Here is a 41,239-nt window from a genome sequence, read left to right on the forward strand (position 1 = left end):
GTGGCTTAAGCGCATTTGAATAAATACGAAATAGAGGCGCTTGGGTACGAGGGAAGCTTTGAAGGTGGAAATGACAGAGGTGCCAGATCCTTCAACCAGTCTCATTCCTCAAGTCCATGAAAACCAAACAAGTGGCTCGCCGCCCATCAGGGTTCAGTCTGATTGAACTCTTGGTTGTGATTCTAATCATCGGTTTGATTGCTACGATCATCGTGCCGAATCTGGGGTTTCTTGCAGGAGAGGCGGACAAGGTGAAAGACAAGCGCAATGCTCAGAACATCTTGCTGGCCTATACCACAGGTGTAGCGGCGGGTGTGGTGTGGCCTGAAGGAGATGTGGCTGCCCAGGTGGCCGCTGTCATCGAGGGGCGAAAGCCGGCCAGTGGTTCATTGGCCACCATGATGTTTCAGTCGTCCGTTGCTCCTGACACCGTGCCAGGGACGTATCTCTACATTGGCATCAAACCCAGTGGAGAACTGTTCTTTGATGCCTCTGGTGGGCTGGACCCCGCCGGTCATTGAGTTGAGCGGGGAAATCAAACAGACCGCAACTCACGGTTAAAAACCGCGCAGGGCGGCGTTTAAGCTTCTCCATGAAATGTTTTCTTTTTCTCTCCCTGTGGGTGGTGGCTGCTCAGGCACAGCTCAGTCCCAATGGTGCCACGGCCTCATTCAAAGGCAGCCTGCCGCCCAAACCCACCGCGGCGCTTTCAGCAGAGCAGGAGGCGGGCATTGCCAAGGAGCTGGCGGCGGTGAAGAAGTCCTTCCAGGCGGTGAAGAAGCACCCGCGTGCAGCCGATGCAGACATCTTTCTCAAGGCGGTGAGCTACGCACTGGAGTTCGACGAGTGGTATGACAAGAAGCCGGAGGACGGAGTGAAAAAGGCGATGGTGCTGCTGGATGAAGCCAAGAAGCGCATCGCGGCTCTCGGAAAAAATGAAACGCCATGGATGAGCGGCAGCGGGCAGAAGGTGCTGGGCTACTATTCCAAGATCGACGATTCACCGCAGCCCTATGGGGTGGAAGTGCCGGAAGGCCTGGAGTTTGGCGCGGGTAAAAAGCCGGTGCCCATGTGGATCTGGCTTCATGGCCGCGGAGACACTGCCACGGATCTGCCGTTCGTGTATTCGAGGTTGATGGCGAAGAAGCCGGGGCAGTTTCAGCCGGCGGGGACGATCGTGATTCATCCCTTTGGGCGTTACTGCAACGGCTGGAAGAGCGCGGGTGAGACGGATGTGTTCGAATGCCGTGATGATGCCATGAAGCGGTTCAATGTGGACACGAACCGTGTGGCACTGGCGGGCTTCAGCATGGGAGGCGCAGGGGCCTGGCACATGGGCGCACATTACCCGGACCAGTGGGCCTGCGTTCATACGGGCGCGGGCTTTGCGGATGTGAAGCGCTATCAAAAACTCACGCCAGAAAAGTATCCGGTCTGGTATGAACAGACGCTGTGGGGTGTGTACGACGTGCCGGACTATGCGCGGAACTTTTTCAACGTGCCGCTGATCAGCTACAGCGGCGAGGTGGACGCGCAGCGTGATTCGGCGGAGTACATGATGGAGGTGCTGGCCAGGCAGGATCTGCACCCGCCTCATCTCATCGGCCCCGGCATGCCGCACAAGTACCATCCTGAAACGATCAAAGAGGTGCAGGCATGGATTGAAAAAGCTGTCGCCAAAGGCCGCGATCTGTTTCCTGACGAAATCCACATCCAGACCAAGACACCGCTCTATGGCCGCGTGAAGTGGCTGAACCTGCACGGCATGGAGGAGAGCTGGAAGGAGGCACGGCTCGATGCCAAGGTCATCGACGGGCTGACGATCGAGATGAAGACACAGAATGTGACGCGTCTCGTGTTCTATCCACCGCCGCAGGCACGGAAGGGCGGGGGATCGCTCCAAGTGAACATTGATGGCGCCACTCTGAAACTCACTGTGGGTCCAGAGTCGCCTAAATTTGAGACCTTCATGAGTCCTGGTCCGAAAGTGGCGGGAGCTTTCTGCCGGCTGATCAAGGAGAACGGAGTCTGGCGTGATTTTGGCAATGCTGAGCCGTTTCAGCACGACACACCCGCTGGAGGCAAGCCGGGCGCCCATCCAGGGCCGATGGATGCGAGCTTCATGAAGCGCTTTCTGGTGGTGTTGCCAGACGGAAAATCATCGTCTCCTGCGGTGGATGAATGGGTGAACGCAGAGGCGGCGCATTTCCTCAAACGCTGGAAGGGCCTCATGCGCGGCGAAGCCCGTGTGGTGAAGGCCTCGGATGTGGGAGACATCTACGAAGCAGGCAAAACTCAAAGCCTCATTCTCTGGGGCACGCCAGAATCCAATTCTTGCCTTAAGCAGCTTGCCAAATCGCTGCCGGTGCAATGGGACGCAAAGAAAGTGGACATGGGCGGGCAGTCGTTTGACGCGAAGACCCATGTCCCTCTCATGGTTTATCCCTGTCTGAAATCTCCGGGCTTTGAAGTGGTGATCAACTCCGGCCTCACATTCCGTGAGGCGCATGACAAGACCAACTCACTGCAAAACCCCAAGCTCCCCGACTGGGCCATCCTGGACATCACGCAGCCGCCGAGTGCCGAGTCTGCCGGCAAGGTGGTGGCTGCGGACTTCTTTGATGAGCACTGGCAGGTGAAGAAGAAATAGCACCTGCGCACGATCAAGCCGAGCGATTGCGCGGCATGCAGGGTGGCAGCGGCGGGTACAACATGTCGAGTGTTGATTCGCGCAGCCACCCGCTCAGGGAGGGCTGATTCACGCCTAGCCGCTTGGCGATGTCTTTGCAACTTTCTCCCAGTCGGATCCGGGAACGTGCGGCGGCGACGATGGCGGCCTTTTCAGCAGGGGAGTAACGTGATGGGCGGGGCATAGTGTTGTCGTGTTTGAGGGTGGCTGAGCCGTCCTTCCTTTTAGCAAATCCGAGCCCATCACCCCTGGTCTCGCAGTCCCCAAATCGCGCAAAGCAGACGCAATTTGTGCATGCCGGCTACGCTGCCACAGGTAACGCCGCAGATCTGCCTTCCAGCATTTCAACACCGGTAAGATCTGCGCCGTAGAGGTCTGCACCCAGCAGGTTTGCCCGAATCAGACGTGTGCCGCTGAGGTCTGCTCCACATAGGTTTGCGTTGGCAAAATTGGCCCGCCGCAGGTCGGTGTCGTGGAAGTTCACTCGGCGCAGGTCCGCGCCCAGAAGCTGAACCCCGGTGCATTTGGCTCCGCGCAGGTCTGCTCCTTCGAGATTTGCCAGGCTGAGATCTGCGCCGTTGAGATTCGCACCTCTGAGATCGGCCAGACTGAGGTCCGCGCCCCGCAGATTTGCCAGGCTGAGGTCAGCCCCGTTGAGATTCGCCAGGTGCAGATCTGCCTGGGCCAGATTGACTCGCCGCAGATCTGCGCCGCCGAGGTTCGCCTCACTCAAGCAGGCGGATTGCAGGCCTTCATCCAAAAGAAAGCTGTTCCAGGCGTAGGTCCCTTGTTTCAGAACTTCCAGACATGTTGTCTTTTCCATGCAACAATTTTCACCCAGAGCCAAAGCCGGTAAAGGGGCGCATTGTAATGTGTTTGTGCGCTGTTTACGCTTTTGTCACACTTGAGCCGCCTTGGGAAGCGACTACAAAAAGAGACGCGTTTCGCAGGTGCGCCGCACGTATCCTTGTATCATGCTCACGTCGTATTTTTCTCCCACCATGAACACACTCACACGCCGTTTCTTTCTTCCTGCTCTCGCTGCCACGCTTCTGCTCGGCACCGCTGGTGCACGCGCTGCTGCTGGCGGAATTCAAGATGACGGAGCCTTCTTTTCCGAGTTTGCCAAGGTGAATGCCACCGGCACGATCAACGACGTCTCCGCCCGGCTGCACAAGGACATCGCTGTGCAGACCTTCGCCACAGTGCCTGAAGACATGAAGGCCACGGTGATTCATCCGGACAAGGCCGCCACCAACCGTGGCTTTTCCCAGTGGGCGGAACAGCTCGCCCGCACCAAGAAAGTGAACGGTGTCTTCATTCTGCTCGTCAAACAGCCTGCGCATCTGCAGGTGGTCGTTGGCACTGACACTCAGCGTCAGGCTTTCACACTGACGGACCGGGTGACGCTGATTCAGCGCATGCTCGAACAGCTGCGGAATAAAAAGAATGATGACGCGCTGATTGATGCCGTGAACTTCATTTCCACGACCATGAGCGCGCATCGCAACGGCGCTGCTGCACCTGTCAGTTCCAAAACGCGCGCCTTGCAGAAGGAGGGTGGCTCATCCTGGCTTCCCACGATCGGCATCGTGCTGCTGATCTGGGTGGGCTTCAGCCTCATTCGCGGGCTCTTCCGCTCCATGTCCGGAGGCGGCGGTGGTGTCGGCGGCGGCATGGGGCAGCCTGGCTATGGTGGCGGCGGCGGCTTTTTCCAAAACATGATGGGCAGCATGTTCGGCGCTGCCGCAGGCATGTGGATGTATGACAATTTCTTTGGCTCGCACAGCTCTGCTTCTTCCTTGGGGGCTGATCCCACGGACACCTCCCACAGTGACGGCGGCTTCTCCGGCACCGATACCGACTACACCAGCTCCGGCGGCAGTTTTGGCGATGACTCCGGTGGCGGCTTTGACGGTGGTGGTGACTCAGGTGGCGGCGACTTTGGCGGTGGCGGTGACTTTTAAACTGCCACTTTGGAATCATGAGTCGTTACGCCAGCAACCAGGACGTGGTGCGCTTCTTTGCCGCCCACAACATCGAGGTGACCAACGTTCGTCGTGAAGGGGCTGTGCGCCACTTGTGCGTTCAGTCCCGGCCGCTCACACTGCCCATGGATGCCAGTCCGGACGAGTGCCTGCGCCGGGTGCGCGAGGGCATGGCTGCGCCAGCCTCGGCGGAAGGCAAATAGGGATCACATCAAACTCAGCAAAGCTTCGCGCACCTGCGCCTGCCATTTGCCGAAATAGGCCAGACGGGCCTGGAGGATTTGCAGGTCGGTGAGGGCGGTGGTGTCGCCTGTGCTGAGGCGGGAGTCAAAGGCGGGTAGGTCTGCCAGCAGGGCGGTGCGCTCGGCATCGAGCGTGGTGCCGAGGGCCTCAAGCTGCTCACGCAAGCGCATTTCATCCGGAGCCAGCAGGGCCTTGGCGAGTGCGGAGGTGGCGGTCTGTTTGCGCTTGAGAAAGGCAGCGACGCTCTGCAGCGCCGGGCCCAGCCGGCCAAAGAGCGACATCATCGCGTCGTCGATGGGAATGGCACGCCAGGGCACGGCATGCAAATCCAGCAAATGCTTGATGCGTTTCTCGGGTGCCTGAAGCGTTTCGTAGGCGTTGTTGATCTCAGCGGCGTGGGAGGCATCGCCACCTGGTTGATCGGGGTGCGCGCTGCGGCTGGCAGCCAGCCAGGCCTGCTGCAGCGCCTCGGCATCGAGTGCGGCAATGCGTGGCAGGCCGAGGAGGGCAAAGGCGTTCGACATCGGTCTCAGGCGGAGAAGCTTTCGCCACAGGAGCAGGTGACGACGGCATTGGGGTTCTTCACCTTGAACCCACCGCTCTGGATGTCGTCGCTGTAATCCAGTTCGGAACCGGAAACGAAGAGGGCGCTCTTGGGGTCGATGACGACGCGCACGTCGCTGGAGGTGACCATGATGTCTCGATTGGCCGGGCCATCGACAAGATCCATCTTGTACTGCAGGCCGGAGCAGCCGCCTCCGACGACGGCCACGCGCAGGGCGCCGTTTTCAGCGCGGCCCTGCTTTTTGAGCAGGCCAAGAAGACGGTTGGCGGCGTTTGGCAGCACCTTGATGAGCTTTTCATTGCCAATTTTGAAACTTGGGGCGACGGCGGTCATGGGGAGTGACAGATAGCGCAGAGATGAACGAAAGAAAGCAAAGGGTCGCAGTGTCAAGCGAGCAGGGGATTTCTATTTTGCCTCATCCGTGGATTGTGCTTGCCTCATCAGCCGATTTTTGAGACGTAAGAGGGACAACTTCAATATCCCCATGAGCGAACTCGAGGTAATACCTCTCCCCTTGCAACTCTTCACCCTGAAAGATGGGCTCGTCTCCAGTGACAGCGGCCAGGAAGCCGTGAACAACTTCGCCGCTGATTTCCAAGGGCTCCGGCACTTTGGACTGAAGGTGGGCGAGTGCCTGGAACTCGGAGCCCCATGGATGGGGACGCTGCAAGAGGATGATTTCACCCTGAACTTTGCCTATTTCGACTCCGGCACGGATGCCAAAGATCCCGGTGCTGGCGCCCACATCGGCGAACGCGTGCCGATGTTTGAACTCCTCACCCGTGCCAATTCTCTGGAGGCATAAGCCATGGCTGCATCTATCACACCCTCCCTACGGTCTGCCCTCGAACGTCTGAAGCACGCTGGCTCGGTCAATGGCCTGCTGCTGTGCTGGCGGCGGCAAATTCTGATCAACTTGCTGCCCTTTGAGGAGTTTCGCGCCGAGCGTCTTCTTCAGGCCCTGCATGATGCGCGCGCACACTTTGGCAGTGGCGGAGACCGTGACGTGAAAACGTTTTGGTTTGGCTATGAGGGAGTCTTCGTTCTGGCCTTGTTTCAGGGCGAGTGCCTGCTCATCACATTGCACACGCATGCCTCGGAGGTGGATTTTATGCGCCGCGCCGGGCTGACCTTTCTGGAGGACACGCAGCTCCTGGTGGATGCGCTGCTCCAGCCTTCGCCAGACGATGAAATCAGCCGGGTGGAAACGCAGCCGCTGAGCAATTTCGACAACGATGGGCATCCGCCTCAATCAACCGGCCTGACGAAGATCATCCCACGTTATTCTTGAGCGGTATTAGCACCCTGCCGGGCGATGTCTGATCGTTGCATTCATTAGGGGCTTCCTAATGGCCTGCTGATGGGGTGGGTAATCCGTCCTTTCGCTGAAAGGTTTGCCTTTCCCGTGCCGAAATCTCAGCTCTGTTTGCAAACACTCTCTGTACCTATGTCTGACCCAGCCGTTTCTGCCTTCTCACGTCGTCGTTTTCTCAATGCCAGCGGTGGAGCGCTCCTCGCTCCGGCAGTTTTCACATCCGCAGGAAGCTTGCTTGCGCAGCAGAAGGCGGACTCGAATGAGACATTGAAGATCGGCCTCATCGGGTGCGGTGGCCGGGGCACAGGGGCGGCGGCGCAGGCGCTGGGCGCGGATTACAATTCGAAGATCGTCGCCATGGCCGACGCCTTTGACACGCAGATCGAGAACAGCATCAAGAATCTCTCCGCGAGTTTTCCAGATCGCGTTGACGTGAAGCCGGACAAGAAATTTACGGGGCTGGATGCGTATCAAAAGCTCATCGACTGCGGCGTGGATGTGGTGCTGCTTGCCACTCCGCCCGGGTTCCGCCCTCTGCACCTCACGGCAGCGGTCGAGGCTGGGAAGCACATTTTCTGCGAGAAGCCGATGGCGGTGGATGCCGCAGGCTATCGCGTGGCCCAGGCGGCGGTTGAGAAGGCGAAGCAGAAGAAGCTCAACCTCGTGGCCGGCTTCTGTTGGCGCTACTCCACCAGCCGCATCGAATGCTACAAGCGCCTGCATGAAGGCCAGATCGGCGACATCACCAGCATTCTGGCGACTTATTACGCAGGCCCGGTCAAAGTGATGCCGCCTGCGGCGGGTCGCCCCGCCGGGATGGGGGATGTGGAGTGGCAGGTGCGCAACTGGTACAACTTCTCCTGGCTCAGCGGTGACAGCCTCGTTGAGCAGGCGGTGCACAGCCTCGACAAGATCTGCTGGGCCATGAAGGACACTCCTCCTGTCAGCGTCATCGCCACTGGTGGGCGCCAGCGTCAGGCAGAAGGCGGCAACATCTTTGACCACTTCCACTGCGCCTTCGAATGGGATGGCGGCATTCTTTGCCACATCACCAATCGTCAGATCAACGGCTGCCACAACGAAGTCATCGACAACATCCAGGGCACCAAGGGCAAGCTGGTCATCGGCAAAGGTTCCGCACCATTCATCGACGGCGAAAAGCGCTGGCGCTGGCGTGGTGAGGAAAAGAACATGTACGACCTGGAGCATCAGGCGCTCTTCAATGCCATCCGCAAAGGCGAGGTCATCAATGATGGTGACCGCATGATGAGCAGCACGCTGATTGCCATCATGGGCCGTGAAGCCGCCTACACGGGGCAGAAAATTCTCTGGAAGGAAGAGGCTGCACCTGCTGATCAGGGCGGAGGGAAGGATAAAAAATCCGCGCGTGTGGCGCTGGCGATGCTGTCCTCCAAGCAGGACCTCGCGCCTGACAATCTGCAGTTTGGCGACAAATTTGAGCCCACTCCGATGCCGGTCCCCGGGGTGACGCAGTTCACTTAAGCTCTCAGCGTCTGGTGCGAAGTTCCTGGCGCAGTTGCTCGACTTCATCGAGCAGCTGCGTGAGCATTTTGAGGCCGCTGAGGTTCATTTCGCAGGCTTCGCGCAGCGCCTCGATGCGGCGCAGCGTGCGTATGGTTTCGTCATCGAAGTCCGGATGGATGATGCCATGTTCCTGATACTGCACGATCGTCTGCGTGGAGACACCGGTCGTCTCGGCGAGGATTTCCAGCGAGTAGGTTGGAGGTGTGGAGTCGCTCATGTCAGGCGCGTGGGTTGAAGGTGGAGGCGCTGCGCAGTTGTTCCCACAGCGTGCGTTCGGCATCGCTGAGCTTGGTCGGCAGCACGATCTGGAGTTTGACGAAGAAATCGCCGCGCTCGGCGGACTTGCCTTTGGGCAGGCCGCGGCCGCGCACGCGCAGGCTCTGGCCGTTTTCGCTGCCTGCGGGGACGCGCAGTTTGATGGAGCCGTCGAGTGTCGGCACTATCACCTCCGCGCCCAATACGGCCTCCCATGGCGCGAGGTCCAGGTCGTGATGCACATCGGCCTCTTCGGTGGTGAATTCGGGATGGGCGGCATGGCGCACACGCAGGTAGAGATCACCTGCCTGGCCGCCATTTTGGCCGGGTTCGCCCTGGCCGGGCACGCGAATGCGACGTCCATCGGTGGCACCGGGCGGGATGCGCACCTCGAAGCTGTGCGTCTGCACCGCACCGGTCTGGCGGTTCACGGTTTGCAGCGAAATCGGCCGCTGCGTGCCGTGCATGGCTTCTTCCAGAGTGACGAGAATGTCGCCCTCGATGTCATGGCCACGCCGTGCGCGGCCTTTCTTCGCGGCACCCGTGGGGATTTCCTCTTCGAAGCCCTGTGGGAAGCCATAGCGGCTGCCACCGCTGAAGTATTGTTCGAAGAAGTCGCTGAAGCCAGTGCCACCAAAGTGGAACTCCTGTTCATGGCTGCCTGCTCCCTGCGGCGGAGGCCTGAAATTTCCCTCGTCCTGCCAGTTGGCACCCAGGGTATCGTACTTCCTGCGCTTCTCCGGATCGCTGAGCACCTCGTTGGCCTCGTTGATCTCCTTGAACTTGGCTTCGGCGGTCTTCTTGTCCTTGGCGGTGTCGGGGTGGTAGAGACGGGCCAGTTTGCGGAAGGCCTTCTTGATCTCGTCCGCGCTGGCATCGCGTGCGACTCCAAGGGTGGCGTAGTAGTCTTTAAATTCGGCGGGCATGATGTGGAGTATTTACGTCGCGCAGTGACATGTCGTTGTGAATCGTGCTGCATTCTTTGCAGTCAGCGCCAGAAGGCCAGTATGGCCGCGCCACCCGCGACTGACATGAGCAGACCGAGCAAGGCTGGTTTGATGTAAGCCCGTGAACCGAGGGCGATCACAAAGAACATTTTGAAACACAGGTTGGCCATGCCGCCGACGAGAATCATGCGCCAGGCGACGGAGGTTTCAAGGTGTCCCGTGTTGACCAGTCGTGAGGTGGAGAGCGTGATGGCCGACATGTCCGGCAGGCCGGAAAGAAAGGCTGCCACGTACAATCCTGCGGAGCTGTTGTGCTGGCGGGCATAGGCCACGATGACCAGCACCAGCGCATACAGCAGACCGAGGACGACGGCATTTTTCAGTTCGGACGGCGGATGTTCATCCACGGGTTCTGAGTCGGCATTTTCTGCAAGGCGATGTGCGACGGCGGCGATCAGCCCGACCCAGAACATCATGGCAACGAGTGGCGGGAGAAGCTCTCGAATGTGATCGGAGGCGACGATGATCACCTCCGCCAGCAGGCGCACAAAAGCCACGGCGGAGGCAATCAATGCCATGGAGGCTAGTGACAGGCTGCCTGCACTGGAGATTTTGCTGCGGCGTGCGCTGCTGGCTGTCGTGGCGGTGCTGGACACCAGCCCGCCGAGAATGCCCGCCACCGCAGCTCCTTTGGAGCCTCCCAGAAATTTTTCAGCCATGTAGGCCGCGAGGCTGATGCCCACGATGAGCACCACGATGAGCCATATGGCGAAGGGATTGAGAACACCGAGATAACCCATCTCGCGGTTGGGGAGCGCGGGCAGAATGACGAGCCCCAGGAGAACGAGGCGGACGATGGCGCGCAGTTCCTCCTCACCAAAATGCCGCACCATGGCATGCAGCCCTTTTTTACTTTGGAGCAGCGCCATGACTCCGCCCGCGATCATCACGGCCAGAAGCCGCTCTCCGAGCATGGTGATGATGCCCACTGCAAACATCACAAGCATCGCCATTTCCGTGGCGAGGCCGGAAACCGGCGGGCGTTTTGCCTGCCGCAGCCAGCTGCCCAGCACCACAATGCAGGCAAAGGTGATGAACCCTGCGGCAATCACCCAGCTGCCATAGGCATTCCCCAGCAGACCGGTCAGAGCGCCGAAGAGCGTCAGCAGGGCAAAGGTGCGGATTCCCGCGACGCGATTCTGCACCCATTCGCGCTGCAAACCGACGAGGAGCCCCAGCCCGATGGCGGTGCCGAGGGATTGCAGCAGTTCCGTGGTTTCGGGCAGCGGGGTTGGCATGGCAGTTAAACGAAGTCTCAGGGAGACTTTACACGGACTTGCCATCGTCGCCATCCCAGTCCAAGAAAAGGACTCCAAGCCACCAACCATGTCCATCTGGAACTACGCCAACCCACAGCTCAAAGACCTCGTCGCTTACGAACCCGGCAAACCCATCGAAGATGTGGCCCGTGAACGCGGCCTGAAGCCGGAGGACATCATCAAGCTCGCCTCCAATGAGAATCCTCTCGGGCCTTCGCCCAAGGCCATAGTGGCCATGCAGGAGGCCGTCAAAGAGGTCAACATCTACCCGGACGGCGCTTCGTGGAAGCTGCGCAATGCGCTGGCGGAAAAATTTGGCCTGGAAATGGGAAACATCATCATGGGCTGCGGCTCCAATGAAGTCATCGAATTCATCGGCCACGCCTTCCTCAAGCCCGGCGACAACATCATCACCGCCGAGCACGCCTTCCTTGTCTACAAGCTCATGGCCAAGGTGTTCGGTGCTGAGACCATCGAAGTGCCTGATCCCGGCTACGTCCATGACCTCGATGCGATGGCCGCCGCCATCACGCCGAACACGAAGGAAGTCTTCATCGCGAATCCGAACAATCCCACGGGCACGCTCGTCACCCAGGAGCAGATTGACCGCTTCATGGCCAAGGTCCCTGCGCATGTCGTCGTCGTGTTCGATGAGGCCTACTATGAGTTCCTCGACAATCCGCCGGACACGCTGAAATACGTCCGCGAAGGCCGCAACGTCGTCGTGCTGCGCACCTTCTCCAAGATCCAAGGCCTCGCAGGCACGCGCGTCGGTTACGGCATTGCCAACAAGGAACTCATCGACGTGCTGCAGCGCACGCGGCAGCCTTTCAATCTCAACTCCATCGCCCAGGCAGGCGCACTGGCAGGCCTGCTCGACGAAGAGCACCAGAACAAGACCAAGGCCATCACCGATGAAGGCCGCGCCTACCTTCAGCAGCAGTTTGGCGACATGGGTCTCGAATACATCCCGAGCTACGCTAACTTCGTCCTCGTCAAAGTCGGCGATGGCAATGCCGTCTTCAAAGCCATGATGGACAAGGGCGTCATCGTCCGCGCCATGGCCGCCTACAAGCTCCCCGAATGGGTGCGCATCAGCATCGGCACCATGCCGCAGAACGAGCGCTGCATCGAGGTTCTGAAGCAGGTGCTGGGGAAATAGCGGCTTGTCAGTCTCAGACAGAGAAGGTAAACATACAGCATGAGTACCTGGGCTGACATTTGTGAGGACAAGTCCCTGCAGGACCTGCCGTACAAGATTGAAACCAACCGCTTTGATCAAATCGTCATGAGTCCCGCTTCTGCCTGGCACAGTGATTTTCAGGGGGAAATCGGCTTCACTCTGAAACGACTCATGCCAGAGGGGAGAATTCTCTCCGAGGCTGCCATTCAGACCACCGATGGTATCAAGGTGGCGGATGTGGCGTGGATCAGCCGCGAGCGCTTTTCTCCGCATCGTCGCGAAGCAAGCCTTCCTATTGCCCCCGAAATCTGCGTGGAGGTCGTCTCGCCCGGAAACCATCGTTTCGAGATGGCGGACAAAGTGCGGCTCTATTTTGCCAGCGGAGCCGAAGAGGTGTGGATGTGCGACAGGGAGGGGCACATGGAGTTCTTTTTGCGTGATGGCACGGACCCCGTGGCGCAATCACGTCTCTGCCCAGATTTTCCATCGCGCATCGAGTGGGAGTGAGCCTGAATGATGCGGCATGTTTTCACCGCGCCGTTGTTAACAGAAACTTGTGAATGCAGCAAATGCGGATTGAATGCCGCATGATGCCGAAACTTTTGCCATCGAAGATCGCATGGATGTCTTGTGTGCTGGCAGGCTGCCTGCCCAGCACGATCATGGCTCAGGTGGAAACGGTGAAGCCTGCGATTCCCACCATCGAGCCCGGGTTGGATCTGGCGGTGAAGTGGCCTTGGCAGGTGGAGACTTCGGATGCGGCTGCCTGGGGCCTGCCTGTTGACGTGCCGGTGGAAGCTCCTGGGGCAAAACCCGGTGGACAAACCGCTTCTGAAACGGGGGCCAAAGCGACGCCTGCGACCAGGGTCGCTCCCAAAGGTCCACCCACCAAGATGATCGAACACGTGGTGGCAAAGGGGGACTCTCTCACCAAGATCGCACATGGCAATGGCGTGACGGTGGATCAGCTCAGGATTTTCAATCAACTGAAAAACGACCGGATTGTCATCGGGCAGGTGGTAAAGGTTCCAGGGGAAAGTGACATCAAAGCCATGGTGGACGCCGCAGTCGCCGCCGAAAAAGCCGCAGCCAAGACCCCGGCCAAGGAGAAGCCCAAAAAAGCCCCAACTCCCGTGAAGGAGGAGGCACCCGTATTGATCGCCACGAAACCCCACCGCGCGCTGCCACCTGCGGCCTGGGGGGCTGCATCTTTGGTGCTCATCCAGGCTTTTCTGGACCGGCAGGGATTCACCATCGGTCCGATTGATGGTACGGCGGGGCCGGTTTATGATGCGGCGTACAAGGCATTTGAAAAAGCACATCCCGGAGAGCTTCACACTCCTGAAGGCCAGCCTTCCGCAGCCATGAAAGCCATCGGCGGCCCCTACGTCGAGTATGTGCTCACGGCAGCGGACATGCGCTGGATCTCTCCCCCTTCGGGCAGCGCGGCCACAGGCAAGTCGAAGAGCAAGGCCGTGGAGCCACCACCCACCTTTGAAGAACTGACGCATGAGCCTTTCATGGCCTACCGCTCTGGCTGGGAATTTGTGGCCGAGCGTTTTCATGCCGCCGAGTCATTCCTGCGGCACATCAATCCCGGCGTCAAAAATCCCAATGTTCCCGGTGCGGTTTTTCTGGTGCCGAATGTGATTCCATTCGAAATTGAAAATGCGCTGGCAGAGCCTCTGCAGCCTGTCGCAGATCCTGCAGCCCCCATCTCCGCCAGCATGCTGGGAGTGAGCCGGCTGATCATTCGTCGCGGGGATGCTGTCATTGCCAGCATGCCGGTCTCAACGGCGCGTCCGGGTTTGCATGGGCGCAAGACGTGGAAGATTCTCGATGTGGTCGCGCGTCCTCGTCTTTCCAGCTCGGGCGATCCTGCTGCCCCCATGACTGTGCCCTACCGGCTGTCTGCCGGGCCTAACAATCCAGTGGGCATTGTTTGGATCAATCTGGCCAAGGGCAGTGATCCCAAACCGCTGCCCTATGGGCTGCATGGCACCAGCATCCCCGGTATGATGACGAAGCAGGAAAGCATCGGCGGCTTTCGCATGACGAACTGGGACATCGCCCGCGCTGTGCGGCTGCTGCCTGCGGGCACTGAATTGAAGTGGGAGTAAACAGGCAGGTGCCATCCGCATAGCGCAAGCGTGACGCTTGCACTACGGATCAGCGCTTCGCGCGGCGTCTGCGGATGGCGAGAACATCCCGTGCCATGCGGAACGAATCGCGGATCAAATGCACATGGCCGCCTGGAGTTTCGTGCCAGGCGATGGATGCCTCCTCAAACTCGCAGCCGCTGTCATGCAGGGCGGCGAGCAGTTCCACATCAAAGGCAAAGCCATGAATGCGCAAGGTTGGGGCGATGCGCAGATAGGCTGCGCGCGGCACGAATTTGAGCCCGCACTGACTGTCGTGAATGGGGATGCGCAGCAGTGTGGAGACCAGCGTGCCAAAAATACGGCCCATGAGCCGGCGCTTCCACTGTCGCTGCACCTTGGAGCTGGTTTGATCCCAGCGGGAGGCAAACACCGCTGTCAGGGGGGCTGGTTGCAGGCGGACACGGCGGATGAGATTTTCGACTTCGGTGGCAGAGCAGGAGCCGTCAGCATCCACGAAAGCGAGCCAGTCCACCGGAGGGGCCTGATCCCAGCCGGCATACACGGCACCGCCTTTGCCCAAATTCTTCGGCAGAAACATCGGCGGGAGCAGGTGTTCGTTTTGGTGGCAGAGAGGGGTGATGATCTCCCGCATTCGGTCAGTCTCCGCCGCATCTGAGCCGTCTTCCACGACCTGAATGCTCACACCACCCAGCGCATGCGTCACCGCGCACAATTCCGTGAGGAACGGTCCGATGCGCCCGCTTTCCTGATAGCAGGGAATCACGAGATGAACGGTGGCTGGTGGCATGAAAGGACTGATGACCGATGTTCGGCAGAAACCATGGACGGTAAAAGCTAAATCCGTGGAGGCGGCGCATCTTTTGTACGGCTGCGATGGTCTGGTATTGCGGAGCAGTTGGGTTCTGTGGCTTTATCGTGGACACATCCACCATGCGTTTTCCGCACTTCATTTTCGCACTGCTGCTGGTGCTGCCTGCCTGCAGTTCGACGAATCGCATGCTCAAAGCGCAGCCGGTCGGTCTGTCGCCGTTTTTTGAGCAGCCATGGCTGGCGCAGGATGCGCGCGCCCAGCTGGGGTTTCAAAAAATCTGGACCACGCCTGATCCGCAGCTGCTCGCGCAGGGAAAGACGAAGCGAAAACTCTTCATTGCTCCTGTGACGCTGCATTATTTGCGTCCGCTCAGCCGGGCTTTTTCTTCCGGCGAGGTCGCCTGGGGTGGAGTGCAGCGCCAGGAAATGGATGTGGCGGTGCGCCTGCGTGAGGAGTTTGTGGCTGCCTTTCGTCACTCGCCTACGCCACTCTACCGGCTCGTGAACCAGCCCGGCAAGGATACGCTGACGCTGCAACTGGCCATCACTGAACTCAATCCCACCAGCCCGAAGGGAAACGCGGTGGTCACCGTGCTGAAGTTTGTGGTCACGCCTGTCATCGGACTGGCGGCTTATTTCACCAAAGGCAACATGGCCATCGAGGGCAAGGTGGTGGACTCCGTGTCAGGCCGGGCCTTCTTCCAGTTCGCGGACAACGAGAGCGACAAGCTGACTTTCATCAATCTGCGGGATTACCAGCCCTACGGCCATGCCGTGAACACCATCCGCTACTGGGCCACGCAGTTTGAGCAGATGACACGTTCTCCGCGTGGATGGAAGGTGAAGGATTCAGGCTCCTTCACGCTGCGGCCCAATTGAACGTCATTACTATCTCCTGCCGAAGAGCCTGGAGAAGAAGCCGCGCTTGGGCTCGGGTGGTGGTGGTGCAGGGGCCACAGGCTGCGCCTTGGCGATCACGACCGGACGCGGCTCAGGGGCCGGACCTTCAATGATCACCGTCATGCCCTGGGTGATCTGTTTCACCAGCCGTACCACGTCCCAGTTGGCCGTGCGCATGCAGCCATGGCTGGAACTGCGACCGATGCTTTGCGGCGAATTCGTGCCGTGAATGCCGATGCCCGGACGGTTCAGGCCGATCCACATGACGCCTACAGGGTTGTTCGGGCCGATGGGCAGTTCGTAAAAGTTTCCGCTGCGCACGCCGTACTCGAGCACGCTTTTGTCCCAGCGGAAGGTGGGCAGCTGCGTGATGCCAAGAATACGCCAGGTGCCGGGCGGTGTGGCGAGGTGGCCGCTGCCGGGGGTGATGGGCAGGCTGGCCAGCAGCTTTTCACCATCCCACACATCAAGCACCTTTTCCCGGGTGTCGATCTTGATGACACGCGTGAGAAATTCCGGCACCTCCGGCAGCTTGGGAATTTCCGTGAGTTCTTCGATGATGAAGGGCTGCACCGCAGGGACTTTGACCACATCGCCCGGTTTGAGCGCGCTCATCTTCAGAGGCTTGTTGATGAACTCCAGCAGCTCCGGAGCACTGTGAAAGCGCTCGGTCAGAAACTCCAGCAGGGAGTCGTAGGGCAGGTACTTCTTTTTGCTCTGCGCGGACGGCTGCCGGGGCACCTCGCCGACGAATTTCAGGTCTTCCTCGCGGATGGTATAGGTGGTATAAATCTCCGGCACGCTGGAGAGGTCCAGCGTGTTGGTTTCGACCTCGCTCTCAGGCATGCCATGAGAACGCTGGTAACGCTTCAGAGCCTTCGTGGTGAACTCACCGGGGCGGCCATCCAGCTTTCCCGGTCCAAAGAGCTGCGTATCCAAAAAGATCTGCAGCCGCAGGATGTCATCGATGGGTTCAGGTGCCTTCGGCAGCGGATCAGGGATCACCGCCGATGCGGAGGCGCAGGCCAGGAAGACCAGGGGAAGAAGACGAGAAAACAGAGGGTTCATAGGGACTTGAAAAGCCTGCCGCATCTGCGGCGGCCTTTCGGGGAACTGAGCACTGCAAAAAGTATGGTTACGTCCGAGTCCGCAAGTAAAGATGCGCTGCATCTGGCAAATGCGCGCAGAAAGGGGGCCATTCTGGAGGCCGAAGGGCGCGAGTGGTCAGTACACTCTGGGCTCTGGGTGCGGTGCCTGGCCGGATTTACCCGCGCACCTGCCCGCTGCCATCCACGAGATATTTATAGCTGCACAGTTCGGCCAGGCCCATCGGCCCTCGCGCATGCAGCTTGTCCGTGGAGATGCCAATCTCGGCACCGAAGCCGAATTCGCCACCATCATTGAACCGTGTGCTGGCATTGTGCAGGACGACGGCGCTGTCCACTTCATGCTGGAAGCGTTCGGCGGCGGCGCGGTCCTTGGTGATGATGCTGTCCGTGTGGTGGGAGCCGTAGCGGTTGATGTGCGCGATGGCTTCGTCCAAACCGCTGACGGTTTTGGCGGCGAGGATGAGGTCGAGGTACTCGGTGCTCCAGTCTGCCTCCGTCGCTGGATGCGCTGCCACGCCGAGATGCTGGAGGGCTGTGGCGTCCGCATGGATTTCGACCCCGGCCTCGTAAAGACGCTGCCCGATTAGCGGGTAAAAGGTGGCGGCGAGATCCTCATGCACCAGGATGGTTTCGAGGGCATTGCACACGCCGGGCTTCTGGCACTTGCTGTTGACGATGATGTTCGCGGCCATGTCGAGATCCGCATCCACATGGACATACACGTGGCACACGCCGTCGTAGTGCTTGATGACGGGCATGCGCGCGGTGGCCACGACTTTTTCGATCAAGCCTTTGCCGCCGCGGGGGATGATGAGATCAAGGTATTGATCCATCTGCGCCATGTGCTCCACGCTGGCGCGGTCGGTGAAGGGGATGAGCTGGATGCTGTCGGGCGGGAGTCCGGCGCGTTCGCCGCCAGCCTGCAAGGCGGCGGCGAGAGCACGGTTGCTGTCGATGGCCTCGCTGCCTCCACGGAGGATGGTGGCGTTGCCGGTTTTAAAGCAAAGGGAGGCGGCGTCCGTGGTGACGTTTGGGCGTGACTCAAAGATGATGCCGATGACGCCGATGGGAACGCGGACTTTGCGAATGTGCAGGCCGTTGGGGCGGGTCCAGTCGGTGAGCTTTTCACCCACGGGATCGGGCAGCAGGGCGACCTCGCGCACGGCATCGGCCACAGCTTTGAGGCGCTTGGGATCGAGCGTGAGGCGGTCGATCATGGCCTTGCTCAGTCCATTTTGCTCCGCCCGGGCGAGGTCGAGGGCATTGGCGGCGAGGATGGCATCCTGACGGGCCATGATCTCGTCAGCCATGGCCACGAGGATGGCGTTCTTTTGTTCGGAGGTCAGCTTGACCAGGGCATACGAGGCGGCACGGGCACGGCGGCCCATGTCGAGGATGGCGGACTTGATTTCGGAATCGGTCATTGAAAAATATAGGGCAGCCGGGACGGTTGCACGGCTGGGATGAATCAGCAACCGGGACCGTTGAGCCAGGGGCTCACTTGGAAGGAACGGCTCCTTCGGGGATTTGGACGTCTTTGCCCTGCAGATGACGGGCATTGAAGGCGAACATGCGTTCGAAAAGCGGACCGCTCAGGAAGACGTGGCCGCCATCCGTGCCGGTGAGAAGGGTGGAGGGGACGTGCGCTGCTTTGAGGGCGGCATCAAACTCCGTGGCCTGGGAGTAAGGAACGAGGGGGTCCTTGTCCCCATGGATGATGAGGAAGGGGGCGTCGTCCGGAGTGATGTAAGTGACCGGTGAGGCCTTGCGGCCCTCTTCCCGGCGGTCCTTCAGCGGCCCGCCAATGAGCTTGGCCAGTGCGCCTTTGGGATCGTCTGGGTCGATGATGCTGCCTTTACCGCCGAAGGTGAGGAAATCCGACGGGCCGCAGAAGTCGAGCACGCAGGAGACGCGGCTGCTTTGGTCCAAATGGTTGCCGAGTTCCCCTTCGAGCTCTTTCACCCCGCTGGTGACGCCGAGCATGCTGACGAGGTGTCCGCCTGCGGAGATGCCAAAAACGGAGATCTTGTCGGGGGCGAGATTGTATTCCTTCGCATGGGCGCGCAGCCAGCGGATGGCGGCTTTGCAGTCAAAAATCTGCGCAGGCCATGGGGCCTGGTTGGTCAGGCGGTAGTTGATGCTGGCCCCGGCGTAGGGCGTGCCTCCTTTAATGAGTCCCAGCAGCACATCCGCCTCATTCTTGCTGCCATCTTCCCAGCCGCCGCCATGGATGTAAACGACCAGCGGGTGCGGCTTGTCCGTCTTGGCCTCAGGCAGGTAGAGGTCGAGCATCTGGCGCTGATTGCCTGAGCCGACATAGTCGAGATCCCGCACCGCGCGAAAACCCGCCGGGGGAGTGGAAATTTTCTGACATTGAGCCAGCAGTGGGAAGCTGAGAGCCAGAATGAGTAAAAAGCGCATAATGCGGTGTCCTTTAGTCTGGGGGAAGGGGCAAAACAAGGGCCGTCAAGGGGCGGTGAGACAACTGCGTTGCCACCTTGACGCAAGCTTAACCAGAACTTACTATCCCGGCGATGAAATTCCCCCTCCACGCCCGCCTGCCAGTACTTCTGGCATGTGCCGTTTCATTTCTTGCTTTGACGACTCCATCCTCTGCGCTCTGGCCATTCTCTGGCAAGAAGGACAGAGTGGTGCCTGTGGACAGCGAGCGTGAGTCGCAGGAACTTGCCGCCTCCGCCATGCTGGCGCAGGCACGTCAGGCGGAGAACGCTGGCAAAGTCGGCAAGGCGCAGGGCCTGTATCAGGCGATCGTGAAGAAATACGCCTTCACTCCGAGCGCGGCGGAGGCTTCCTTCCACAATGCCGTCATCATCCGCCACAATGGCAAGATGGATGATGCGTTCGAAGCGTTCCAGACCTTCATCCAGTCCTACCGCGACAGCCCGCATTTCAGTGAGGCCATTGAGAAGCAGTATGAGATCGCTGAAGAGGCGAAAGGCGGCAAAAAGCAGCGCGGGATGCTGCTGATCAGCATGAAGATGAACTCGTCTGAGGTCATCAAATTCTACGAAAAGATCATCAAGAACGCCCCCTTTGGCAAATATGCCCCCCTGGCCCAGTTCAGCATCGCTGAAATCCAGCAGGATCTGAAGGAGAAGGACAAGGCCGTCGCGGCCTACAACAAGGTGGTGGAAAACTATCCTCACACCTCGCAGGCGGCTGAAGCCCAGTTCCGCATTGGTTCCATCAGCAACATCGCTGCACAGCGCAGTGAAGACGCCTCCAACCTGCTGGCCGCACGTGATGCCTTGCGCACCTACATCGCCACCAATCCCGGAGGAGAGCGCAAACAGGAGACTGAAATGATCCTGCATCAGGTCAACACAGCCGAGGCCAATCAATCGCTCACCGTGGCCAAGTTCTACCAGCGTGTGGGCAAAACCAAGGCCGCTGCCATCTACCTCAATGAGGCGCTTAAGTTTGGTTCCCCCGAAGTTTCCGCCCAAGCGCGCACCATGCTGGCTGAACTCGCCGCCGCTGATCCTGCGGGTGTGGAAGATGCCAAGAAAGGACCGGGTCAGGACTACACCTCGCTGACAGCGGAGAACTTGAAGGCGCGTGATGATTATGTCGGTCCGCTGGCTCCCGAGCTGGCCCGCCTCAGCCAGAAACCGAAAATGCGCACGGGAGACGAAGGCTTCGTGCCGATTCCTTTGCAGGAGCCGACGCTGCCGCTCCGTCCCGGTGCCACCACGCCTGGAGCAGGCTCCCTGCTCCCGCCTGTGCCTGAGACTGAAAAGCCCGCACTGCTGCCTGTGCCACCTTCTCCAAGTGTGCCTTCCATGCTGCCGCGCGCACCGGGTTCGGCGCTGCCTGCGCCGCCAGTTCCGCCTGTGCCTTCCACGACGAAGCCTGCGTCATAATTCTTGCGCGGGCATTGCAGCACTCCATTACTGAGCTGGGTCACTTCTTAAACTATTTGGATGAAATCGCTTTTTCTTCTGCTGGCAGCTGGCTGCCTCCTGCTCTCCGGTTGCGCGGGCTACACTTTGGGCGCACAAAAACCTGCCCACCTCCGCCACATCACCAAGATCGCGGTCCCTACCTTTGAAAACCTCACGCTGGAGCCCCGCCTGGCCTCGCTTGTGACGAACGCGGTTATCAAACAGCTGCAAAACCATGGCTCATATCAAATCGTGGCCAAAGGCGAAGCTGAAGCGGTGCTGCAGGGAAAAGTTTCGAACATCAACCGCACGCAGTTCCGTTCTGACCTGAACAACGTCCTGCGCAGCTCGCAGATCATGGCCACTTTGACCTGTCTGTTTACCATCACGGACACCGCCTCTGGCAAAGTGCTCCATTCCGGCAACGCCACCGCTGATTCTTACATCATCCTCGAGGCGAATCTTCAGCTGTCAGAAACTCAGCTCTTGGAAGACGCTGCTCAGCGTCTGGCGAACAATCTGGCGGACCAGGTCTCCGAGGGCTGGTAATCATCTGTCCGCACCATGTCGTCGGATCCGGATTCAGCCGCTGAACAGTTAGACGGTGCAGATGATGAATTGCTTGAGCCTGTGGTCGCCACGGGTCGTTTGACGGCTGGCCTGCATTTGGTGGCCACGCCCATCGGCAACATGCGCGACATCACGCAGCGCGCGCTCGACACCCTGCGTATCGCCGACTTGGTGGCCTGCGAGGACACACGTCATTCAGGCATGCTCCTCAAGCATCATGACATTCGTGCGCGGCTCATCAGCCTCAATGAGCACAACGAAGCACACCGCATTCCCCAGTTGCTGGAGCACATCCGGCAGGGGGGCAGTGTGGCGCTGATTTCGGATGCAGGCATGCCCACGGTTTCTGATCCCGGGCAGCGCCTCGTCGGGGCCGTGGTCGGGGCGGGTCTGCATGTGGAGAGCATCCCCGGTCCCAGTGCCGTCCTCACGGCGCTGGCTGCGTCAGGCCTGCCCACCACACCGTTTTATTTTGGTGGTTTCCTTCCTCACAAAAAAGGAGCGCGCACCACCATGCTGACCGCCGCCTTGCAGCGTGACTGCACCAGCATTTTCTTCGAAAGCCCCTACCGGCTGGTCGATACGCTGGCGATCCTCGCGGAGGCGGCGCCGGACCATCGGGTGGTCGTGGCACGGGAACTGACGAAAAAGTTTGAGGAATTCAAACGTGGTCCGGCAAGCATCCTGCTATCTTACTACCAAACCAAAACGCCCAAGGGAGAAATCACTCTCCTCATCGCGCCGGTCGATCCCCCCAAGTGGTTGACTTGGTAACTCATTCTCAACACTGCCTATCCCATGGAAGCCCTCGCCAATTGCGCCGTCCTTAACACCACCGACAGCCTTAAACTTTCGATCACCAATCACCTGCGTTTTACCCTGGGGGCCTACATTGAAACTGCCAGCGAGAATGACTGGTACGTCGCCACCTCGCTCGCAGTGCGGGATCGCGTCATGGAGCGCGCCACGCAGTCACGCCGTCAGCATCGTTCCCAGGGCGTGCGGCGCGTGCATTATCTCTCGCTCGAATACCTCATGGGCCGCCTGCTGGAGAACAATCTGCGCAATGCCGGCATCTACGATGCCACCAAAGTGGCGCTGTCTGAAATGGGCAAGGATCTCGACACCTTGGTGCAAAAGGAGCCCGACATGGGCCTTGGCAACGGTGGCCTCGGTCGTCTCGCCGCCTGCTTCATGGATTCGCTCAGCACCATGGATCTGCCCGCCATCGGTTATGGCATTCACTACGAGTTTGGTCTGTTCCGTCAGGAGTTCGTCAACGGCAAGCAGGTCGAGCATCCTGATGCATGGATGCGTGATGGCAGCCCGTGGAAGATCGCTCGTCCATCCTATCGCCAAGCTGTCAAGCTCTACGGTCATACCATCCAGAAATTCGACGAATTCGGACGTCCGCACCACGAGTGGGTGGAAACCAAATGCCTCCTCGGTCTCCCGTGGGACATTCCTATTGTTGGCTATGACAGCAACACCGTGAACGTGCTGCGTCTCTGGCAGGCGCAGGCGGATGAAGACTTCAACTTCAAGGTCTTCAACGAAGGCAGCTACATCGAGGCCCTGCGTGAAAAGGCCATCGCCGAAACCGTCTCCAAGGTGCTCTACCCGAACGACGCCACCGAGAGCGGCAAGGAACTCCGTCTGGTGCAGCAGTACTTCTTTGTCGCCTGCTCGCTGGCCGACATCGTGCGTCGTTTCAAAGGCGGTTACGATCTGCCATGGAGTGAGTTTCCAGCCAAAGCAGCCGTGCAGCTCAATGACACGCATCCAGCCGTCGCCATTCCGGAACTCATGCGCATCCTTATCGATGAAGAGAAGCTCGAATGGAGCCAGGCTTGGGAAATCTGCCAGAAGACCTTCTCCTACACGAATCACACGCTGCTTCCCGAAGCGCTGGAGACCTGGAGTGCGGCGTTGTTTGAGCGTGTGCTTCCGCGTCATCTGCAGATCATCTATGAGATCAACAAGCGCTTCCTCGAAGGGGACGTCGAGGCGCGCTGGCCGGGCGATGGAGAGAAGAAGCGTGCGCTTTCCCTCATCGAAGAGAGCGGCGGCAAAAAAGTGCGCATGGCGCATATGTCTGTGCTCGGCAGTCACGCCACCAATGGTGTGGCCGCGCTTCACACACGCCTGCTCTGTGAGCGCCTTTTCCCGGAGTTCTTTGAGCTGTATCCCGAGCGCTTCCTCAATCTGACCAACGGCGTCACCTTCCGCCGCTGGCTCGATGTGTGCAATCCGCAGCTCTCCTCCCTCATCACCGAATCCATTGGTGCCGGCTGGTTGAAGGATTCCACCAAGCTCATCGCGCTCGACAAGTTTGCCGACGACGCTTCATTCAAGGAAAAATTCCAGGCCATCAAGCGTGGGCACAAAGTCCACCTCGCCAAAATCATTCAGGACACCTGCGGAGTCAGTGTCAGCCCTGACGCCTTGTTCGATGTCCAGATCAAGCGTCTGCACGAATACAAGCGCCAGCATCTCAACCTGCTGCACATCGTCACTCTCTATCGCAAGATCATTGCCGATCCGAACTTCGACATGGCGCCCCGCGTCTTCATCTTCGGCGCCAAGGCTGCTCCCGGCTACTACCTCGCCAAGAACATCATCCACGCCATCAATGCCCTTGCGGCCAAGGTCAATCATGACCCGCGCGTGAATGGAAAGCTGAAAGTCATCTACATCCCGAACTACGGCGTCTCCATCGCCGAGCGCATCATTCCTGCGGCTGATCTTTCCGAGCAGATCTCCACCGCCGGCAAGGAAGCCTCCGGTACCGGCAATATGAAGCTCGCCCTCAACGGCGCGCTTACCATCGGCACGCTCGATGGCGCCAATGTCGAAATCTTGGAAGAAGTCGGCCCGGACAACATCTTCATCTTCGGCCTCACCGTCGAAGAAGTCACCGAGCTCTATGCCAAGGGTTACAATCCTTGGGATTTCTACCACGCCAGCAAAGACCTGCGCCTCAGCATCGACTGGCTGGCCTCCGATTATTTCACCGGCAACCAGGACGAATTCAAACCGTTGCGTGACAGCCTGCTCTCCCATGGCGATCCCTTCCTCGTCATGGCCGACTACGACCGCTACGCTGCCTGCCAGACCGAAGTGGACAAAGCCTACCGCGATCAGCCCCGCTGGCAGAAGATGGCCATCCACAACACCGCCCGCATGGGCAAGTTCAGCAGCGACCGCACGATTCTGGAATACGCCAAGAACGTCTGGAACCTGCCTCAGATTGGCGTCTAAAACAGGCTTCTGCCCAAGCGCATTTTTCTCAAAGCGCTTGGGCGTTCCTCTTTTCAGATTTGTACCGCAGCGGCCTAATCAACTGCCGGAAATCACATCGCTTCATGCACCGCCAGTGCGGCGCGTGTGTAAGCTCCACCGCTGCCCAGCGTGGCCACGACGTCCGCTAGCTCCTGCTGCAACTGCTCACGCCGGGCATCGTTGGTGAGTAATTCCAGCGTGGCTTCGGCGAGCGTCTGTGCGTTGAGATCGCCCTGCACGAGTTCCCTCACCACCTCGCGTTTGGCAAGGATGTTGATGATGCCGAGGTGCTTGATGCGCACGACCAGCTTGCCGATGACGTAGGTGGGCCAGCTGACGTTGTAGACCAGGGTGTAGGGCAGGCCAAAGCAGGCGGCTTCCAGCGTGGCGGTGCCTGAGGCAACGGCTCCGGCCTCGGCGCGCTGCATCAGATCATAGACGGTGCCGGTTTCGATCCAGCGCTTGGCTTCAGGCATGCCGTGTTCGTCGGTCATGTTGCGCATGAATCCGGCAAGTGTTTCGTTGGCGGCGGAAACGGCAAAACGGGCGTTGGGCACAACTTCCTTGATGATCTTGGCCGCGTCCATCATGATGGGAAACAGGCGGCGCACTTCATTGAGACGACTGCCGGGGAACCAGCCGACGAGGCCGGGTTCACGTTTCCAGTCACGTTTCAGCGTCACCACGCGGTCCACCATGGGGTGTCCGCTGAATTCGGTGCGCAGTCCGCTCTTCTCATAAAACTCCTTCTCAAAGGGGAAGATGCAGATCATGAGGTTGAGCACCTGCGCCATGGTCTTCACACGGCCTTTTTTCCAGGCCCAGACCTGCGGGCTGATGTAGTAGAGGATGCGCCCCTTGTAACCGGCGGTGCGCAGGCTTTTTGCCAGGCGCAGATTGAAACCCGGATAATCCACGAGGATCACTGCCTCAGGCTTTTGATCAAGGATGGAGTCCAGCACGGCATCCATCTTCTCTTTGAAATAGCGATACATCTTCACCACTTCCCACAGGCCGACAACACCTGCGGTTTCGACCCAGTCTTCGACTCCTTCACCAACGATCTCACGCATCTTCGGGCCACCGAGGCCGATGACCTTCATGTCGGGTTCCAGGGGTTTCAATTCACGCAGGAGTCCCGCAGCATGGGTGTCGCCGCTGACTTCGCCTGCGATGATGAAGATGCGGTTCATGAGGCGCCCAGCGCAGCGTTCTTCTCGATTTGATCGGTGATTTCCAAGGCGATGCGCACGGCTTCTGCGCCTTCCTGGCCGGTGACGACCGGGCGGCGGCCATGACGGGCGCATTCCACAAAGGCGGCGATCTCCAGCTTCAGAGGTTCGTCCTTCTCCACTTCCACGGCTTCGCGCACGATCTGCATGCCGTCTTTGCGGTAGATCCAGCCGCTCTGCTCCTGGTAGTCCAGGCTGAGGTAGCTCTCGCTCTGGAAGACGCGGATTTTACGCATCTTCTCCGGGCTGATGCGGCTGGCGGTGATGTTGGCGATGCAGCCATTGGCGAACTTGAGGCGCGCATTGGCGATGTCCTCACGTTTGGTCAAAACGGGGATGCCCACGGCATCGACCTGAATCAGCTCCGACTTCACGAGATGCAGCACGATCTCGATGTCGTGGATCATCAGGTCCAGCACCACGCCAATGTCGATGCTGCGGTTCGGGAAGGGGGAGAGACGGTGCGCTTCGATGAAGCGCGGGTTGTCCATTCGCTCTTCAAGCTGGAGCAGCACCGGATTGAAGCGCTCAATGTGGCCCACCTGCAGGATGACGCTCTTGGCTTTCGCGAGTTCGATGAGAGCCTGCGCCTCCGAGTAGGATTCGCTGATGGGTTTCTCCACCATCACGTGAATCCCGGCCTGCATCAGCGGTTCGGCCACTTTGCGGTGGAAGATCGTCGGTACAGCAATGGTGGCGGCATCCACACGCTGCGCGAAGTCGGCCAGGTCACTGGCGGCCTGGGTGCCGTACTGCGCGGCAAATTCAGCGGCGCGTGCAGGGTCGGCATCATACACGGCGGCAAAGGTGATTGCACCTTCGCTCTTGGCAGCGATCTCGGCCATGATGCGGGCGTGGTTTTTGCCAATGGCGCCGACTCCGGCGACTCCGATGCGGAAAGGGGAACTCATATTAAAAGTAATGATAGCGGCAGGAGGCGATTTCAATGCCAGCCTGAGTCACCGCATAAACCAGACGATGCTCGCTGTCCACACGGCGTGACCAAAAGCCTGCCAGTTGGTGACGCAGGGGTTCGGGTTTGCCAATTCCTGCGAAGGGGCTGCGTTTGATGTCCTTGAGCAGCTCGTTCACTCTGCGCAGCATGCGGCGGTCGGTCTCCTGCCAGTGTTGATAGTCTTCCCATGCGCGGTCAGAGAAGATGAGATTCATGCTTCCAGATCTGGTTCGCGAACCGTGCCTTTGCCCGAGCGCAACTGCTCAATGGAGTCCAGCAGATGGCTGGCGTTGGCAGGGCTGCGCATCAGGAAGTTTGTCTCGTTAAGTGCCTCATATTCTTCCAGCGGTAGCATGACGACCGAATGCTTTTCGTCGTGGATGATGACCAGCGGTTCACGATCATCGCATACTTTGAGAATCGCCTGGATCAGACTTTTATCGGCGTTGGCGCTGGTGATGGCAGTCATGTGAAGAATAGAGCACAGCAGGCCGCGAAATCAAAATTTGCCGGGGAACTTCATGCCTGGTGGAAGCTTGGGCATTTTGCCGCCGCCGCCTCCGAGCATTCCACCCAGACCACCGAGGCCTCCCATGCCACCACCACCGCCGCCTCCTCCCATCATGCCGCCCATCATCTGGGCCATCATGCCTTTGTTGCTCATGAGCTTCTTCATCATTTCGAACTGCTTGAGGAGCTGGTTCATTTCCATCACCGGGCGTCCTGCACCGTTGCAGATGCGCTTGCGGCGCTGGCCGTTGATGATTTCCGGGCGCTGCCGCTCTTTCGGCGTCATCGAAAGGATGAGCGCCTCGACGTGTTTCATGCGCTGGTCGCTGTCGGGACCGATCATGTCCTTCATCTTGCCCATGCCCGGGAGCATGCCGAGGATGCCGCCGATGGGGCCGAGCTTCTTCATCATGCGCAGCTGCGCGAGCATGTCGGTGAAATCGAATTTGTTCGACTGCATGCGGGCGGCCAGCTTCATGGCCTCCTTCTCGTCGATCTCTTCGGCGGCTTTCTCGACAAGGCCCACCACATCTCCCATGCCGAGGATGCGCTGCGCCATGCGGTCAGGATGGAAAACTTCGAGCTGCTCGACCTTCTCACCCACACCGAGGAATTTGACCGCGCAGCCGGTGACCTGACGCATGGAGAGCAAAGCACCGCCACGGGCGTCACCATCGAGCTTGGTCATGATCAGGCCCGTGATGCCGACGGCTGCATTGAATTTCTGCGCCACGCTCACCGCCTGCTGACCCGTGGCGGCGTCTGCCACCAGCAGGACTTCATTCGGCTCCACCACGGCACGCACGCGCTTGAGTTCCGCGAGCAGATCTTCATCGAGATCCTGACGGCCGGCGGTGTCGAAGATGGCGATGCCGCTGCCCTGTTCCTTGAGCCAGACCATGGCTGCCTTGGCGGCTTTCACCGGGTCTGTTTCACCTTCGGCAGGTGCAAACACAGGCACATTGAGCTGCTGGCCCAGCACCTGCAGCTGCTTGATGGCGGCGGGGCGGTAAAGATCCAGCGCGAGGAGCAACGGGCGGCGGCCCTGCTTCTTGAGCCAGTTGGCCAGCTTGGCGGAGGTGGTCGTTTTACCGGCACCATTGAGGCCGGTCATCAAAATGCGCTGTGGTGGCTCCAGATTCAGCGCACTGGCATCACTGCCCAGCAGTTTGACCAGTTCATCGTGGAAAATTTTGACGATCTGCTGCCCGGGCGAAACTTTGAGCAGCACTTCAGCGCCGACAGACTGCTTGCTGACGGTGTCGACGAGTTCTTTGGCGACTTTGAAATCCACATCCGCCTCCAGCAGGGCCATGCGGATTTCCTGCATGGCATCGCTGACATTGGATTCACTGATGCGGGCCTGGCCGCGCAGCTTTTTAAAGGCGCTTTCGAGTTTTTCAGAGAGGGCGGAGAACATCGGGAGAAAATAAGGGGCGCTGAATAGTCGGCAGCAGCCCAAGCATGGCAACTGCGAAGGCAGGACGAATCAAGGCTGTGAAATGGGGGCTAGGGAGGGGGCATGTATGCCGCCTCAAGGTCAATCTTGAAGCGCCAGCTTACCACCTCGGCAGGCTGGGTGGCGTCACGCTGGAAGCTGAGGCTCAGGGCGCAGTCCTCCCGGCGCAGCTTGTAGGGGAACTGGAAGCGCACAATCATGGTGGCCGGGTCATAATCCACCGGCACGGTGCCGAGACCGGCGATGCGCAGCTTGATGCTTTCCGGCAGTATGGTGCCGATTTTTTTCAAGTCCGCTTCGATGAGGGGGCGGCGCTCGGTGATGACCGCATCAGGCTTGGGCTTCAGTTGAATGAGCTGCTCGCCTTTGTCGTTTTTGGCATCGGCCACGAGGAATTTATTGGAGCCCACATCACCCCGGCCGCGGAAGCTGGTGGCGAGCTTGAAATTGATGTCGTTGTCGCCATGCACAATGTAGCGGCCCAGCTTGCCGTTGGGCGTGTCCCAGGTGACTTTTTGACCGTTGACGGTGACGAGGGATTCGTAGCCGATCTGCAGCGCGGTTTCCATAATGGCGTCGTCGAAGTTGCCGTAGGGGTAGGCGAAGGAGATGCACTTGATCTGCAGGTTTTGCTCCAGAAATTCGCGTGAGTCCTTGAGTTCGGCCAAGACCCACTGCTGCTTGTCAGCGTCCGTCTTCAGGTTCTTGGGGGGGCTCTTGAGGCTCGCGTGGGAGACGCTGTGACTGCCGACTTCGCAGCCGTGCTGCATCATCTCTTTGATCTGTTCCCAGCTCATCGAACGGCCTGCGCCGCCGACATAGTTCTTGTAGAGGTAGATGGTGAAGGGAAAGCCAAACTCACGCAGCACAGGATATGCATAGGTGTAAACCCCCTCCCAGCCGTCGTCCATCGTGATGACGATGGCCTCTTCAGGAATATTCTTCTCACCCCGCTTCCAAGCCATCATTTCGCTGTAAGAAATGACAGGGATTTTGGAGTCCTTGATGGCCTGCATCTGCGCCCGGAACTTGGGTGCGGCGATGAGCATGGGGCTGCCACCACGGTCTTTAAAATCATGGTAGCCAAGGATGGAGACGACGGAGGATTTGTTGAGCTCAAAGGCGGGGGCAGCCGGGATCTCTGGCACAGGTGCGGCGGCTGCCAGCAGGGCGGTCTCCTGCAGCTTCTTTTCGATCGCCTGCTCTTCGGCGGTCAGGACGGGCTCCTCGGGTTTGGGCGGCGGCGGCGGTTTCGGGGTGACGCCGCTCTGCTCGGCAAGCCGGCGCAGTTTGGCCTCGATTCGCTTGCACGAAGGCAGCGTGCCTAGAGCGAGGACAACAAGGAGGAACGGAAAGACAAAACGCATGGCGCTAAGGATTGAGGGCGGGAGGTCGCGGCCGGGTGATGAGCAGGCTTTTGACGATGAGGTGAGGGCTGGCTTTATCACCGGCGCTAAGCCGCAGTGTTTCGCCGCGAAGGTCGCTGGTCAAGGTGAGGCTGCCGAGTCTCAAAATGCGGAAAGACTGGGCATCCTTGGTCGCTCGCTCGACCCCGAGTTCCTTTTCGAGCCTCTGACCGTTGCACTCGACCACAATTTTCAAAGGTTCCTCCACTTCCGTGCAGGCATAATGCAGCAGGATGTCGTAGGTGCCCGCAGCGATGAACTCGATTCGCCATGTGATCTCGCCGACGGTGGCTGTTGGCGCATCTGCCGGTGATTTGGGAGTGATCTCCTGAGCCAGCGCGGGTGATAGGGCGATGAGGGCCTGCTTTTGCTCGATGGGCACCGGTACTGGCAGGGTGGCAGGCATGGGCATGGGCATGGTGCCGGACTGCGCCTGCTGGGTGGCGATCAGATCCAGCACTCCGCCTGCACTGATGATCTGCTGGATGCGGGCGATTTCAGCGGTGTAGGCCGACTTGTCAGCGGCGGCGGCGGCCTGCCTCTGCAATTCGAGGAGATACTTGCCCAGCAGAGGAATATGCCGTGCGCTCAGTTCCTTCTGGTAGATGCTTTCCATCTGCTGGAGCCGCGCTGCAGATGGCGGTGAGGCCGCGCCATTAGTCGCAGTGGCAGATTGCTGGGCTTCGGCACGGCCGGCGAGCAGCAGCACTGCGGCGATCATGAGCAGGTGCTTCATGGCTGCTTCCCTCCTTGGTTCTCAGCCGAGAGCGCCCAGGCACCGGGCGAGGGCCGGCGATTGCTGGCGGCGTTTTCAATGGCGCTCAGTGTGGAGAGGAAAGCCCGCTCCATGGCATTGCGCTGCTGGTCACGAGAGGGCGCGACCACTGCGGCAAGCCCGTGATTCACGAGCACGTTTTGATACAAGCCCACGTTCGGCAGAAACAGCAGCGCGGCCATGGTGCCGTCTTTATCGCGGTCCGGGCGGATGAGCAGGCGCAGGGGCTTGTTGCGCAGGTAGCTGGCGGTGAATTCGCGTGCGGTGCGACCCACGGAGGGCACATCCTCTTCCTCGATGTTGAAATGCTTGGCGAAGCGTTTCACTCCAGATTTGTCGTTCTCATCCACTGGCGCACAATCGATCCACAGCAGGCGCATCATCACAGTGCGACCTTCATAGACCACCTTGAACCGTTCACCGGAAATCGGCTCTTCATCCGCAAGGCGAGCTTCACTGATGTCTTCAAATCCACTGAGGCCCCCACCTGACGTTGTGATGGCATTGATGCCAGTTTGACCCGCCTTCTGATCTGCCAGTCGCTGCACCCGGCGGATTTCGGCATTGATCTGTCCTTTCAGCGCGGGCTTGGTCACGGCGAGATCATTCAATTCGTCGATGTACTTGGAGGTCGCCGCTACCCTGGCTGCGTCGATGGCGTCTTTCAGCGCCGTGCTGGCCTGCTTCATCGCGGTGGTCGAACCGGTCTGGGGGAGTGTGGTAGGGCTTGTGCCCGAGGCGTCCGTGACAGGCACCAGACGCAGATTGCGAATACGGATGATGTTGGCGGGATATCCATCCGCGGCGGCGAAGCGCAGAGTGACTGGATTCCGGCTGAAAGTCAGCGGCCCGACACGCACGGTGGTGAATGTGGTTTCATCCGTGCTGCGGGTGATTTCAAAGGAGCGGTGGTTTTCCGCCGCGATGCCCAGCAGCGTGACCTCATCAAATCCGAACAAGGCGGTCTGCTGGGGCTGAAATTTGGAAGAGGCATAGATGCTGCCAGCCACGGGGGCATCACTCATGTTGGCTTCAAATTCCAGATGGTAGCTGCCCGGCATTAGGCGGAAATTTTGCCACTCCGCACCGCTGCCGTTGGAGCGCCAGCCGCCGAGTGTTTCGCCTGAGGCCTGGGCCGATCCCATCATTCGGGCCTGAGTCAGGGGCAGCGGCGTGGCGAGGCTGGACACTGTGCCTGCATACAGCGCCTGCAACTGCTCGCGCCGCTGGCGTATGGCGCGCGCCTCCTCGTAGTCACCCGCTGTGGCGACTTCCGTTTCCACTTTGGCTAGCGCGCGCTCATACTGCTGGGTGAGCAATTGCGACTCCGCCATCACCTGGCGCATGAATGCCGTGCGTGTGGCGGTGAGTGCTGCCGGCTCCGGTGCGGGCGTCTGCGCCAGCAATGCCGTGCAGGCATGCAGCGTGAAAATCAAAACTGGCAGCGAGAACTTCATCGGGTGGCCGGCACGAGTTCCACGGCCAGCAGTTGCATGAGATTGTCTGTGATCAGCGATTGTGCGGAGAGTGTCAGCGTTCCTGAGCCATCGCTGATCTTGAGCGTGCCTGCGCTGCGCTCCTCCGGCCCCTTGATCGTGGTTTCGATGCTCGTCGTAAGGGTGAAACGCGCTTCTTTGATCAGCAGTTTGCCGCCCTCCGCAGTGCCACAGCGGTAACGCAGCATCACTTCATATCCGCCGGGTGGCAGCGCGGGCAGCTTCCAGGTGGCGGATGCCCCGACTTTGGACCATCCGGTGATGGCGCCGCCTTCGAGCCGCACGCCGCTCAGAGTGGCTGTGTCGATCGGGAGCTTGATGCGGTCCGGCAGCAGCGAAGTCTTGAGTGCCTGCTCGCGCGTTTGCAGCAGCAGCAGTTCTTTGTCGAGCCGGGCCAGTTCGTTTTGCAAACGTTTGCGTTCATCGCGTGCGGTGATGGCGTCGTCGTAGTCACGCTCCGCGGCGAACTGCTTTTCCAAGGTGCCCAGCGTGGTGATCTGCTCTTTGACCGGGGCCAGGCTGGCTTCGATCAGATCGCGTTCATAGCTAAGGCGCAGCAGGGAAATCTCAGAACTCGCCCCCGGATCATCCGTGCGCTTCTCCGCCATCGGGGCCGACATGGCAAGCCCCGCGCCGACGAGTGCGCAAGCGAGAACGAAACCGGGTTTCAAATGGATGATGGACGGGGGTGAAATAAGCTGCCCCATGCTAGCCGGAGCCCACGCTGAAACAAGCCCGAACTCAAGGTCCTGGCATAGGTGTTTTATTCATGGCATGGCGCGCATAAATTCAGGCTGGCGGCCCGTGGCCGCCTCTGCCAGCATGGGGGCATGCGTTTCATCCTCGCCAGCCTTCTTTTTTCTCTCACGGCATTCACCGCCGAGCCGGACTTTCCCCTCACGGAAGATTCCAAGCCGCAGCCGAGTGTGCCAAAAGGCAGCCTCATCAAAGAAAACTATGTTGCGAAGGAAAGCAGCCTCTTTCCCGGAACTCAGCGTGAATACCAAATCTATCTGCCCGCCGGTTTTGACAAAACGAAGCCCGCCGCCTTCATGGTTTTTCAGGATGGCCTCATTTACCAGGCTCCCGTCGTCTTCGACAATCTCATCGCCAAAAAGGACATCCCGCCGCTGGTCGGCATCTTCATCAAGCCCGGCGTGGTGCCAGCGGCAAATGACAAGGTCCTGCCGCGCTTCAACCGCAGCTACGAATACGACAGCATCACGCCCACCTACTCGCAGTTCCTGCTCGACGAGTTCCTGCCTGCCATCGAGAAAAAGCACGGCATCCAGCTCAGCACTGATCCCAATCACGCCGCCATCTCCGGCAACAGCAGCGGCGGCATTTGCGCCTTCATGGTCGCGTGGCACCGTCCCGACCGCTTCCGCCGCGTCTTCACCGGTGTGGGCACCTACGTCGGCATCCACGGCGCAGACCAGCTGCCCGTGCTGGTGCGCAAATTCGAGCCCAAGCCCCTGCGCGTTTTCCTCCAGTCCGGCACGGGCGACAACAACCTCTACTGCGGCGACTGGTGGATGGCCAACCAGATGATGGAACGCAGCCTCACCTGGGCTGGCTACGACGTGAATCACGCCTGGGGCGAAGGCGGCCACAACGCCAAACACGCCTTCCAAATCTTCCCCGACGTCCTCCGCTGGCTCTGGCGCGACTGGCAGACGAACATCGAGATCAAAGCGAATGCGAAAGGAGAGTCCAAGTGGAAGGGCTATGAGGTGGTCGGGGCGGGGGAGTGGCAAGGCATCTTGCACGATCCCAAAAAATCTGAGTCCGAAGAACCGTCCCTGATATCTGAAATGGCCGCATGCGCGGATGGCACGGTGTATGTTCGCAAACGCTCCACTGACAAGGATGCAGTGCTCTTCTCCCGACTGGACGTCTCAGGCGGAAAGCCCGAAGCCAAAGCGCTTCTGAAGGGCGACCTCGCAGGCTTCAAAGCAGGCCCGAATGACTGTCTGCGACTGTTCATTCATGCCCAGCATCCCAGCAAGGCTGCAAAGATTGTGGATGTCACACCGAGCGGCAAGGTGGAGCGAGAAATCACATTTGGAGACAAGGGCAACAAATACGACGTGCCCTACACACGCCATGGCGGCATGTGCTGCGACAGTTCAGGCCGATTGTATTTTGCCGGTGGCAATGACGCTCTGATTGGTCGTGTCGATATGGACGGGAGCTATCATTACCTTCATGGCTCAACGCTTCATTCCGAAGTTTTAGGTTCTTCGGGCGGATCAATCTGCCTTTCACCTGATCAAAGCCTGCTTTACGTCACAGGATACCATGGGCGAATAGATTGCCTTCATCTGCGCTCTGAGCCGCCTTTGTTTGAGCATGCACAGCACTTTTACCTCACCGAGAATCCATACGGTCTGATGTTTCCTGTGGAAGTCCGTGCGATGTGCGTGGATGCGAACGGCTGGCTCTACGTCGCCACCTCGCTCGGTGTTCAAGTCTGTGATCAGGCCGGCCGCGTGAATTTCATCATCCCGACGCCGGAGCAGCCGAAGGATATCTGTTTCGGTGGCAAAGACCTTGGCGAGCTTTTCGTCGCCTGCGAAGATAAGAATAACAGGACCCACATCTACAAGCGCCCCACCAAATCCCACGGCATCGTCAGCGGCCAGATGGCGCCGATCAAACCGCCATTGCCAAAGCTCTGAAACGCCATCGGGCCGGGACGTTTAAATCGGCGTGTGAGTCGCTTTAATCGCCGTGCGCCAACCATTCCCTTGTGCAAGGGCGCTCAAATACTCTTTGCAAGGTAGGTTTGCCTCAAACTACCGCAAAAAATGAAGATGATTCAGATTGGAGGCACGTAGTTTGTATGGCACTTAGTCCGCCCCCCAAAAACTGAATGCAGAGTACTGAAGCAGCGCCGTCCCAGTCGAAGACATTTTCCAAGAAAAACCTCCAGCACGCTGCTTTACTGATCATAGGCGTTCTGCTGGGTGCCGTGCTCATGAAATGGTACGACCGTGCGGAAATGTCCGGAACAGTCACGACCACCACTCTGGGCCACCCCTTGCGTCCCGGGCCCTGGGGAGAGGTTTATTCCACGCCATTCACCATCGCCGCTCCGGAGGAGTTGCTGCCAATGCGCAAACTGGAAGAAAATGGCACACGGTGGATCTTCCCCAATGCGCATTACAGCGATGTGGTGCGTTTGCTGGAATCTACCGGGATGCCGGCCAATCTGCAGGCGGAATTGATGGCGCCCGAGACGCTTGTGCAAACTGCCAGCGGCATGGAAATGCTGCCTTCTTCCAAGACCCTGCTCGCGCTGCCTGTCGGACCGCGCAAGAAGCTCTATCAGGCTCTATTACAATATCCTGAAAATCGAGGCCAGATCACCTTCATTCACAAGGACACGCTGGGAGATCGCTTTGGAGCTTCTCATAACGGCGAGCATACTCTGATGCTCTTTAAGCAGCTCTGCTGCGAACATGGCGACTACCTCGTTTTCAGCGGCTTGTCCGTCGTCCTCGCCCAACTGCCGACGTATGAGGAAAAACGGGACTTCATGCGGGGGCTGACCTGCCAGCGGACTCTGACGATGTGGTTCCGCGTCAAACAGGGCATGGATATCAATGCTCTGGCAAACTACTGGGGCAAAGGAATCAAGGGCACCGATGTGCGCACCATCTTCGAATCCATCGCGGATGCTCCGAACGGCGGCACGCTGGGGGTCATCAACGTCCTGCCGCCGCTGCCCTCTTCCCAGATGTTTGTTTATCCCACGCCGGACAATCCTTTGAACGGCCCCGCACCGGTGCGCGACTGCCACTGGACCTCCTTCAACTTTTTTCAGGATGTGCCGGACCAGCAGATGAGTGATCCTGCTCACTTCATGCAGAAGCTGAAGGAGGATTACATTCCTGCCGCCGGGGATCCCCGCTATGGTGACATCGCCCTGTTCTCCAAACCTTCCGGCAATATCGTTCACTCGGCGGTGTACCTGGCGGATGACATTCTCTACACCAAAAACGGGGCCACATTCACGTACCCTTGGATGCTCGAAACCTTGCCGGACCTGCTCAAGCAGTACTCCTTTCAGGTGGAGCCGGGTGAAAAACTGGTGGTGAGTTATTTCCGCCTCAAGAACATGTAGGCATGACATCCTTCGATTCACTGCGCACCCTCCTTCAGCGTCGGCTCTCTCTCATCGCCGACCACGCGTTTCGTGACCGCGATCCAGCGGCGCATCTGGAAGCATTGAAGCAGGTCTCGGAGGAGCTCGGGGCCGAGCATCTCAAATTGCGCGCCCAGCTGCCGCCGCGTCTCAATCATTTCCTCACCCAGGCCAGCTTTTCAAAAGCGCTGGAATATCTCGATAGCTCGGAGGGCTGAGCGCGTTGAAAGCGGTTCCACCATGAACCGCTTTCTTTTTCTCAAGACCCTGCTGTGTCTCGCTCTCGCCGTCACGGCCAGCGCCGGCGACCAACCCAACATCATCTTCATCCTCTGCGATGATCTTGGTTATGGCGATGTCAAATGCCTGAACCCCGAAGGCAAGATCGCCACGCCGAGTTTTGATCGCCTCGCCAAGGAGGGCATGATTTTCACCGATGCGCACTCCGGCTCCAGCGTCTGCACGCCCACACGCTATGGCGTGATGACGGGCCGCTATGCCTGGCGCTCCAAGCTGCAAAGCGGCGTGCTCGGCGGTCTCAGTCCGCGTTTGATCGAGCAGGGACGCCTGACGGTGCCTGCGATGCTCAAGGCTCAGGGCTACTCCACGCATTGCGTGGGCAAATGGCACCTGGGCATGGACTGGGTGCGCACGGGCCCCACGGAGGAACTGAACATCGAAAAAGCCGAGCAGGTGAACAACGTGGACTACACCAAGCCGATCACCAACGGCCCCACCAGCGTGGGCTTTGACACCTACTTCGGCATCAGCGCCTCGCTGGACATGGTGCCGTATTGCTTCATCGAAAACGATCACGTCGTGGCCAATCCCACGGAAAAAATGAAGCTCGCCATGAACGCAGGTGGCCGCATGAGCTACACCCGCGAAGGCCCCGGCTCTCCCGGCTTCCGTGGCGAGGATGTGCTGCCCACCTTCACCCGCGAAGCGAAAAAAGTCATCGAATCAAAAGCAAAACAGGGAGCCCCCTTTTTCCTCTACCTGCCGCTGAATTCTCCCCACACCCCCATTCTGCCCAGTGAAAAGTGGCAGGGAAAAAGCGGCATCAGCCTCTACGCCGACTTCGTCATGGAAACGGACGACGCCCTCGGCCAGATCATGCAGGCCACGGAAGATGCCGGCATCGCCAAGGACACGCTCATCATCGTCACGAGTGACAACGGTTGTTCCCCAAGTGCCGACTATCCCAAGCTGCTCGCCGCCGGCCACAATCCCAGCTACAGCATGCGCGGCCACAAGGCGGACATCTTTGACGGCGGCCACCGCGTGCCCTTCATCGTGCGCTGGCCTGCGAAAGTGAAAGGCGGCCAGACCTCCGCACAGATCGTCTGCCTCACGGACTTCATGGCCACCGCTGCTGATGCCGTCGGTGCAAAGCTCCCCGAAACCGCCGCCGAGGACAGCTTCAGCATCCTGCCCGCACTGCTCGGTGAATCCGGCAAACCGACACGCCAGAGCGTGATCCATCACTCCATCAACGGCTCCTTCGCGTTGCGTGAAGGCGACTGGAAGCTCGAACTCTGCGCCGGTTCCGGCGGCTGGAGCGACCCTCGTCCCGGCAGCCCCGGCGAAAAAGGTCTGCCAGACACCCAGCTCTACAATCTGAAATCAGACATCGCGGAGAAGGACAACGTGCAGGGCGCAAACTCCGAGATTGTCACCAAGATGACCGCCGAACTCGAGCAGATCGTCACTAGCGGTCGCAGCACTCCCGGTGCCGCGCAGCAAAACGCGGTGCCCGTCGTCCTGCGCAAGCCCACGCCTGCCGCTCAGGCGAAAGGCAAAGGGAAGAAGAAAGTGAAGTAATACTCCCTAAGCCTCTCCCTGCTGAAATCACGCAACTTTGTTCGTGCGTTCCCAAACCTTCCCGCTAACCTCGCGACCTCGCTTCCCAAACCAAGCAATCACCATGAGCTACTCCTCACCCAAACTTCACAATGCAATGTGGCCCGGACTCGTCGGAAAAGGCGACGGCGAAGGCCAGGAACCGCCGATCAGCCTCGAAAAGATGCTGGATCTGACCGCCGCAGCCAATGTGAACGGCCAGAAGTTTGAAGGCATCGATTACTTCCTCTTCCTTCCTCACACCAATCCTGAGGCCAGTGACGACGAGCTCAACAAGATCGCCGATCTCATCGCCAGCAAGGGTTTCAGCGTCGGCTCCCTCGTGGCCCCCGTGTGGCCCGGCACCGTCGGTGATTCCGCCATGGGCGACGACGCCCAGCAGGAAAAATTCCTCAGCGCCGTGAAAATGGCCTGCCGCATCGCCAAGATCTTCAATGCACATGGCGTGCGCAAATACGGCGTCATCCGCATCGACTCCGCCGAATTCGGCGTGTCCAAATGGCGTGAGAACCCCAAGGCAAACACCGCCCGCATCGTGGACACCTTCAAGAAGGCTGCGCAAATCGCTGCAGACAGCGGTGAGCGCCTCGCCGCCGAAGGCGAAATCTGCTGGGCCGGCATGCACTCCTGGAAAGACATGCTCGATGTCCTCGAAGGCGTCGGCATGCCAAATGCCCTCGGCTTCCAGGCTGACCTCGCCCACACCTACCTCTACACTCTCGGCTACAATGCTCCTGAGCATGCCCTCCTCAAGGAAGGCTACAGCGACGCCGAGTTCTGGGCCGCCTACGAGAAGATGACCGACGCGCTTCGCCCTTGGACCATCGACTTCCACGTCGCTCAAAACGACGGCACCGTCCACGGCGCCGGCTCGCACGACAAGACCGGCAAGCACTGCCGCGCTGACGATCCAAACGGCAAGCTCGACATCACCAAGGCCTCCGGCTACTGGCTCAAAGACGCCGCCGCCCGTGGCATCCAGCACATCTGCTGGGATGGCTGCATGTTCCCGAACGCCGTGCTCGAAACGCCGGACACCTGGAACAAGATCCTCGCCGCGATGATCAAAGTCCGCGACGCCCACGGCTGGTAACAGCCCGGTGGTCTGATCCACTCCTGAGCGCCGCAGAGTTGCAAAACTCTGCGGCGTTTTCATTCCCACCCGCCTCTCGCATGCATCGTTTTCTTGTCATGCTCCTCATGCTCGCCTCCTGTGCGCGCATGACCGTTCCCGTGAAGCTGCCCGCAGAAATCACCGCAGTGCTGCCGTCAAACTGCCGGCAGGTGCTTTATGTGACGGCCGCAGATCAGCAGACGACGGCGGCGGAACTGAGGATGCTTGAACGCACACCGACGAATGACTGGCAGGCTGCCGGGCCTGCCATTCCCTCCCGCATCGGTCGCAATGGCATGGCATGGGGACATGGCGAGTTTGCGCTCGCGTCTCCGTCAGGATGGCGCATCAAAAAAGAAGGAGATGGCTGTGCTCCAGCAGGCGTCTTCCGCATCACCCAGGCCTTTGGCGATGGACAGCAGCCTGGCTGGATCAAGCTGCCGTATCTCCAATGCACGAAGCACCACTGGGGCATCGATGACGTCCGCTCCAAGCACTACAATCAGATCGTGGATGATCGTACCGTGGCTTGTGACTGGACCGGTCCCGAAACCATGGTGCCCAGCATCGGCTGCTACAAACTTGGTGCCGTCATTGCGCACAATCCACGCAACACACCCGGTCTCGGCTCCTGCATCTTCATGCACATCTGGCAGGGGGAGAATGTGCCCACGGCGGGATGCACAGCCATGTCCGAAGCAAATCTGCGCAAGGTTCTCGCATGGCTGGAACCCCACGCAAACCCATGCCTCGTGCAGCTTGTTCAGCAGCCCTGACGGATCAGCGATGCTCGATCACATCACTGCTCTTGAATCGCACCTTGGGCAGCGAAGCATAACGGTCATCCGCATGACGATACCCCGCCGGGCAGAGCACCGCTGTGGTGAATCCCTGCGCTTCGAGTTCCAGCACCTCGTCATATTTGGCTGGCACAAAACCCTCCATCGGACAGGTGTCGATACCGAGCAGCGCCGCCGCCGCCATGAACTGACCGAGCGCGATATACGCCTGCATCTTCGCCCACTCGGAAGTCATATAACCCTGCTCCAGCGTACCCACGAGCATCTTGCGGAAGCCCGCCAGTGAATCCGGCGTGCCGCCACGCACTTCAGCAATGCGCATGAGATTGGCGTCGATTTCGACTTCGGACATCGTACGCCGCGTGGCCATGACGACCAGATGCGAGCAGTCCACCACCTGGCGCTGACGCCACGAGTGACCGCTCAATTCCTCCCGCAGGTCCTTGTCCTGAATGATGATGAACTTCCACGGCTGCAGTCCATAGCTGGACGGCGTTAGAATCAGCGACTCCTCCAAGGCCGCCCAAGTGTCTTCAGGGATCTTCTTCGTGGAGTCGAAGACCTTGGTGGCGTAGCGCCAGTTGAGGGCGGTGAGAAGTTCAGCAGGAGTCATGGGGTAGGAGACTATGAAGTTACACGTCCCAGGTTTAAAGTTTAAAGTTGGGGAAGCGCGGATGCTGCAGCGTGGACGAAATGCGCCTGTCACTCCGAAGGCCATGGGGGCGTATTGT

General features: G+C 59.5%; 42 protein-coding genes. 21 read left to right on the forward strand and 21 right to left on the reverse strand.

What is annotated here, in order from left to right; genetic code table 11:
- The first annotated feature begins 116 nt into the window (after nt 1-116).
- A complete protein-coding gene (locus WAW39_RS26025) occupies nt 117-521 on the forward strand; it encodes a type II secretion system protein (RefSeq protein ID WP_422322078.1) in 405 nt (134 codons plus the stop codon).
- Between the two features lie 71 nt (nt 522-592).
- The gene (locus WAW39_RS26030; protein ID WP_422322079.1) at nt 593-2,650 is read left to right on the forward strand and encodes a prolyl oligopeptidase family serine peptidase; all 2,058 of its coding nucleotides are present in this window, start codon (nt 593-595) and stop codon (nt 2,648-2,650) included.
- Between the two features lie 13 nt (nt 2,651-2,663).
- Here the strand turns inward: WAW39_RS26030 and WAW39_RS26035 are convergent, their stop codons facing one another.
- Both WAW39_RS26035 and WAW39_RS26040 read right to left on the reverse strand, forming a co-directional pair.
- A complete protein-coding gene (locus WAW39_RS26035) occupies nt 2,664-2,873 on the reverse strand; it encodes a transposase (protein WP_397381936.1) in 210 nt (69 codons plus the stop codon).
- A 117-nt stretch (nt 2,874-2,990) separates the two neighbouring features.
- On the reverse strand, nt 2,991-3,512 hold the full coding sequence (locus WAW39_RS26040) for a pentapeptide repeat-containing protein (RefSeq protein WP_422322080.1): 522 nt from the start codon (nt 3,510-3,512) through the stop codon (nt 2,991-2,993).
- A 178-nt stretch (nt 3,513-3,690) separates the two neighbouring features.
- Between WAW39_RS26040 and WAW39_RS26045 the strand changes: the two genes are divergently transcribed.
- Both WAW39_RS26045 and WAW39_RS26050 read left to right on the forward strand, forming a co-directional pair.
- Nucleotides 3,691-4,656 carry a hypothetical protein gene (locus WAW39_RS26045; RefSeq protein ID WP_422322081.1) on the forward strand — a complete coding sequence of 322 codons (966 nt, stop codon included), beginning with the start codon at nt 3,691-3,693 and terminating at the stop codon, nt 4,654-4,656.
- 17 nt (nt 4,657-4,673) lie between these two features.
- A complete protein-coding gene (locus WAW39_RS26050) occupies nt 4,674-4,880 on the forward strand; it encodes a hypothetical protein (protein WP_422322082.1) in 207 nt (68 codons plus the stop codon).
- Nucleotides 4,881-4,883: 3 nt separating this feature from the next.
- On the opposite strand, the gene WAW39_RS26055 is transcribed toward WAW39_RS26050, so the two are convergent.
- Entirely contained in the window at nt 4,884-5,444 is a 561-nt protein-coding gene (locus WAW39_RS26055) for a hypothetical protein (protein ID WP_422322083.1), read from the reverse strand.
- 5 nt (nt 5,445-5,449) lie between these two features.
- Nucleotides 5,450-5,818 carry a HesB/IscA family protein gene (locus WAW39_RS26060; protein WP_422322084.1) on the reverse strand — a complete coding sequence of 123 codons (369 nt, stop codon included), beginning with the start codon at nt 5,816-5,818 and terminating at the stop codon, nt 5,450-5,452.
- Nucleotides 5,819-5,969: 151 nt separating this feature from the next.
- On the opposite strand from WAW39_RS26060, the gene WAW39_RS26065 reads away from it, so the two are divergent.
- The 3 genes from WAW39_RS26065 (at nt 5,970) to WAW39_RS26075 (ending at nt 8,303) form a co-directional block, all read left to right on the forward strand.
- Complete coding sequence (locus tag WAW39_RS26065; RefSeq protein ID WP_422322085.1) at nt 5,970-6,290, forward strand: hypothetical protein; 321 nt, start codon at nt 5,970-5,972, stop codon at nt 6,288-6,290.
- Nucleotides 6,291-6,293: 3 nt separating this feature from the next.
- On the forward strand, nt 6,294-6,776 hold the full coding sequence (locus WAW39_RS26070; RefSeq protein WP_422322086.1) for a hypothetical protein: 483 nt from the start codon (nt 6,294-6,296) through the stop codon (nt 6,774-6,776).
- Between the two features lie 156 nt (nt 6,777-6,932).
- Entirely contained in the window at nt 6,933-8,303 is a 1,371-nt protein-coding gene (locus WAW39_RS26075; protein ID WP_422322087.1) for a Gfo/Idh/MocA family protein, read from the forward strand.
- A 4-nt stretch (nt 8,304-8,307) separates the two neighbouring features.
- Here the strand turns inward: WAW39_RS26075 and WAW39_RS26080 are convergent, their stop codons facing one another.
- From WAW39_RS26080 to WAW39_RS26090, 3 genes are all read right to left on the reverse strand, one after another.
- Nucleotides 8,308-8,562, reverse strand: a complete 255-nt coding sequence (locus tag WAW39_RS26080) for a chaperone modulator CbpM (RefSeq protein ID WP_422322088.1) — start codon at nt 8,560-8,562, stop codon at nt 8,308-8,310.
- Between the two features lies 1 nt (nt 8,563).
- On the reverse strand, nt 8,564-9,526 hold the full coding sequence (locus WAW39_RS26085; RefSeq protein ID WP_422322089.1) for a DnaJ C-terminal domain-containing protein: 963 nt from the start codon (nt 9,524-9,526) through the stop codon (nt 8,564-8,566).
- Nucleotides 9,527-9,588: 62 nt separating this feature from the next.
- Nucleotides 9,589-10,845 (reverse strand): MgtC/SapB family protein, encoded by a 1,257-nt coding sequence (locus WAW39_RS26090; protein ID WP_422322090.1) that lies wholly within the window; start codon nt 10,843-10,845, stop codon nt 9,589-9,591.
- Nucleotides 10,846-10,933: 88 nt separating this feature from the next.
- Between WAW39_RS26090 and hisC the strand changes: the two genes are divergently transcribed.
- The 3 genes from hisC to WAW39_RS26105 all read left to right on the forward strand — a co-directional run bounded on the left by hisC (nt 10,934) and on the right by WAW39_RS26105 (nt 14,169).
- A complete protein-coding gene (gene hisC, locus WAW39_RS26095; protein ID WP_422322091.1) occupies nt 10,934-12,028 on the forward strand; it encodes a histidinol-phosphate transaminase in 1,095 nt (364 codons plus the stop codon).
- A 39-nt stretch (nt 12,029-12,067) separates the two neighbouring features.
- Nucleotides 12,068-12,556 (forward strand): Uma2 family endonuclease, encoded by a 489-nt coding sequence (locus WAW39_RS26100; RefSeq protein ID WP_422322092.1) that lies wholly within the window; start codon nt 12,068-12,070, stop codon nt 12,554-12,556.
- 80 nt (nt 12,557-12,636) lie between these two features.
- Complete coding sequence (locus tag WAW39_RS26105) at nt 12,637-14,169, forward strand: L,D-transpeptidase family protein (RefSeq protein ID WP_422322093.1); 1,533 nt, start codon at nt 12,637-12,639, stop codon at nt 14,167-14,169.
- Between the two features lie 49 nt (nt 14,170-14,218).
- On the opposite strand, the gene WAW39_RS26110 is transcribed toward WAW39_RS26105, so the two are convergent.
- Entirely contained in the window at nt 14,219-14,959 is a 741-nt protein-coding gene (locus WAW39_RS26110) for a glycosyltransferase (protein WP_422322094.1), read from the reverse strand.
- Nucleotides 14,960-15,102: 143 nt separating this feature from the next.
- Here WAW39_RS26110 and WAW39_RS26115 point away from each other — a divergent pair, with 143 nt between their 5' ends.
- Nucleotides 15,103-15,861, forward strand: coding sequence for a DUF3313 family protein (locus tag WAW39_RS26115; protein ID WP_422322095.1), 759 nt, complete (start codon nt 15,103-15,105; stop codon nt 15,859-15,861).
- Between the two features lie 9 nt (nt 15,862-15,870).
- Here the strand turns inward: WAW39_RS26115 and WAW39_RS26120 are convergent, their stop codons facing one another.
- The 3 genes from WAW39_RS26120 to WAW39_RS26130 all read right to left on the reverse strand — a co-directional run bounded on the left by WAW39_RS26120 (nt 15,871) and on the right by WAW39_RS26130 (nt 19,412).
- Nucleotides 15,871-16,950: a L,D-transpeptidase family protein gene (locus WAW39_RS26120; RefSeq protein WP_422322096.1), complete on the reverse strand. Its 1,080-nt coding sequence runs from the start codon at nt 16,948-16,950 to the stop codon at nt 15,871-15,873.
- A gap of 196 nt (nt 16,951-17,146) precedes the next feature.
- Entirely contained in the window at nt 17,147-18,415 is a 1,269-nt protein-coding gene (locus tag WAW39_RS26125) for a glutamate-5-semialdehyde dehydrogenase (protein ID WP_422322097.1), read from the reverse strand.
- A 73-nt stretch (nt 18,416-18,488) separates the two neighbouring features.
- On the reverse strand, nt 18,489-19,412 hold the full coding sequence (locus tag WAW39_RS26130) for an alpha/beta hydrolase fold domain-containing protein (protein WP_422322098.1): 924 nt from the start codon (nt 19,410-19,412) through the stop codon (nt 18,489-18,491).
- A 113-nt stretch (nt 19,413-19,525) separates the two neighbouring features.
- Here WAW39_RS26130 and WAW39_RS26135 point away from each other — a divergent pair, with 113 nt between their 5' ends.
- From WAW39_RS26135 to WAW39_RS26150, 4 genes are read left to right on the forward strand one after another with little or no spacing between them, the layout of a single operon-like run.
- Nucleotides 19,526-20,875, forward strand: coding sequence for a tetratricopeptide repeat protein (locus tag WAW39_RS26135; RefSeq protein WP_422322099.1), 1,350 nt, complete (start codon nt 19,526-19,528; stop codon nt 20,873-20,875).
- Nucleotides 20,876-20,935: 60 nt separating this feature from the next.
- Entirely contained in the window at nt 20,936-21,445 is a 510-nt protein-coding gene (gene lptE, locus WAW39_RS26140) for an LPS assembly lipoprotein LptE (protein WP_422322100.1), read from the forward strand.
- A 15-nt stretch (nt 21,446-21,460) separates the two neighbouring features.
- Nucleotides 21,461-22,240 (forward strand): 16S rRNA (cytidine(1402)-2'-O)-methyltransferase, encoded by a 780-nt coding sequence (gene rsmI / locus WAW39_RS26145; protein ID WP_422322101.1) that lies wholly within the window; start codon nt 21,461-21,463, stop codon nt 22,238-22,240.
- 24 nt (nt 22,241-22,264) lie between these two features.
- The gene (locus WAW39_RS26150) at nt 22,265-24,727 is read left to right on the forward strand and encodes a glycogen/starch/alpha-glucan phosphorylase (RefSeq protein ID WP_422322102.1); all 2,463 of its coding nucleotides are present in this window, start codon (nt 22,265-22,267) and stop codon (nt 24,725-24,727) included.
- A 92-nt stretch (nt 24,728-24,819) separates the two neighbouring features.
- Here the strand turns inward: WAW39_RS26150 and lpxB are convergent, their stop codons facing one another.
- From lpxB to WAW39_RS26195, 9 genes are all read right to left on the reverse strand, one after another.
- Nucleotides 24,820-25,941 (reverse strand): lipid-A-disaccharide synthase, encoded by a 1,122-nt coding sequence (gene lpxB / locus WAW39_RS26155; protein ID WP_422322103.1) that lies wholly within the window; start codon nt 25,939-25,941, stop codon nt 24,820-24,822.
- Nucleotides 25,938-26,891 carry a Gfo/Idh/MocA family oxidoreductase gene (locus WAW39_RS26160; protein WP_422322104.1) on the reverse strand — a complete coding sequence of 318 codons (954 nt, stop codon included), beginning with the start codon at nt 26,889-26,891 and terminating at the stop codon, nt 25,938-25,940. Before WAW39_RS26160 ends, lpxB begins: the two co-directional genes overlap by 4 nt.
- 1 nt (nt 26,892) lies before the next feature.
- Nucleotides 26,893-27,150, reverse strand: coding sequence for a Txe/YoeB family addiction module toxin (locus tag WAW39_RS26165; protein WP_422322105.1), 258 nt, complete (start codon nt 27,148-27,150; stop codon nt 26,893-26,895).
- Nucleotides 27,147-27,404: a type II toxin-antitoxin system Phd/YefM family antitoxin gene (locus tag WAW39_RS26170; RefSeq protein ID WP_422322106.1), complete on the reverse strand. Its 258-nt coding sequence runs from the start codon at nt 27,402-27,404 to the stop codon at nt 27,147-27,149. The genes WAW39_RS26165 and WAW39_RS26170 overlap by 4 nt, the downstream gene beginning before the upstream one ends.
- A gap of 30 nt (nt 27,405-27,434) precedes the next feature.
- The gene (gene ffh / locus WAW39_RS26175) at nt 27,435-28,865 is read right to left on the reverse strand and encodes a signal recognition particle protein (RefSeq protein ID WP_422322107.1); all 1,431 of its coding nucleotides are present in this window, start codon (nt 28,863-28,865) and stop codon (nt 27,435-27,437) included.
- Nucleotides 28,866-28,954: 89 nt separating this feature from the next.
- Nucleotides 28,955-30,271: a polysaccharide deacetylase family protein gene (locus WAW39_RS26180; protein ID WP_422322108.1), complete on the reverse strand. Its 1,317-nt coding sequence runs from the start codon at nt 30,269-30,271 to the stop codon at nt 28,955-28,957.
- 4 nt (nt 30,272-30,275) lie between these two features.
- Nucleotides 30,276-31,046 (reverse strand): hypothetical protein, encoded by a 771-nt coding sequence (locus WAW39_RS26185; protein WP_422322109.1) that lies wholly within the window; start codon nt 31,044-31,046, stop codon nt 30,276-30,278.
- Nucleotides 31,043-32,542, reverse strand: a complete 1,500-nt coding sequence (locus tag WAW39_RS26190) for a hypothetical protein (protein ID WP_422322110.1) — start codon at nt 32,540-32,542, stop codon at nt 31,043-31,045. The genes WAW39_RS26185 and WAW39_RS26190 overlap by 4 nt, the downstream gene beginning before the upstream one ends.
- The gene (locus tag WAW39_RS26195) at nt 32,539-33,252 is read right to left on the reverse strand and encodes a hypothetical protein (RefSeq protein WP_422322111.1); all 714 of its coding nucleotides are present in this window, start codon (nt 33,250-33,252) and stop codon (nt 32,539-32,541) included. Before WAW39_RS26195 ends, WAW39_RS26190 begins: the two co-directional genes overlap by 4 nt.
- A gap of 159 nt (nt 33,253-33,411) precedes the next feature.
- Between WAW39_RS26195 and WAW39_RS26200 the strand changes: the two genes are divergently transcribed.
- The 6 genes from WAW39_RS26200 (at nt 33,412) to WAW39_RS26225 (ending at nt 40,484) form a co-directional block, all read left to right on the forward strand.
- Nucleotides 33,412-35,262 (forward strand): alpha/beta hydrolase-fold protein, encoded by a 1,851-nt coding sequence (locus WAW39_RS26200; RefSeq protein ID WP_422322112.1) that lies wholly within the window; start codon nt 33,412-33,414, stop codon nt 35,260-35,262.
- Between the two features lie 299 nt (nt 35,263-35,561).
- The gene (locus tag WAW39_RS26205) at nt 35,562-36,710 is read left to right on the forward strand and encodes a hypothetical protein (RefSeq protein WP_422322113.1); all 1,149 of its coding nucleotides are present in this window, start codon (nt 35,562-35,564) and stop codon (nt 36,708-36,710) included.
- Nucleotides 36,711-36,712: 2 nt separating this feature from the next.
- A complete protein-coding gene (locus tag WAW39_RS26210) occupies nt 36,713-36,949 on the forward strand; it encodes a hypothetical protein (RefSeq protein ID WP_422322114.1) in 237 nt (78 codons plus the stop codon).
- Between the two features lie 22 nt (nt 36,950-36,971).
- Entirely contained in the window at nt 36,972-38,555 is a 1,584-nt protein-coding gene (locus WAW39_RS26215; protein ID WP_422322115.1) for a sulfatase family protein, read from the forward strand.
- A gap of 103 nt (nt 38,556-38,658) precedes the next feature.
- Nucleotides 38,659-39,687: a sugar phosphate isomerase/epimerase family protein gene (locus WAW39_RS26220; protein WP_422322116.1), complete on the forward strand. Its 1,029-nt coding sequence runs from the start codon at nt 38,659-38,661 to the stop codon at nt 39,685-39,687.
- A gap of 80 nt (nt 39,688-39,767) precedes the next feature.
- Entirely contained in the window at nt 39,768-40,484 is a 717-nt protein-coding gene (locus WAW39_RS26225; protein ID WP_422322117.1) for a L,D-transpeptidase family protein, read from the forward strand.
- Between the two features lie 4 nt (nt 40,485-40,488).
- On the opposite strand, the gene WAW39_RS26230 is transcribed toward WAW39_RS26225, so the two are convergent.
- Nucleotides 40,489-41,121 (reverse strand): NAD(P)H-dependent oxidoreductase, encoded by a 633-nt coding sequence (locus WAW39_RS26230; protein ID WP_422322118.1) that lies wholly within the window; start codon nt 41,119-41,121, stop codon nt 40,489-40,491.
- Nucleotides 41,122-41,239 lie beyond the last annotated feature (118 nt).

The sequence above is a fragment of the Prosthecobacter sp. genome, assembly GCF_049294395.1.
Classification (GTDB): domain Bacteria; phylum Verrucomicrobiota; class Verrucomicrobiia; order Verrucomicrobiales; family Verrucomicrobiaceae; genus Prosthecobacter.

What these genes read in the sequence shown, in the direction of transcription:
- WAW39_RS26180 (WP_422322108.1), bottom strand. Translation starts at nt 30,271, where the DNA reads ATGCGTTTTGTCTTTCCGTTCCTCCTTGTTGTCCTCGCTCTAGGCACG.
- WAW39_RS26225 (WP_422322117.1), top strand. Translation starts at nt 39,768, where the DNA reads ATGCATCGTTTTCTTGTCATGCTCCTCATGCTCGCCTCCTGTGCGCGC.
- rsmI (WP_422322101.1), top strand. Translation starts at nt 21,461, where the DNA reads ATGTCGTCGGATCCGGATTCAGCCGCTGAACAGTTAGACGGTGCAGAT.
- WAW39_RS26210 (WP_422322114.1), top strand. Translation starts at nt 36,713, where the DNA reads ATGACATCCTTCGATTCACTGCGCACCCTCCTTCAGCGTCGGCTCTCT.
- WAW39_RS26045 (WP_422322081.1), top strand. Translation starts at nt 3,691, where the DNA reads ATGAACACACTCACACGCCGTTTCTTTCTTCCTGCTCTCGCTGCCACG.
- WAW39_RS26080 (WP_422322088.1), bottom strand. Translation starts at nt 8,562, where the DNA reads ATGAGCGACTCCACACCTCCAACCTACTCGCTGGAAATCCTCGCCGAG.
- WAW39_RS26150 (WP_422322102.1), top strand. Translation starts at nt 22,265, where the DNA reads ATGGAAGCCCTCGCCAATTGCGCCGTCCTTAACACCACCGACAGCCTT.
- WAW39_RS26200 (WP_422322112.1), top strand. Translation starts at nt 33,412, where the DNA reads ATGCGTTTCATCCTCGCCAGCCTTCTTTTTTCTCTCACGGCATTCACC.
- WAW39_RS26105 (WP_422322093.1), top strand. Translation starts at nt 12,637, where the DNA reads ATGATGCCGAAACTTTTGCCATCGAAGATCGCATGGATGTCTTGTGTG.
- WAW39_RS26120 (WP_422322096.1), bottom strand. Translation starts at nt 16,950, where the DNA reads ATGAACCCTCTGTTTTCTCGTCTTCTTCCCCTGGTCTTCCTGGCCTGC.
- WAW39_RS26040 (WP_422322080.1), bottom strand. Translation starts at nt 3,512, where the DNA reads ATGGAAAAGACAACATGTCTGGAAGTTCTGAAACAAGGGACCTACGCC.
- WAW39_RS26035 (WP_397381936.1), bottom strand. Translation starts at nt 2,873, where the DNA reads ATGCCCCGCCCATCACGTTACTCCCCTGCTGAAAAGGCCGCCATCGTC.
- WAW39_RS26060 (WP_422322084.1), bottom strand. Translation starts at nt 5,818, where the DNA reads ATGACCGCCGTCGCCCCAAGTTTCAAAATTGGCAATGAAAAGCTCATC.
- WAW39_RS26165 (WP_422322105.1), bottom strand. Translation starts at nt 27,150, where the DNA reads ATGAATCTCATCTTCTCTGACCGCGCATGGGAAGACTATCAACACTGG.
- WAW39_RS26230 (WP_422322118.1), bottom strand. Translation starts at nt 41,121, where the DNA reads ATGACTCCTGCTGAACTTCTCACCGCCCTCAACTGGCGCTACGCCACC.
- WAW39_RS26220 (WP_422322116.1), top strand. Translation starts at nt 38,659, where the DNA reads ATGAGCTACTCCTCACCCAAACTTCACAATGCAATGTGGCCCGGACTC.
- WAW39_RS26055 (WP_422322083.1), bottom strand. Translation starts at nt 5,444, where the DNA reads ATGTCGAACGCCTTTGCCCTCCTCGGCCTGCCACGCATTGCCGCACTC.
- WAW39_RS26090 (WP_422322090.1), bottom strand. Translation starts at nt 10,845, where the DNA reads ATGCCAACCCCGCTGCCCGAAACCACGGAACTGCTGCAATCCCTCGGC.
- WAW39_RS26170 (WP_422322106.1), bottom strand. Translation starts at nt 27,404, where the DNA reads ATGACTGCCATCACCAGCGCCAACGCCGATAAAAGTCTGATCCAGGCG.
- WAW39_RS26160 (WP_422322104.1), bottom strand. Translation starts at nt 26,891, where the DNA reads ATGAGTTCCCCTTTCCGCATCGGAGTCGCCGGAGTCGGCGCCATTGGC.
- WAW39_RS26065 (WP_422322085.1), top strand. Translation starts at nt 5,970, where the DNA reads ATGAGCGAACTCGAGGTAATACCTCTCCCCTTGCAACTCTTCACCCTG.
- lptE (WP_422322100.1), top strand. Translation starts at nt 20,936, where the DNA reads ATGAAATCGCTTTTTCTTCTGCTGGCAGCTGGCTGCCTCCTGCTCTCC.
- WAW39_RS26070 (WP_422322086.1), top strand. Translation starts at nt 6,294, where the DNA reads ATGGCTGCATCTATCACACCCTCCCTACGGTCTGCCCTCGAACGTCTG.
- WAW39_RS26050 (WP_422322082.1), top strand. Translation starts at nt 4,674, where the DNA reads ATGAGTCGTTACGCCAGCAACCAGGACGTGGTGCGCTTCTTTGCCGCC.
- ffh (WP_422322107.1), bottom strand. Translation starts at nt 28,865, where the DNA reads ATGTTCTCCGCCCTCTCTGAAAAACTCGAAAGCGCCTTTAAAAAGCTG.
- WAW39_RS26030 (WP_422322079.1), top strand. Translation starts at nt 593, where the DNA reads ATGAAATGTTTTCTTTTTCTCTCCCTGTGGGTGGTGGCTGCTCAGGCA.
- WAW39_RS26135 (WP_422322099.1), top strand. Translation starts at nt 19,526, where the DNA reads ATGAAATTCCCCCTCCACGCCCGCCTGCCAGTACTTCTGGCATGTGCC.
- WAW39_RS26115 (WP_422322095.1), top strand. Translation starts at nt 15,103, where the DNA reads ATGCGTTTTCCGCACTTCATTTTCGCACTGCTGCTGGTGCTGCCTGCC.
- WAW39_RS26085 (WP_422322089.1), bottom strand. Translation starts at nt 9,526, where the DNA reads ATGCCCGCCGAATTTAAAGACTACTACGCCACCCTTGGAGTCGCACGC.
- WAW39_RS26130 (WP_422322098.1), bottom strand. Translation starts at nt 19,412, where the DNA reads ATGCGCTTTTTACTCATTCTGGCTCTCAGCTTCCCACTGCTGGCTCAA.
- WAW39_RS26215 (WP_422322115.1), top strand. Translation starts at nt 36,972, where the DNA reads ATGAACCGCTTTCTTTTTCTCAAGACCCTGCTGTGTCTCGCTCTCGCC.
- WAW39_RS26100 (WP_422322092.1), top strand. Translation starts at nt 12,068, where the DNA reads ATGAGTACCTGGGCTGACATTTGTGAGGACAAGTCCCTGCAGGACCTG.
- WAW39_RS26110 (WP_422322094.1), bottom strand. Translation starts at nt 14,959, where the DNA reads ATGCCACCAGCCACCGTTCATCTCGTGATTCCCTGCTATCAGGAAAGC.
- WAW39_RS26190 (WP_422322110.1), bottom strand. Translation starts at nt 32,542, where the DNA reads ATGAAGTTCTCGCTGCCAGTTTTGATTTTCACGCTGCATGCCTGCACG.
- WAW39_RS26205 (WP_422322113.1), top strand. Translation starts at nt 35,562, where the DNA reads ATGAAATGGTACGACCGTGCGGAAATGTCCGGAACAGTCACGACCACC.
- lpxB (WP_422322103.1), bottom strand. Translation starts at nt 25,941, where the DNA reads ATGAACCGCATCTTCATCATCGCAGGCGAAGTCAGCGGCGACACCCAT.
- WAW39_RS26025 (WP_422322078.1), top strand. Translation starts at nt 117, where the DNA reads ATGAAAACCAAACAAGTGGCTCGCCGCCCATCAGGGTTCAGTCTGATT.
- WAW39_RS26185 (WP_422322109.1), bottom strand. Translation starts at nt 31,046, where the DNA reads ATGAAGCACCTGCTCATGATCGCCGCAGTGCTGCTGCTCGCCGGCCGT.
- hisC (WP_422322091.1), top strand. Translation starts at nt 10,934, where the DNA reads ATGTCCATCTGGAACTACGCCAACCCACAGCTCAAAGACCTCGTCGCT.
- WAW39_RS26125 (WP_422322097.1), bottom strand. Translation starts at nt 18,415, where the DNA reads ATGACCGATTCCGAAATCAAGTCCGCCATCCTCGACATGGGCCGCCGT.
- WAW39_RS26075 (WP_422322087.1), top strand. Translation starts at nt 6,933, where the DNA reads ATGTCTGACCCAGCCGTTTCTGCCTTCTCACGTCGTCGTTTTCTCAAT.